Raw genomic sequence first — 57,014 nt, forward strand, 5'->3', positions numbered from 1 at the left:
GCCAGCAGCGAGCAGGCGCCGCTGTAAATTCGCCCGTCTCTGCTACGTTGTTTTGATAAGCGTCATTGTCATTTTTCTTTCATCGCGGCACTTTAGGCTCGTTGATGAATCAATGACATGAATGAGAAACAACGGAGCAGACGATGGACGACTATCAAGAAGAACTACTCGAATACCGCGCCATTGAGCTCGACCCGGTCGAGCCGGCCGAAGACGCTACCGAGCTGTAATCAGCCGGTACGCCGCTGGCTGCGGCGAAACTCGCCCGGGGTGATGCCGTTCCAGCGCTTGAACGCACGCTGAAACGCCTCCGCCGAGGCAAACCCGAGCAAGTAGGCAATCTCGCCAAAGGCCAGTTCCGTGTCACGGATATAGGTCATGGCCAGATCGCGCCGGGTATCGTTGAGGATGGCGCGAAACTGCGTGCCTTCCTCGGCCAGCTTGCGCCGCAGGGTCCAGGTCGGCAATTGCAGGTGCCTGGCCACTTCCTCCAGATCCGGTTCCCGTCCGCCATTCAATAGTGGCCCCAGCAGGTGGGCGATGCGCTCGCCCAGGCTGCGTATCCGCGTGCGTTGCTCAAGCTCGGCCTCACACAGCTGCAGCAGGTGCTGCCAGGTGCTTGGGCAGTGCGCCGGGTTGCGCAGGGCCAGGTTGGCGCGGCTCAGGCGCAGTTGATTGGTGGCGGCGCCAAACTGCACCGGGTTGCAGCTCAATGCCTGGTAGTGGGCGGCGTAGGCGGGCGCCTCGAACTCGATCTCGACCCGTTCGGCCAGCAGCATCGTACCCGCCAGGCTCGACAGCTGCGCCAGCCAGCCGGCCAGCAGCGAATCCACCACGAAGCGGTTATAGGCGTTGTACGGGCTGATCGAATAGAACCGTAGCCAGGCGCCGCTGCTGTCTTCATGAAAGCTTGAGTGCCCGCGGTAGTTGGCCGCGTACAGTGGCTCGAAGCGCAACAAGGTGCGCGCCGCTTCGCCCACGGTGGGTGCTTGTGCCGCAGTGACGCCGGCCAGGCCGGCCTGGCCCAGGCGGCTGATGTGGCCCATGTGCAGGCCCAGGGCCGGGTCGCCGGTCAGTTCGATGGCGGCATGGCCCAGGTGCATATAGCGCGGGATCGACAGGCGCGCGCCGGCTTCGGCCAGGCGCACTGGCTCCAGGCCGTAGCGGGCGAGCAGGGCCGTAGGATCGATGCCGCGTTGCTGCAGGGTTTCGCTCAGCGGCTGGATAAAACCGACCGAAAGGTCGCCCAGGCGCACGCGGGGACGGTTCATGCCCTACAACCAGAGGTTCAGCAGGCGCGCACCGGGGCTGGACGTGCCGCCCAGGTTCACCCCGTTGAGCTGGGCAAAGCCCTGGCCATCGGCGGCCAGGTCCCAGAAGCGCCCGCGCAGGAACACACTCATGCTGCTGACCCTGGCGGCGTTGGCGTTCAGGGTCAGGCGTTGCCAGGCTTCGTGTTCGCTCACCTCACCGGGCTTTAGCGCCAGCGACGAGGCCAGGGGTTGATGCCGGTTGCCGCGCCACGGCGCGTTCCAGCTGTCATGGCCGCTGAGAAACACCGGGTTGGCGACGATCTGGGCAAACTGGTTGGCCAGTTGCTGCTGGTTGCTCGGGTACCAGCTGTCGCTGCCGATCAGCACGCCCAGGCGCCCGGCCGGGGTTTGCAGCACCTGTGGCGGTTGATCGGTGCCGCTGCTGATAAAACGCCGCACTTCACTGTCCGGGTGCTGCTGGCGTTGCGGCTGGCCGAGCACCGAGCCGTCGCTGGCGAACACCAGGCTTGCGTTGTACAGAGCGCCGGAGCCGATGCGCAGGGTACCGCGCTCGACGTAAGGTTCAGGCAGGACGATGGAGCCGGCCACCAGGGTCACGCCGAACTCCTTGGCCAGGCCGCCGAACAGCTGCTGATAATCCTCGGCCATCTGCCCGGCTTTCATCCGCAGGTGGGCGTCGGCACGGCGGTCGTCACCCTCGGCGCCGAGCAGGGCCAGGCCGTAGCGCAGCGGGTTGCTCAGTTCCAGCCATTGCAGGGCTTCGCGGCGTTGGGTGACCTGGTACAGCTCGCTCTTCTCGCCTCGGGCCCACAGCCAGGTGCCGATGTGTTCGGGCAGGATGACGATGGTTTTGGCGTTGACCAGGCCCTGGGCGCGGGCGTGTTCAAGGTAGGCGGCCAGCTTGCGGTGCAGGCGCTGCAGGCTCTGGTAGTCACCGGGGAACAGCTGCGGCTCGACGCCCAGCAGGTTGCCGTGATCGGCCGGCACGCCTTCGCTCAGGGCCAGCTCGATGCGCAGGTCCGACAGATAGTGCCCGGCCGGGCGCTGCTCGGTCCAGAAGCCGTAGCCACTGAGGACGGCAATGACAACCAGCGCCAGGGCGCTCAACAGAAGTTTTCGCATGAAACGGGACAGCGCCGAAAAGGGATTCGGCCCCTAGGGTAGACCCCGAGTGCAGCAGGATCAATAACTTGTCACTTTCGGTCATTGAGCCGCGCCCGCTGGCTCTTTAATGTCGGCCTCAGATAACTGACGGGCCCCGCCAGCCTTGGCGAGGCGCCCGCATTCCGTGATTACGCCTGTTGTGGAGTTCACTATGGCCGCCGCTCAATACCCGCATTTGCTCGCCCCGCTGGACCTGGGTTTCACCACCTTGCGCAACCGCACCCTGATGGGCTCGATGCACACCGGCCTTGAAGAAAAGCCCGGCGGTTTCGAGCGCATGGCGGCCTATTTTGCCGAGCGTGCCCGTGGCGGCGTCGGCCTGATGGTGACCGGCGGCATCGGCCCGAACGTGGAGGGCGGGGTGTATTCCGGCGCGGCCAAGCTGAGCACGCCGGAAGAAGCCGATAAACACCGCATCGTCACCCAAGCGGTGCATGAAGCCGGTGGCAAGATCTGCATGCAGATCCTTCACGCCGGGCGCTATGCCTACAGCCCCAAATCGGTAGCGCCGAGCGCGATCCAGGCGCCGATCAACCCGTTCAAGCCGCGTGAGCTGGACGAAGAGGGCATCGAGAAGCAGATCCAGGACTTCGTCACCTGCTCGCTGCTGGCGCAAAGCGCCGAGTACGACGGCGTCGAGATCATGGGGTCGGAAGGCTACTTCATCAACCAGTTCCTCGCCGCCCACACCAACCAGCGTACCGATCGCTGGGGTGGCAGCTACGAGAACCGCATGCGCCTGGCGGTGGAGATCGTGCGCCGGGTGCGTGAAGCGGTAGGGCCGAACTTCATCATCATCTTCCGCCTGTCGATGCTCGACCTGGTCGAGGGCGGCAGCAGTTGGGAAGAGATCGTGCAACTGGCCAAGGCCGTGGAGCAGGCCGGCGCGACCCTCATCAACACCGGTATCGGCTGGCACGAAGCGCGGATCCCGACCATCGCCACCAAGGTACCGCGTGCGGCATTCACCAAGGTCACCGCCAAGCTGCGCGGCGCGGTGCAGATCCCGCTGATCACTACCAACCGCATCAACACCCCGGAAGTCGCCGAGCAGATCCTTGCCGAGGGCGACGCCGACATGGTCTCGATGGCGCGGCCGTTCCTGGCTGACCCGGAGTTCGTCAACAAGGCCGCCGCCGGGCGTGGCGACGAGATCAACACCTGCATCGGCTGCAACCAGGCCTGCCTGGACCACACCTTCGGCGGCAAGTTGACCAGCTGCCTGGTCAACCCGCGCGCCTGCCACGAAACCGAGCTCAATTACCTGCCGGTAACCCAGGTCAAGCGTATCGCCGTGGTCGGCGCCGGCCCCGCCGGCCTGGCGGCTGCCACCGTGGCGGCCGAGCGCGGCCATGAAGTAACCCTGTTCGATTCGGCCAGCGAAATCGGCGGCCAGTTCAACGTGGCCAAGCGCGTGCCGGGCAAAGAGGAGTTCTATGAAACCCTGCGCTACTTCAAGCGCAAGCTGCAGACCACCGGTGTCGAGCTGTGCCTGAACACCCGCGTCGATGCCGAGCAACTGGCGGCGGGCGGTTTTGACGAGATTATCCTCGCCACCGGTATCGCCCCGCGCCTGCCGGCTATCCCTGGCATCGAGCACGCCAAGGTGTTGAGCTACCTGGACGTGCTGCTGCAGCGCAAGCCGGTAGGGCAGAAGGTCGCGGTGATCGGCGCTGGCGGTATCGGCTTTGACGTCTGCGAGTACCTGGTGCACCAGGGCGTGGCCACCAGCCAGGATCGTGAAGCGTTCTGGAAGGAGTGGGGCATCGATACCCGGCTTGAAGCCCGCGGCGGCGTGGCCGGGATCAAGGCCGAGCCGCATGCGCCGGCGCGCCAGGTGTTCCTCCTGCAACGGAAAAAAACCAAGGTAGGCGACGGCCTGGGCAAGACTACCGGCTGGATTCACCGTACGGGCCTGAAGAACAAGCAGGTGCAGATGCTTAACAGCGTCGAATACCTGAACATCGACGATGCCGGCCTGCACATCCGTATCGCCGAGGGCGAGCCGCAGGTGCTGCCTGTGGATAACATCGTCATCTGCGCCGGCCAGGATCCGCTGCGCGAACTGCAGGACGGCCTGCTCGCCGCCGGGCAGTCGGTGCACCTGATCGGTGGCGCCGATGTCGCTGCCGAACTGGACGCCAAGCGCGCCATCAACCAGGGCTCGCGTCTGGCCGCCGAGCTCTGACCGGCGCAGCGCGGTGGGCCGCCCGGCCCGTCGCGCTGTTACACTGCGCTGCCCTGGCAGCCCTGTTGTGCCCCGCCCATGATTGGCAATTTCGACGACCTTCCGCTCGCCCCCCTGCAACCCTTGCCGCTGAACTGGCTACGCCCTCATGGCGTGAAGCTCGCGGTGTTGCGCCTGGACCTGATCGACCCGCTGATCAGTGGCAACAAGTGGTTCAAGCTGCTCGAACACCTGCGAAACGCCCAGGCCCAAGGGGCGCCCGGGGTGATCAGCCTTGGCGGCGCCCATTCCAATCACCTGCATGCCCTGGCGGCGGCGGGCAAGCGCTTCGGCTTTGCTACCGCCGGGCTGTTGCGTGGCCATGCCCAGGACACCCCGACCGTGCGCGACCTGCAAGCCTTTGGCATGCAGCTGCACTGGTTGGGATATGGCGGTTATCGCGAGCGTCATCAACCGGGCTTCTGGCAGCCCTGGCAGGCGCTGTATCCAGGTTGGCAGTGTGTCGCCGAAGGTGGGGGCGGGCCGTTGGGCGCCAAGGGTTGTGCGTTGATCGTCGAGCAGGCGCAAGCGCAATTGGCGGCGCTGGGCTGGGCGGATTACCACGGCTGGTGGCTGGCGGCCGGTACCGGTACCACCCTGGCCGGGATGGTGTTGGCCGAGGCGGGCCGGCGTGAGGTGCATGGCGCCCTGGCCGTACCGCTGGACCACGGCGTGCCCGAGGCTGTCGAAGCATTGGTCGGCACGGCAGGTTACAGGCTGCATGAGGCCTGCCGTGGCGGCTTTGCCAAGGTCGATGACGAGTTGCTGGCGTTTATGGCCGGCTGCGAATCTGAAGCGGGCATGCCGCTGGAGCCGCTGTACACCGCCAAGGCCTTGCTGGCGCTGCGCCGGGAAGTCGAAGCCGGGGCTTTTGCCCCTGGCACCCGGCTGATCTTTTTGCACAGCGGCGGCTTGCAGGGCCGCCGCGGGTTCGCCTAGTTATTGCGTGGCAACATGCGCAGCAAGGTGTTGTCGCGCTGCACATAGTGATGGAACAGGCCGGCAACAGCATGCAGGCCGATCAACCAGTAGCCCCAGGTGCCGATGCGCTCGTGCCAGCCCTTGATGAACTTGGCCAGGTCCGGGTCCGGGGCTATAAGCGCCGGCAGCTCGAAGCCATAGAACGGGATCGGCTTGTTGGCAGCGCTGAGCAGCAGCCAGCCGGCCAGCGGCAGGCCGATCATCAGCAGGTACAGGGCCAGGTGCATCAGGTGCGCCAGGCCGGTCTGCCAGGCCGGCGGCGCCGGAATGATCGGCGGGGTCGGGCGGCCCAGGCGCAGGGCCAGGCGCAGCCAGACCAGCACGAATACCGTCAGGCCGAGCATGAAGTGCAGGTCTTTCATCAGCGCGCGCTCGGCGCTGTCCTTGGGGAACATGCCGCGCAGTTCGATAAAGGCGTAGACCGCCGCCAGCAGCACCAGCATCAGCCAGTGCAGGGCAATTGACAGACCGCCATAGCGGGCCTGGTTTTGGCTCAACGTCATGGGTATTCCTCATCATCAGGTCGAAGTCCGCGCTCTTGTGGCGCAGTCAGCTAACTGTAACCGCTTGCCAGCCGATTACCCGGCCATTGCAGCAGAAATTGGTCACGCAGGCCTTGATCTGTCGCTAGAATCCGGCGCTTGAGTCCGATTTCTACAAGGCTTGTACTTCATGCTGATGGCATCGCTGATATTCCTCCTGACCATTACCCTGGTGATCTGGCAGCCCCGCGGCCTGGGCGTTGGCTGGAGTGCCACGGGCGGGGCGCTGCTGGCGTTGCTCTGCGGGGTGGTGCAGTGGAGCGATATTCCGGTGGTCTGGCAGATCATCTGGAACGCCACCGGCACCTTCATTGCCCTGATTATCATCAGCCTGTTGCTCGATGCTGCTGGCTTTTTTGCCTGGGCGGCGCTGCACGTGGCGCGTTGGGGGCGCGGCAGTGGCCAGCGGCTGTTCTGCTTCATCGTACTGCTGGGGGCACTGGTGTCGGCGTTGTTTGCCAACGACGGCGCGGCGCTGATCCTCACCCCGATCGTGGTGGCCATGCTCCTGGCCCTGCGCTTTAGCCCGGCGGCGACCCTGGCTTTTGTCATGGCCGCAGGTTTTATTGCCGATACCGCGAGCTTGCCGCTGGTGGTGTCGAACCTGGTCAACATCGTCTCTGCGGACTTCTTCGGTATTGGTTTCAACCGTTATGCGGCGGTGATGGTGCCGGTCAACCTGGTTGCCGTGGCGGCAACCCTGGCGGTGCTGTTGTGGTACTTCCGCCGTGATATCCCGGCAGACTACGACCCGCTGCAACTGGATGCGCCGCGCAGCGTGGTGCAAGACCCGGCGACGTTTGTTGCCGGCTGGCTGGTGCTGGCGATCCTGCTGCTCGGCTGTTTTGCCCTTGAGCCGCTGGGCATCCCCATCAGCGCGATTTCGGCGGTGTGTGCACTGGTGTTGCTGCTGGTGGCGGCACGCGGGCACAGGATTTCCACGCGCAAGGTGCTCGAAGAAGCGCCCTGGCACATCGTGGTGTTCTCCTTAGGGATGTACCTGGTGGTCTATGGCCTGCGCAACGCCGGGCTGACCGATTACCTGGCCGGTTGGCTCAACGCATTCGCCAGCGGCGGGGTGTGGGGTGCGGCGCTGGGTACCGGGCTGCTGACCGCGGTGCTGTCGTCGATCATGAACAACCTGCCGACGGTGCTGATCGGCGCCTTGTCGATCGATGCCAGTGCCGCCACCGGGGTGGTCAAGGAAGCGATGATCTACGCCAACGTGATCGGCAGTGACCTGGGGCCGAAAATTACCCCGATCGGCAGCCTGGCGACCTTGTTGTGGTTGCATGTGCTGGAGCGCAAGGGGGTGAAGATTGGCTGGGGGTATTACTTCAAGGTCGGGATTGTGCTGACGCTGCCGGTGTTGCTGCTGACCTTGGTGGCGCTGGCGCTGCGGTTGACTGTGGTTTAGGGCTGGCTTCATCGCCGGCAAGGCCGGCTCCCACAGTGGATCTGCGCACGCCGAACCTGTGGGAGCTGGCTTGCCAGCGATCGCCTGCGCAGCAGGCGTAAAACCCGTCACCCTGGCAGGTTCGGCCATAAGTCCGAGACCAGAAACAACCGCTCGGCTTCCTCCCACTCGCCACGCTCACCCTCGACCAGCCGCACCAGCAACTGCGCTGGCGCCAGTGGGTCCAGCGCCTGCAACCAGGTCTCGAAGCGCTGTGCCGACCAGCAGTCCTGCGCCGGGTAACAGGCCGGCGCCAGCCAGGCATGGCGCGGCAATGGCTGCCAGCGACCAGGTGCACTCTGGGCACGGAACGCTGCCCAGTCCCGCTGATGCAACCAGAGCCCGCGCAAATGCTGCGGGTTGGCCCCACGCGGCGCTTGCGCCTGCCCCGGCCAGGGGTAGAGCAGGTAACCGCCCAGCCACAATTGCGCACTGAACTGCTCGATCTCCAGCGCCGCCAGCGCTTCGCGGCTTTCCGCGCGCGCCGAAATCGGCAACTGGTGTTCGGCCAGGTGGGCAAGCTTGCGGTCCAGGCGGTCATGGCAACCCGGCCCCAGCCACTGCGCCGGGTTCTCTCCCGTGCCGTTCTGCGGCCCCAGGTACAGCTTGATCGCCAGCTCCAGGTGGTGCACACCGTCGCTGTCGCGCAGCAACAGGTCCAGCTCGCCGAGGGTGTGCCCGCCATTGCGGATCGGCAGGTTGGCAGCCAGCAGGGTCACCCCGGGGGCATGCTGGAGGACGAACTGCCATAGACGTTCGTAGTACAAACCCAGGCGCCGGGTGCTGGCCTGGGCCAGCCAGTGCAGCAGGACCTGGCTGTCGCGGTCTTGTGCCAGCAGCCACTGGCGCAGTTGTTCAGGCTCGGCTACCCAGCGGCTGGCCGCCAGCGGGTGGCGCTGCGGCCACGGCGTGTCGCGCAGCATCGGCGGCGCCAGGATCACCCAGGCCAGGTCGCGCACCTGGGGCTGGCGCAACTGGCGGGGCAGGTCGGTCAGGCTGGGGAACGGGTTCATTCTGCGAGCATAGCCGCTCAGCCTGCGCGCTTGCTGAATTTCTCCGGCGTTTGCCGCTGCCCGGCGCTTTCGCCCATAATCGAACTCTTTGGCGAGCATCGCCTCTTTACCCGCCGCAGAGCCCTGGAGCCCCATGGAGCAATTTCGCAATATCGGTATCATCGGACGTCTGGGCAGCTCCCAGGTGCTCGATACCATTCGCCGACTGAAAAAATTCCTGCTGGCGCGGCATCTGCACGTGATCCTCGAGGACACCATCGCCGAAGTCCTGCCCGGCCACGGCCTGCAAACCTCGACCCGCAAGCTGCTGGGCGAGGTCTGCGACCTGGTGATTGTCGTCGGTGGCGACGGCAGCCTGCTCGGCGCCGCCCGCGCCCTGGCCCGGCACAACATTCCGGTACTGGGCATCAACCGAGGCAGCCTGGGCTTTCTGACCGACATCCGCCCCGATGAGCTGGAGGTCAAAGTCGCCGAGGTGCTCGACGGCCACTACCTGGTGGAAAACCGCTTCCTGCTGCAGGCCGAAGTGCGCCGTCACGCCGAAGCCATCGGCCAGGGCGACGCCCTCAACGATGTGGTGCTGCACCCGGGCAAGTCGACGCGAATGATCGAGTTCGAGATCTACATCGATGGCCAGTTCGTCTGCAGCCAGAAGGCCGACGGCCTGATCGTCGCCACGCCGACCGGCTCGACCGCCTACGCGCTGTCGGCGGGCGGGCCGATCATGCACCCCAAGCTCGACGCCATCGTCATCGTGCCGATGTACCCGCACACGCTGTCGGGGCGGCCGATCGTGGTTGACGGCAACAGTGAGCTGAAGATCGTCGTGTCCAAGGACCTGCAGATCTACCCGCAGATTTCCTGCGACGGCCAGAACCATTTCACCTGCGCGCCTGGCGACACCATCACGGTCAACAAGAAGCCGCAGAAGCTGCGCCTGATCCATCCGCTGGATCACAATTACTACGAGGTATGCCGGACCAAGCTCGGCTGGGGCAGCCGCCTGGGTGGTGGAGGCGAGTGATGCTCGATCCCGCTCGCAGTTTCGACCTGATCGGTGACGTGCACGGCTGTGCCCACACCCTCGAGCGCCTGCTCGACGCCCTCGGCTACAAGCGCCAGGGCGGCGTCTGGCGGCATCCGTCGCGCCAGGCCGTGTTCCTTGGCGACATCATCGACCGTGGCCCGCGGATTCGCGAAGCGCTGCACATCGTCCATGACATGGTCGAGGCCGGCCAGGCCCACTGCATCATGGGCAACCACGAGTACAACGCCCTGGGCTGGAACACCCCGGCGTTGCCCGAGAGCGGCAAGCACTACGTGCGCGAGCACACCCCGCGCCACGGCCGGCTGATCTACGAAACCTTGACCCAGTTCGAACAGCATCCAGGCGACTGGCATGACTTTCTCGAGTGGTTCTACGAACTGCCGTTGTTCATCGACGCCGGGCGTTTTCGCGTTGTGCATGCCTGCTGGGATGCGCGGCTGATCGACCCGTTGCGCCAGCAGTACCCGGACGGGCGCATCGACGAGCATTTCATCCAGGCTTCGGCAGTGCCTGAGAGCTTTGCCGCCACAGTCTGCAACCGCCTGTTGCGCGGCACCGACATGCGCCTGCCGGACGGTTTGACCCTGACTGGCGGCGACGGCCTGACCCGGGCGTTTTTCCGCACCAAGTTCTGGGAAGAAGACCCGCAGACCTACGGCGATATCGTCTTCCAGCCCGATGCGTTGCCCGAGCAGGTGGCCAGTGCGCCGCTCAGCCACAGCCAGAAGAACGCCTTGCTGCGCTACAGCGAGGACGAGCCGATGCTGTTCGTCGGCCATTACTGGCGCAGCGGCAAGCCGGCGCCGATCCGCGCCAACCTGGCCTGCCTGGACTACAGTGCGGTGCTGTACGGCAAACTGGTCGCTTACCGCCTGGATGCTGAAACCCGCATCGACCCGCGCAAGTTCGTCTGGGTTGATGTCGACCGGCCGGAGGCCAGCCAATGACTGCAGTGGTGGTATTACGCATGCCGTTGAGTACCGATCTCAGCGGCTTTGTCGGCCTGTTGCGGCGCCTGCAGGTGCCGCACCGGGTCAGCGAGGAGGGCGGTGACCAGGTGTTGTGGGTGGCCGAGAACCTCGCCGAAGACGTACGCCAGCTTTACCAGCGTTTCCCCGAGGGCAATGCCGAGTTCGAACTGCCGGCCGATGCCGCCCTGGCGCCGCCGGCGCGTCCGAGCATCGGCGAGCAGTTGCGCGCCAGCAAGGCCACGGCGGCGATCCTCCTGCTGTGCCTGATCGTCGCCGGCCTTACTGGCCTTGGCGACAACTTCGCGACCTTGAGCTGGCTGACCTTCCTCGATTTTCGCGTGCAGGGCGACTACCTGTACTTCACCCCCTTGGCCGCCAGCCTTGCCGATGGCCAGTGGTGGCGCCTGTTCACGCCGATGCTGGTGCATTTCGGCATCCTCCACCTGGCCATGAACGGCCTCTGGTACTGGGAACTGGGCCGGCGCATCGAACTGCGCCAGGGGCCATGGAACCTGCTCGGCCTGACCTTGCTGTTCAGCCTGGTGTCCAACGCGGCGCAGTACCTGTTTGGCGGCCCGAGCCTGTTCGGCGGCTTGTCGGGGGTGCTCTACGGTTTGCTCGGACACATCTGGCTGTACCAGTGGCTGGCGCCCAACCCGGTGTATCGCATGCCGCGCGGCGTGCTGGTGATGATGCTGGTGTGGCTGCTGCTGTGCCTGTCCGGTTTGATCAGCCTGCTCGGCTTCGGCCAGATCGCCAACGCCGCCCATGTCGGCGGGCTGTTGGTCGGTTGCCTCAGCGGGCTCTTGGGCGGGGCGCTGGCCCGGCGTAAACTGACCGCTTGATTTTGGGAGACCTTATGTCCACTTTTGCGCAAATGATTGAAAACATCACCCCGGAAATCTACCAGAGCCTGAAACTGGCGGTAGAGCTGGGCAAATGGGCAGACGGGCGCAAGCTCACCACCGAGCAGAAAGAGCTGTCGCTGCAGGCGGTGATCGCCTGGGAGCTGCAGAACCTGCCGGAAGAACAGCGTACCGGTTACATGGGCCCGCAGGAATGCGCCTCGAAGTCGGCACCGGTGCCGAACATCCTGTTCAAGTCGGATGCGATCCATTGATCGAACTCGGCCGCGGCTCCATCAGTAAAATGTCGGCGCGTCTCGATGCGCCGGTGGTGCAGTACGCTTTTCGTCTGGGCGAGCAGGAAGTGCCGGTCAACCCCTTGATCGGCAAGACCCTGCGCCTGGAATACCTCGGTGCCATCCATTGCAGCCACTGCGGGCGCAAGACCAAGACCAGCTTCAGCCAGGGTTATTGCTACCCGTGCATGACCAAGCTTGCGCAGTGCGACGTGTGCATCATGGCTCCGGAAAAATGCCACTACGATCAGGGCACCTGCCGCGAACCTTCGTGGGGCGAGCAGTTCTGCATGACCGATCATGTGGTGTACCTGGCCAACTCCTCAGGCATCAAGGTCGGCATTACCCGGGCGACCCAGTTGCCCACCCGCTGGCTAGACCAGGGCGCCAGCCAGGCGCTGCCGATCGTGCGCGTTGCCACCCGCCAGCAGTCGGGGCTGGTCGAAGACCTGTTCCGCAGCCAGGTGGCCGACCGCACCAACTGGCGCGCCTTGCTCAAGGGCGATGCCGAGGCGGTCGACCTGCTTGCCGTGCGCGATCAACTGTTCGACAGCTGCGCCGAGGGCCTGACTGCCCTGCAGGCACGATTCGGCCTACAGGCCGTGCAGCCGTTGAATGATGGTGAAGTGCTGGAAATCCGCTACCCGGTCGAGGCCTACCCAAGCAAGATCGTCAGCTTTAACCTGGACAAGAACCCCGTGGCTGAAGGCACGCTGCTGGGCATCAAGGGCCAGTACCTGATCTTCGACACCGGCGTGATCAATATTCGCAAATACACGGCGTACCAGCTCGCCGTGCATCAGTAAAAAAGGACCGCCACATGCGTACCGAACAGCCGCAAGTGATCTACCTCAAGGACTATCAGGCCCCCGAATACCTGATCGACGAGACCCACCTGACCTTCGAACTGTTCGAGGACCACAGCCTGGTCCACGCGCAGCTGGTCATGCGCCGCAATCCGGCCCGTGGTGCCGGCCTGCCGCCGCTGGTGCTCGACGGCCAGCAGTTGGAGCTGCTCAGCGTCGCCCTGGACGACCAGGCCCTGGCCGCCGGCGACTACCAGCTCGATGACAGCCACCTGACCGTACAGCCCAAGGCTGCGACCTTCACCCTCGACACCAGCGTGAAGATCCACCCCGAGCGCAACACCGCCCTCGAAGGCCTGTACAAGTCCGGCAGCATGTTCTGCACCCAGTGCGAGGCCGAGGGTTTTCGCAAGATCACCTACTACCTCGACCGCCCGGACGTGATGAGCAAGTTCACCACCACGGTGATCGCCGAGCAGCATCGCTATCCGGTGCTGCTGTCCAACGGCAACCCGGTCGGTACTGGCCCGCAGGAAGATGGCCGGCATTGGGCAACCTGGGAAGACCCGTTCATGAAACCGGCCTACCTGTTCGCCCTGGTCGCCGGTGACCTGTGGTGCGTCGAAGACAAATTCACCCGCCAGTCGGGCCGTGACGTGACCCTGCGCATTTATGTCGAGCCGGAAAACATCGACAAGTGCCAGCACGCCATGACCAGCCTGAAGAAGTCCATGCGCTGGGACGAAGAAGTCTATGGCCGCGAGTACGACCTGGACATCTTCATGATCGTCGCGGTCAACGACTTCAACATGGGGGCCATGGAAAACAAGGGCCTGAACATCTTCAACTCCAGCTGCGTGCTGGCCCGCGCCGAAACCGCCACCGACGCTGCGCACCAGCGGGTCGAGGCGGTGGTCGCCCACGAATACTTCCACAACTGGTCGGGCAACCGCGTGACCTGCCGTGACTGGTTCCAGCTGTCGCTCAAGGAAGGCTTCACGGTGTTCCGTGACTCGGAGTTCAGCGCCGACATGAACTCGCGCACGGTCAAGCGTATCGAGGACGTCGCCTACCTGCGCACCCACCAGTTCGCCGAAGACGCCGGGCCCATGGTCCACGCCGTGCGCCCCGACAGCTTCATCGAGATCTCCAACTTTTACACCCTGACCGTGTACGAGAAGGGCTCGGAAGTGGTGCGCATGGTCCGCACCCTGCTGGGCGCCGAGGGTTTCCGTAAAGGCAGCGACCTGTACTTCGAGCGTCATGACGGCCAGGCCGTGACCTGCGATGACTTCATCAAGGCCATGGAAGATGCCAACGGCGTCGACCTGACCCAGTTCAAGCGTTGGTACAGCCAGGCCGGCACGCCGCGCCTGGCAGTCAGCGAGGCTTACGACAGTGCTGCCCAGACCTACAGCCTGACGTTCCGTCAGAGCTGCCCGGCCACCCCGGACAAGGTCGAGAAAAAACCATTCGTGATCCCGGTGGAGCTGGGCCTGCTCGATGCCCAGGGCAACGACATTGCCCTGCGCCTGCAAGGTGAAGCGGCAGCAGACGGCACCTCGCGGGTGTTGTCGGTCACCGAAGCCGAGCAGACCTTCACCTTCGAAGGCATCGCTGCCAAGCCGCTACCCTCCTTGCTGCGTGGCTTCAGTGCCCCGGTCAAGCTGAGCTTTCCGTATGATCGTGACCAGCTGATGTTCCTCATGCAGCACGACAGCGATGGTTTCAATCGCTGGGAAGCCGGCCAGCAACTGTCGGTACAGGTGCTGCAGGAACTGATCGCCCAGCACCAGCAGGGCGCCAAGCTAGTGCTGGATCAGCGCCTGGTGACCGCGTTGGGTACGGTGCTGGCCAACGAGCAACTGGACCAGGCCATGGTCGCCGAGATGCTCTCGCTGCCCAGCGAAGCCTACCTCACCGAAATCAGCGAAGTGGCTGACGTCGATGCCATCCACGCCGCCCGCGAGTTCGCCCGCAAGCAGATCGCCGAGCAGCTGTTCGATGCCCTCAACGCACGCTACCAGGCCAACCGCGCGCTATCGCGTGGCACCGAGTACGTTGCCGAAGCCGAGCACTTTGCCCGTCGCAGCCTGCAGAACATCGTGCTCTCGTACCTGATGCTCAGCGCCCGGCCCGAAGTGCTGGCTGCAACCCTGGAGCAGTTTGACGCCTGTGACAACATGACCGAGCGCCTCACCGCCCTGGCCGTGCTGGTCAACTCGCCGTTCGAGACGCAGCGGGCCAAGGCCCTGGAAAGCTTTGCCGAGCACTTCAAGGACAACCCGCTGGTCATGGACCAATGGTTCAGCGTACAGGCGGCCAGCACCCTGCCGGGCGGCCTGGCGCGGGTCAAGGCGCTGATGCAGCACCCGGCCTTCACCATGAAGAACCCGAACAAGGTCCGCGCCCTGATCGGTGCCTTCGCCGGGCAGAACCTGGTCAACTTCCATGCCGGCGATGGTTCGGGCTATCGCTTCCTGGCGGACCTGGTGATCGAACTCAACGCCCTCAATCCGCAGATCGCTTCGCGGCAACTGGCGCCGCTGACTCGCTGGCGCAAGTACGACAGCGCGCGTCAGGCGCTGATGAAAGGTGAGCTGGAGCGGATTCTGGCTAGCGGTTCGCTGTCCAGTGATGTGTATGAGGTCGTGAGCAAAAGTCTGGCCTGATGGCCTCATCGCGGGTCAAGCCCGCTCCCACATTTAGTGTGGGAGCGGGCTTGACCCGCGATTGCTTCCCCGCAAATCCTGCGCTTAACAAAAGATAACGTCCCGTTCGTTGTCAGCCCTTTGCAAACCCCGATAGGATGGCTCTCAGCTATTGCGGGGCTCTGGAACACGGTTTTTGCAGTACCTGCATATAGATTGACCCAAATAACAATAAACGGGGGATAGATCTATGACTGAGCCTGTCATGGCGGGTCTCGGCGCTGCTGCGCGTAAAGCCGGCAATCGCCCTTGGGCATTGGCCGCCAGCGGCTTGCTGGTCTTGGCAATCGGGCTGTGGGCCAATACGGCCGAAGCCGCAGCCGCGCAAACCGATGACTACTCCACCCAATCGTCCAAGGCGGTAAAAAGCTTGCTGCTGGACGTCACCAAGGCCGGCGCACGCCTGGTCGCCGTGGGTGATCGCGGCCATATCCTGTTTTCCGATGACCAGGGCAAGTCCTGGACCCAGGCCAAGGTGCCGACCCGGCAACTGCTCACCGCTGTCTATTTTGTCGACGACCAGCACGGCTGGGCGGTCGGCCACGATGCGCAGATCCTCGCCAGCACCGACGGCGGCGCCACCTGGAGCAAACAATTCGAAGACCTGGCGCGTGAAGCGCCGCTGCTCGATGTCTGGTTCAAGGACACCCAGCACGGCATCGCCGTGGGCGCCTATGGCGCATTGCTGGAAACCACCGACGGTGGCAAGCACTGGAACGATGTCGGCGATCGGCTGCATAACGATGACCAGTTCCACCTCAACGGCATCGCCGAGGTAAAAGACACCGGCCTGTTCATCGTTGGCGAGCAGGGCAGCATGTTCCGCTCCAGCGACGACGGCCAGACCTGGGAAAAGCTCGAAGGCCCTTATGAAGGCTCGCTGTTCGGCGTCACCGGCACCGCCCAGCCACGCACTTTGCTGGCCTACGGCTTGCGCGGCAACCTCTACCGTTCCAGCGATTTTGGCGACACCTGGCAACAGATCAAATTGAAAGCCGCGCGCGGCAACCTCGAATTTGGTCTGGCAAGCGCTACGCTTCTCGATGATGGCAGCCTGGTACTCGTGGGCAATGGCGGCAGCGTGCTGCGCAGCAGCGACGACGGTCAGAGCTTCAGCGTGTTCAACCGGGCCGATCGCATTGCCCTGGCCGGCGTCAGCGGGCTGAATGAAGGGCGCCTGGTGCTGGTGGGCCAGGGTGGCGTGCACCTGGCTTCGGCCCAGGGCGCCGAAGGAGTGCAGCCATGACCCGTCAGGAGCAGTTCAACATGAACCAGCAGCAACACCATCAGGACAAGGCGACCTTGCTTGAGCGCCTGATCTTCAATAACCGCCCGGTGGTGATCCTCATCTGCCTGCTGGTCAGCGTGTTCCTGTTCTGGCAGGCCACGCAGATTCGTCCGTCCACCAGCTTCGAAAAAATGATCCCGCTCGAGCATCCGTTCATCGAGAAGATGCTCGAACACCGCAACGACCTGGCCAACCTCGGCAACACCGTGCGCATCTCGGTGGAGGCCACCGACGGCGACATCTTCAGCAAGGACTACATGGAAACCCTGCGTCAGGTGCATGACGAGGTGTTCTACATTCCCGGCGTCGACCGCTCGGGGTTGAAGTCGCTGTGGAGCCCCAGCGTGCGCTGGACCGAAGTGACCGAAGAGGGCTTCGCCGGCGGCGAGGTGATCCCGCAGACCTACGACGGTTCGGCCGACAGCCTCGACCAGTTGCGCAACAACGTGCTCAAGTCCGGGCAGGTCGGGCGCCTGGTGGCCAACAACTTCAAGTCGAGCATCATCGACATCCCGCTGCTGGAGTCCTACCCCGACCCGCAGGACCAGGGCAGGCTGATCAAGCTCGACTACCAGCAATTCTCCCATCAGCTCGAAGAGAAGATCCGCGACAAGTTCCAGGCCCAGAACCCCAACGTGAAGGTGCACATCGTCGGCTTCGCCAAGAAGGTCGGTGACCTGATCGACGGCCTGATGATGGTGGCGATGTTCTTCGGCATCGCCCTGGTGATCACCTGGGTGCTGCTGTACTGGTTCACCTGGTGTATCCGCAGCACCATCGCCGTGCTGATCACCACCCTGGTGGCGGTGGTCTGGCAATTGGGCCTGATGCATGCGGTGGGCTTCGGCCTCGACCCGTACTCGATGCTGGTGCCGTTCCTGATCTTCGCCATCGGCATCTCTCACGGGGTGCAAAAGATCAACGGCATCGCCTTGCAGTCCAGTGATGCCGACAACGCCCTGACCGCGGCCCGGCGCACCTTCCGCCAGCTGTTCCTGCCGGGGATGATCGCCATCCTGGCCGACGCCGTGGGCTTCATCACCCTGTTGATCATCGACATCGGCGTGATCCGCGAGCTGGCCATCGGTGCCTCGATCGGTGTGGCGGTAATCGTCTTTACCAACCTGATCCTGCTGCCGGTCGCCATCTCTTATGTCGGCATCAGCAAGAAGGCCATCGAGCGCAGCAAGAAGGACGCCACCCGCGAGCATCCGTTCTGGCGCCTGCTGTCGAATTTTGCCAGCGCCAAGGTCGCGCCGGTGTCCATCGTCCTGGCCTTGCTGGCCTTCGGTGGCGGCCTCTGGTACAGCCAGAACCTGAAGATCGGCGACCTCGACCAGGGCGCGCCGGAGCTGCGTCCGGACTCGCGCTACAACCAGGACAACGCCTTCATCATCAACAACTACTCGACCAGCTCCGACGTGCTGGTGGTCATGGTCAAGACCCCGACCGAAGGCTGCTCGGTGCACTCGACCATGGCGCCGATCGACGAGCTGATGTGGAAGATGGAGAACACCCCGGGGGTGCAATCGGCGATCTCCCTGGTGACCGTGTCCAAGCAGATGATCAAGGGCATGAACGAGGGCAACCTGAAATGGGAAAGCCTGTCGCGCAACCCGGACGTGCTCAACAGCTCGATCTCCCGAGCCGACGGCCTGTACAACGCCGACTGCTCGCTGGCGCCGGTGCTGATCTTCCTCAACGACCACAAGGCCGAGACCCTCGACCGCGCGGTCAAGGCGGTGCAGGAATTTGCCGACACCCACAACAAGGAAGGCCTGGAGTTCCTCCTGGCGGCGGGTAACGCCGGTATCGAGGCGGCCACCAACGAGGTGATCAAGTCGGCCGAGCTGACCATCCTGATCCTGGTGTACATCTGCGTGGCGGTGATGTGCATGATCACCTTCCGCTCGTTTGCCGCAACCTTGTGCATTGTCCTGCCGCTGGTGCTGACCTCGGTGCTGGGCAACGCCCTGATGGCCTTCATGGGCATCGGCGTCAAGGTCGCGACCCTGCCGGTGGTGGCGCTGGGCGTGGGTATCGGCGTGGACTACGGCATCTACATCTACAGCCGCCTGGAGAGTTTCCTGCGTGCCGGGCTGCCGCTGCAGGAAGCCTACTACCAGACCCTCAAGTCCACCGGCAAGGCGGTGCTGTTCACCGGCCTGTGCCTGGCCATCGGCGTGTGCACCTGGATCTTCTCGGCGATCAAGTTCCAGGCCGACATGGGCCTGATGCTGACCTTCATGCTGCTGTGGAACATGTTCGGCGCGTTGTGGCTGCTGCCGGCACTGGCGCGGTTCCTGATCAAGCCGGAAAAAATGGCGGGCAAGCAGGGCGGTTCGATTTTCGCCCATTGATTGCTGGTGATAATCGCGGGTCAAGTCGAGTCGTCGCACCGCCGCTCCCACCCTGGCTGTGGGAGCGGCGGTGCGGCGATCCGACTTGACCCGCGATGCTTTCAGGTATCATGGGGGTTTCCCGCCAGTGATATCCCTGCAATGACAACCCTCTCCCAAGCCCTCGAATCCTGCAACATGCTCCTGGTCGACGGCCTGCACGCCTTTGACTTCAGCTTCGACGAAACCGGCCTGCGCATCGAGTTGATGGACGGCCGCGCCTTGAAAAAATACGCGTTCTCCGCCGAGCAGATCGGCGCCGCCCGGCTCGAAGGTACCGACTGGCTGATCACGGCCGACACCGGCGAGCATCGGCTAGTCTGTATGAGTGCCTTTAGTGCCCGCGAAGAGGATGACGATGACGCGCCTGCTGAAGAACCTGCTGATCGCCAGTAGCATGAGCCTGATGTTCACCGCCCAGGCCCATGAGCTGCTGGTCGGCAGCTACACCGCAGGCAGCAGCGAGGGCATCTACCGTTACCGCTTCAACAGCGACAGCGGCCAGATCGACCCCACGCCGCTGCAGGTGCTCAACAGTGAAAACCCGTCCTGGCTGACCCTCTCGGTCGACAAGCGCCTGCTGTTCGCGGTCAACGAGAATGGCGCCGGCAACGGTCAGGTCAGCAGTTTTGCCATCGGCAAGGACGGCAGCCTCAAGGCCCTGAACCAGGTGCCCAGCCTGGGCGACGAGCCGACCCATTCCAGCCTCAGCCATGACCAGCGCTACCTGTTCGTCGCCAACTACGGCGTGTTGCCCGCCCCGGGCGGCAGCCTCAGTGTGTTGCCGGTAGACCGCAACGGCCACTTGCAGGCCTCGGTGCAGCAAGACCGGCACAAGCCCAGCGGCGTCAATCCGGAGCGCCAGACCGGGCCGCACGTGCATTCGGTGGTGTCCTCGGACGACGGCAAGTACGTGTTCGCCAGTGATCTTGGCGCCGACAAGGTGTTTGTCTACCGTTACGACGGTGCCAGCCCCACCCAGCCCCTGAGCGCGGTCGAGCCGGTAAGCCTGCCGCCGGGCAGCGGGCCGCGCCATTTGCTGTTTGACCGCGAAGGCAAACATGCCTACCTGACCCTGGAAATGAGCGCGCAAGTGGTGGCGTTCGATTACCAGGACGGCAAGCTGCTGGAGCTGCAGCGCCTGCCCTTGACCGAACAGGGTGATGCCTCGGCCCGCGCGGCGGGGGCCTTGCACCTGTCGGCTGACGGGCGCTTTCTGTATGTCAGCAACCGCGGTACGGCCAACGAGCTGCTGGTGTTTGCCGTCGATGACAAGACCGGCAAGCTGATGCAGGTGCAGCGGCGCAGTGTCGAAGGTGATCATCCACGGGAATTCACCCTCGACCCTGGCGGCAAGTTCCTGCTGGTGGCCAATCAGAAGAGTAACCAGATCGTGGTGATCCGCCGTGATCCGCGCAGTGGCTTGCTCGGTGAAACCGTGCAGAAGCTGGCCCAGGATGCGCCCTCGGACCTGAAGTTCGTCAACTGACTATCAATTGCCTTGATGTTTGCTACTGCTGCAATGAATTTCTGTGCGCCGCGCCAGCGGCGTAAGTTTGAACCACGGCCCCAGACGGCCACTTCAAACCACAGACTTCGAGGGTCAGCGCCATGAACTTCAACCTTTTCCCGGTCATCGCCGCTTCCGCCATTTCTGCTTCGGTGGTCCTGCCGGCCAACGCCCATGTCGAGCTCAGCGAGCGCAAATCATCGACTCAGAGCTACACCCAGAAGTACCTGCAACAAAGCGCCAACTTCTACGCTGCGCTGGACCACAAATCGCAGCACTGAGCCGGTAGTTTTTTCTGGCAATGGCACATCGCCATGTGATTGAATTTGACGCTAATTTATTGACGTCATGGGATAACACATGAAATGGCGAATTCTGGCGGTGTTGCTGTTCCTCTATTCTTCGCCGATTCTGGCGCTGTAGCTTCTGGCCTCATCGCTGGCAAGCCAGCTCCCACCATGGCCGTGCATGCCCAGGCCCCTGTGGGAGCTGGCTTGCCAGCGATGGGTTCAACGCGCCATGATCGCCTTGAACAATGCCGACGCCAGCCAACCCTGCAGCCACGCCTGCAGATGCGGGTAGGGCGCCTGGGCAAACCATTCAGGCTCGACCCCGGCGAACTGGCGCATCAATGGCAGTAACGCCGCATCCGCCAGGCTTGGATGGTCAGCGAACAGGTAGCCCTGGTGCGCCAGTCGCTCATTCAGCTCGGCCAGCCAGGGTTCAGCCTGTGCCCGGTACTCCTCACGTGAGTGCTGTGGGTAGCGTTCAGCGTACTTGTACAGATTGACCTGCACCTTGAACTGGCGATCATTGCGCTCGATCAGCGCCTCGGCGGCCTGCGCCGCCTGCGGGTCGGCCGCCAGTAGCCAGTCTTGCGGATCATGCCGGGCGAGGGCCCAGCGCATGATCTCCAGGCTTTCCTCCAGCACCAGGCTACCTGCACTCAACACCGGTACCGTGCCCTTGGGCGACAGTGCCAGAAGCTCGGCAGGTTTGGCCTTGAGGCTGACTTCGCGAATTTCTACCGGACACTCGGCATAGCGCAGCGCCAGGCGCGCACGCATGGCCCACGGGCAGCGGCGGAACGAGTAGAGGATCATCCGCTGACCTCCACCGTGCTCAGGCCATTGCCCTGGCGACGCACCTGGATCTGCACCGGGATACGCTCGTGCATCTCCTGTACGTGGGAGATCACCGCGACCTTGCGGCCCTGGGCCTGCAGGCCGTCGAGGGCGTCCATGGCCAGTTGCAGCGACTCCGGGTCGAGGCTGCCGAAGCCCTCGTCGATGAACAGCGACTCGATGCGCAAGGTGCTCGAGGCCATCGATGCCAGGCCCAGGGCCAGGGCCAGCGAGACCAGGAAGGTTTCACCGCCCGACAGCGAATGCACCGAGCGCAGCTCGTCGCCCATTTCCGTGTCCAGCACCAGCAAACCGAGCAGGCTGCCACCGCGCTTGAGCCGGTAGCGCCGGGCCAGCTGACGCAACTGGGCGTTGGCGTGGTGCACCAGCAGGTCGAGGTTGTAGCCCTGGGCGATCTTGCGGAAGGTGTCACCGGTGGCCGAGCCTATCAGGGCGTTGAGCCGCGCCCAGCGCTGCCATTCGCCGTAGGCGCTGGCGATCCGTTCGGCCAGGGCCTGGTGCGCCAGTTGCCGGCGCTGGTCTTCAGCCTGGGCGGCACGCAGTTCGGCGCAGGTCTGTTCGCTGGCCGCCAGCTGTAGCTGCAGGCTGTCGATTACCTGCTCCAGGGCTTCGCGGGTGAGCTCGGCGTTGCCCTGGGTCTGATGCTGGTCCAGGCGCTGCTGGCGCTCCTGCAGCAGGGTGCGGGCCTGTTCGATGGCTTTTTCGGCGTCCTGCAGACCCTGACGCAGCTGCGCTACGGCGTTGTCGTCCAGTGCCAACAATTGCTCCAGGCCACTGTCGTCCAGCTCCGGGTGGCCCTGGCGCCATTGTTCGATCTGCGTGCGAACCTCGTTGTGTTCCTGTTCCAGGTTGCTCAGGCGTTCGTCTTTGGCCTTGAGCTCGGCGGCCAGTTCGATCAGTTGCGCCTGGGTTTGCTGCAGTTGTTGCAGTGCCTGGGTTTCAGCCTGGCGTGCGTGCTCCACGGCCTGTTCCAGATGCTGCTGCCAGTGTTCGGCGCTGGCCTGTTCGCCGAGCAGGGCGGTGAGGCTGTCGCGGCTGCTTTGATGCTGGTGTTCCAGCTCAGTGCACTGCTGTTGCAGCTCTTCGTGTTTTTGTACCCGCGCCTGTTGCTGCAGCTGGGCTTTGTCCAGGCTCTGCTGGCGCTCGGCATGTTCCTGCTGTTCGTCCTTTTGCCGTTGCAAAAGGTCCAGGCGCAGGGCCAGTTGCTGGTCCAGGCGCATGAAGGCGGCGGCCGGCTCCTGGCGCAGGTCGTTGAGGATGTCAGCGGGCAACAGGCTGGCGAAGCTGCCCAGTTCCTGTTCCAGGCGTTCTTCGTCACTGGCCAGCGCTGTTTGCTGCTGGCTCAGGTGCTGGCTGGCCTGTTGGCTGGCTTCTTGGGCTGCCTGCAGCTGCTGTTGCAGGCGGCTGGCGTCTTTTTGCAGGGTCAGCAGGGCGTTCTGGCGCTGCTCGTCACGACCGATGTCGTGGTTCAGGTTGCGCGCCTGCAGGTCCAGCCAGGTGCTGCGCTGGCTTGCGTCCTGAGCGGCCAGCGACGGGTACAGCGGGTGCGCTTGGAGGCTGGGCAGCAGCGCCTGTTGCTGGCTGCCCAGTTGCTCCTGCTGGTGCAGGTACTCCTTGATCTGGCCGTTGACCCCGCCCAGTTGCGTGCGCAGCTCATCGAGTTGCTTCTTCAGCCCGTCGACCACCTGCTGGGCATTGGCTTCTTCGTTCTGGTCGTGGCGGCCGAGGCTTTGCAGCAGGGCTTCGGGCTGATGGTAAGGGTGTTCCTGGCTACCGCAGACCGGACAGGGCTGGTCGTCCTGCAATTGCGCGCGCAGTTCTTCGACGCTCTGGCTGCGGGCCAGGCGCTGGCGTTCGAGCAACTGGCGAGTAACGTTCAGCGCCTGTTCGGCGGCGGTCAGCTGGTTTTTGCCATTGAGGCCTTCGCTGATCAGCTGTTCGCGTTGTTGCAGGGCAGCTTGCTGGCGTTCGCGCAGGGCTTGCAGGCGCTGTTCGAGCTCTTGCTGGTTGCTCCACAGCCGGCTCAGTTCTTCGACCTGGCGTTGCTGCTGGCGGTTTTTCTGCAACAGCTCGCCAAGCAGGCCGATCTGTTCGGCCAGTGCCTCGGGTTCGGCCTCGGCTTCGCGGTAGAGCAGGGCCAGGGCGGCGCGTTGCGTTTCAAGCTGGGCGTGGGCCTCGCTGGCGCGTTGCTGCAGGCCCGGCAGTTCGGCACGGCCCTGGTTGAGGCGGTTGCCCAGTTGCATCAGTTGCTGCAGGCGGTGGCGATAGGCATTCCAGGCTTCGCTCAAGCCAGCCAGCGCCACGCTTTGCTCAAGCTGCGCGCCGATCTGCTGCAAGCGTTGTTCGCTCAGGCGTTGCTGCTCATTGAGGCTCAGCAGCTGTTGCTGGCCTTCGGCACTGGCCTGTTCGGCCTGCTGCTTGAGCGCTGTGCTGTTGGTCAGCTCCTGCTGCAAACGGGTCAGGGTGTTTTGCTCGGCAAAGGCCTGGCGTAGCGCAGGTGCGCTGTCGCTTTGTTGCGCCAGGGCCAGGCCCAGGGCTTCGCGGGCCTTGGCCTGTTCGTCCTGCAGCTGCTGCTGACGGCTATGCAACTGCTCATGTTGCTGGCGCTGCGCGGCGATATTCGTGGCCAGCGGGCTGAGCTGGGCATTGAGCGCCTGCTGGCGGGAGAACTGGTGACGCTGCGGCGCCAGCTGTTCCAGGCGCGCAAGCTTCAGCCGCTCACCGTGCAGGCTGTCGTGGTGGTGTTGGGCACTGTGTAGTTGCGCGCTGGCGGCCTGCACTTGCTCTTGCAGTTGCAGCAGCTCGCTGAGCCAGCTGCGTTGCTGTTCGAGCAGGCGCAGTTGCGCCTGTTCGGCCTTGAACCCGTCGAGCGCTTGGGTGTAGTGCAGGTCCAGTTCGGCGCGAGCCTCGGCGGCCATGGGCAGCACGCCGCTGGCCTGGTCCTGCAGGGCTTTGTGCGCCTCTTCGGCTTCTTTGCTCTTGCTATAGGCGCGGCGCCCCAACTGGCTGTAGATCGCCGTGTTGGTGAGCTTTTCCAGCAGCTCGCTGCGCTCTTTGTCATCGGCCTTGAGGAAGGCGCTGAACTCGCTCTGGGCGAGCATCACGGCACGGGTGAACTGCTCGAAATTAAGTCCCAGGCGCGACTCGATCAGTTGCTTGTATTCGGCCTTGCTCTGGTTGCTCAGCAGTTGCTCGCTGTCCAGGTCATGCAGGCTCTGGCGGCTGCCTTGCAGCTTGCCGTTGGCCTTGTCGCGGGCGCGGTTGGTTTCCCAGCGGGCGCGGTAGCGACGACTGTCGATGCCGACGAAATCCACCTCGGCAAAGCCGCTGCCCGAACCCCGACGCAGCAGGGTGCGCGGGTCGCTGGTGAGGATGTCGCTGTCAACTTCCGGCAACTTGGTTTCGCGGCCGATGTTGCTCAACCGCGGCACCGCGCCGAACAGCGCCAGGCACAGGGCGTCGAGCAGGGTGCTCTTACCGGCGCCGGTAGGTCCGGTAATGGCGAACAGGCCGGCGCTGGCCAGCGGCTCGGCGCTGAAGTCGATCTCGATCGGGCCTTCCAGGGAGGCCAGGTTCTTCAGGCGGATGGCGAGAATCTTCATGGCTGTTCTTGCTCCTGCTGGACGTCCTGCAGCAACAGGGCAAAGTCGGCCAGGGTCTGTTCATCGACGGCGTTGCCGTAGGCCTGCTCCCAGGCGCGGCTGAACAGCTCGTGCGGGGTCAGTTGGCCGAGTTCCAGCAGGTCGGCGCTGCTGTCGTCTGCGCTGCGGCCGTTGCCGGCATATTCGGCGGCGATGCGCACCAGGCGTACCGCCTTGCCGTGCAGGGCGCTTTCAAGTTGCGCGCGCAGGTCGGGCAGGGGTTCGTCCAGGCGTACGCGGATCTCCAGCCAGGGTTGGCGCTGTGGGTCGTCGAGCAGGTCGACCACCGGCAGCTCGGCCAGTTGCTCCAGCACCTCGGCCAGCGGCGCCGGGCCCAGGCGTTGCAGGTGCACGGCGCGCGGCACCAGGCGCGATTCGACGCTGGCAAGCTTGGCGCCGTCCAGTTCGATTTCCAGGACCTGATGCTGATAGCCGATTTCCGAGAACGACAGCGGGATCGGCGAGCCGCTGTAGCGGATGCGCTCTTCGCGGTTGACCTTCTGCGGTTTGTGCAGGTGGCCGAGGGCGACGTAGCAGATCTGCGGGGCGAACAGCCGCGCCGGCAAGGCTTCGGCGTTGCCGATGATCAGGCTGCGTTCGGAGTCTTCCGAGATCGAGCCGCCGGCCATGTGTGCATGGCTCACGGCTATCAGTGCCTGGCCGTTTTTGCGCCGTTGCAGGGCGGCGGCGATGAGTTTTTCGTGAACCTGGGCGATGCCGCGCAGGTAGTCATCGCCCAGGTGGGCACCGGTGACTTCTGCCGGGCGTAAAAACGGCAGCGCCAGGCACCAGGCGGCGACCTTGCCTTTGGCGTTGGTCAGTGGGATCAGCAGGCGCTCGCTGTCCAGCTCGCCTTCATCCAGCCACTGCACACGGCCCAGGGCGTGGGTGCGCAAGCTGCGCATCAGCGGCGCCGGCAACTCGATGCGCGAACCGGAGTCATGGTTGCCGGCGATCATCACGATGGTCAGTTTGGGCTGCTGTTCGTGGGCCTGGACGATGAAGTCGTAGAGCCGCTCCTGGGCTTTGACCGGCGGGTTGACGGTGTCGAAGATGTCGCCGGCAATCAGCAGGGCATCGGGCTGGCGCAGCTTGAGCTGGCCGAGCAGCCACTCGAGAAAGCAGGCGTGTTCGAAGTCGCGTTCCTGGCCGTGCAGGGTTTGACCCAGGTGCCAGTCGGAGGTGTGAAACAGACGCATGAAGGGTTCCGCAGTGTGCCGGCGTGGCGCCCGGGGCGTCACGCCTTGAGGTTATTTGGGGTACAGCGGCGGCAAGCTGCCGTTCTCGCTTTGTGCAGGCTGGACCTGCTCGGCGGCCGGGATGGTACCGATGGCCCGCCATAATTCTTCGCCTTGCCAATACTGCCCGCTTTCGCTGTACAGCGCGCCGTTGAGGCCATCGAGGGCATCGGACAGCGGCACGAAACGCGCGGCCATCTCGGCCAGGGTTTCCGGTTGCTGGCGCGCCCAGGCATCCAGGGCCTGGCGCGTTGCTTGAGGGTCGTTGGCCTGGCACGCGCGCTTGAGGTCATCAAGCAGGGTGCGCGGGCTCGGCCCGCTTTGCGCCGCGCGCAGCACCGCCGGTTGCGAGCGCGCCCGCCACCACAGGGCGAAGCCCAGCAGGGTGGTCAGGGCCAGCACCAGGGTACTCAGTTGCCAGGGCCAGAGCAGGTAGGTGTGCACCGTGACCGGGTCGACGCTGGCCGGCTTGTCGGCACTCAGCGCCGGGTTGTCCTCGATCTGCAGGCTGCGCGCCGGCAGATTGCTGCGCTCCAGATGATCTTCGCGGGTGTTCCACCAGACCACTTCCTGGCTCGGCAGTTCCAGCCTGCCGGCGTGGGTCGGTACCAGCGCTTCGCGCTCTTCACGCACCCCGAGCAGGCCGCGGTCATTGACCTGGTTGCGCAGTTGCGGCTGGTCCGGGTAGCGGCGCAGGCCGCTCACTTCGGTGCCGGGCAGTGGTGGCAACTGGGCGCTGGACAAACCCTCGACCTGGAGGATCACGGTGCGGGTCAGCGAGTCGCCGATTTGCGTCTGTTGCTGGGCCGGGTCCGGGCTCCAGTGTTCTTCCAGGGTCAGGCTGTTGGCCGGCAGCCACGGTGTATCGGCTGGGTAATCGGCCGGGATCGGGTCGACCGTCAACACCAGCGGCGTCGAGCTGACCTGCACCTGCTTGCCGGCGCGCGGGGTGTTGAGTTCCTGCTCGGCGTCGTTCTGCGCGGCGGTGGCGCTGAAGGTCAGGGCCGGGATTTTCAGGTCGCCGCTTTGCTGCGGGTAAATTGCATAGCGCATCTCGATCACGCCGTGGCGCACACCGTCGATGACTTTTTCGAAGGTGCGCGACTCACCCAGCGGCTCGACCCTGGCGTTGTCCAGCTGCAGCGGGCTGAGGCTGCTGTCGTCGTACAGCGGCACCGAGTGATAGATGCTCAGGGTCAGCACCGCCTGGGCCTGGACGTAAACCTCGGGCTGGTCGAGGCTGGCGTCGATGAACACCGGCCCGTGGTTTTCGCTGCTGACCTCGTTGGCCTGGATCTGCAGGCTGATCGGCTGGCTGCGCACCTCGCCCAGCTGCAGGGCGGGAATTTCCATGCTGCCGCTCTGGCGTGGCAACAGGGTGATGATCCAGCGGGTGTTGGCGCTGTTCTCGTCGAGGCTGTTGAGGCTGTTGACCTGGCGGGTGCCACGCACTTCGAAGCTGGCAGCGAGCGGCGTCAGGTCGGGCTTGCCGAATTGGGTGACATCCTGGGTCTCGAGGGTCAGCTCAAGGGTTTCGCCGGCATTCAGGCGGGTGCGGTCGACACTGGCGAGCAGCGCCGCCGCCTGCACCTGCAGGGCGATAAAGAGGCTGAAGACCAGGACGCAGACGCGACTCATCGATGGGTTTCCTGATGTTGTTGCTGTTCATACCAGAATTTACGCCGCAACAGCTCGGCCGGGTTGTCCGGAATCTGTCGCAGCCATTGTTCCAGGGCCTGGCGCTGTTCGGCATCAAGGCTGCTGTCGGTCGGGCGCTGGGGCGGGCGGGTGGTGTCTTCGTCGTTCGCGCCGCTGGCCTGGTTTTGTGCCTGCTCGTTGGCGTTGTCTGCAGGTTTGCCCGCTTCATCGGCCTCTTGCGGTGGTTTTGCTGCGGCCTGGTCCTGGGCGTTCTGCGAGCTGCTGGCAGCGTCGCTGCTGCTGTTGGGGTCGCTTTGCTGGTTGTCTTCGGGCGGCTGCTCAGGCGTCTGTTCGGCCTGGCGTTGTTGCAGCAATTGCTCGACCAGGGCCTTGTTGGCCAGCGCCGGTTGCAGTTCCGGCTGGCGCTCCAGAGCCTGCTCGTAGGCATCCACTGCGGCTTCCAGTTCACCGCTGCGGGCCAGGGCGTTGCCGCGATTGTAATGGTCGGCGGCGCGGTTGCCCTGGGCGAACTGGCGCGCGGCGCCGTTGTAGTCGCCGGCCTCATACAAGGCCAGGCCTTTCCATTGCGGGTCTTCGAAGTGCTGCGCAGCTTCGGCCGGGCGCTGCTGCTCAAGCAGGCGCTGGCCTTGCTGGTCGGGGCGCAGCCACAGGTCGTTGAACTCGAAGGCGTAGCTTGGTTGCGGCAGGGCCAGCAGCAACGGCAGGCAGAACAGCCAGCCACGGCGGCCGGCGCAGGCGGCCAGCAGCAACAGTGGCAGCAACAGCCAGTAGCCCTGGTCGGCCCAGCTGTCGAGCTGCACGGTCTGGCCATCGTCTCGCAGGCTACGCGGGTTGTCGAACAGGCGCAGGCCGCGCAGGTCGAGGTCGTCGATGCGGGCGCTGCGATAACGCCCGCCGGTGCTGTTGATAAAGGCCTTGAGGCTGGCGCTGTCCAGGCGCGGCAAGAGGATGCCGCCCTGATCGTCCTTGAGGAACTCGCCGTTGGCCTGCCTGACCGGCGCCCCCTCGGCGCTGCCGACGCCAAGCATCAGCAGGCTCGGGCCCTGGCGGCCAAGCGCCTGGACGATGCCCTGGCGCTCCTGGGCATCGAGCGATGAGCCGATCAACAGCAGCCGGCCCTGGCCGATGCCTGCCTGGGCGAGCAGGGCCAGGCCCTTGCGCACGGCAAGATCCGCGCGCTGGCCGGCTTGCGGCATGATCGCCGGGTCCAGGGCTTCGAGCAGGTTGCGGCTGGTGGCCAGGTCGTCGGACAGCGGCACCAGGGTGTGGGCGCTGCCGGCGTAGACGATGATCGCGGTCTGGCTGTCGCGGCGGTGCTCGAGCAGGTCGAGGATCTTGCGTCGGGCCTGTTCCAGGCGGTTTGGCGCGGCGTCGTCGGCGAGCATCTGCGGGGTCAGCTCAAGCAGCACCACCAGCGGGTCGGCCGGGCGCTGGCGGGTGTCCTCCAGGCGCTGCCAGCTTGGGCCCACCAGGGCCAGCACGGTGATCAGCCAGGCCAGGCCCAACGCGATCCACGGCAGTTTGCTGTCGCGACCGTTGCCGCCACCGAGCAGCACGGCATGGAAGGCCGCGGGCAGGATCATCTGCCAGCGCCCGGCGCGTTTTTGCCGATGCCAGAGCTTCCACAGCAACCAGGCCAGCAGCGGCAGGACGACCAGCCACAGCGGGCGTAGCCATTGCGGCCACAGTTCGTTCATCGCCGCCTCCTCAAGCGCAGCCGTTGCAGGCGCTGGCGCCATTCCGGGTGCGGCTGCAGGAAGCGTGGGCGGCGCAGCAGGCGCTGCAACAGGTTGTCGGGCCATTGCTGTTCGACCACCAGCAGCACGCTGAGCACCAACGCCAGGGCCAGCGGCCAGCTGTACAGCGGCTCGGCGGTGCGCGCCTGGGTCGGCTGCTGGGCCACAGGCTCCAGGCGGTCGAGGGCGTCGCCGATGGCTTGCAGTTCTTCGCCGTCGTGGGCGCGGAAGTAGCTGCCGCCGGTCAGTTCGGCGATTTCCTTGAGCGAGGCTTCGTCCAGGTCCAGGCTCGGGTTGATGCCCAGCAAGCCGGCGGTGCCGGTCTGCTCCGGGTCGGCACCAATGCCGATGGTGTAGATGCGCACGTTTTCCTGGGCGGCCAGGCGCGCGGCGGTCAGCGGGTGGATCTGCCCGCCGTTGTTGGCGCCGTCGGTGACCAGCACCAGCACCCGGCTCTGCGCCGGGCGCTGACGCAGGCGCTTGAGCGCCAGGCCGATGGCATCGCCAATGGCAGTGTTCTTGCCGGCGATGCCGATCTGCGCTTCGTCGAGGAAGGTGCGTACGGTGCGCCGGTCGAAAGTCAGCGGTGCCTGCAGGTAGGCCTGGCTACCGAACAGGATCAGGCCGACGCGATCGCCCTGGCGCTCTTCGAGAAAGTCGCCGAGCAGGGCCTTGACCAGGGTCAGGCGGCTGACGTCGTCGCCTTGCCACTGCATGTCGGGAAAGTCCATGGAGCCGGAAACATCCACCGCCACCAGCAGGTCGCGGCCACTGGCGGCCACCGGCAGCGGTTCGCCCAGCCACTGCGGGCGGGCGGCGGCAAACAGCAGCAACAGCCAGACCAGCACGAACGGCGCCTGCTGGCGCCAGGTCGGCAGGTTCAGGCGCGCGCGGCGCCCGGCCAGGCCTTCGAGTTCATCGAGGAAACTGACCTTGAGCACCGGTTCGCCGCTGTCGGCGGCCGGCAGCAGCAGGCGCGCCAGCCAGGGCAGCGGCAGCAGTACGAAGATCCACGGCCAGGCCAGTTCAAACATGTTTGCGGATCCAGGTTTCGACCGACTGGTTGAGGCCGTTGATGGCTTTGTCGTCGAGTTTGCATTCGGGCTTGTAGGCGCCTTCGACCAGTACCATCCAGCGGGTCAGGCCGGCGGCCGGGCAGCGGTTATCAAGAAACGCCAGCCATTGGCGGCCGTTGAGGGTATGGCTGTGGCTGCCCGGGTAATGGTTGCGGCACAGGCGCTTGAGCAGCGCGTTGATCTGCTGCAGCCAGGCCCCGGCCGGGGCACCGTCGTAGGGTTTGGGCAGGCGCGCGAGTTCGGCCAGGGCCTCGATGCGTACCGGGTCCAGAGGCAGTTCGGCGCGCACGATGGGCTTTTTACCCGGGCGCCAATGGCGCAGGCGCCACAGGCCCCAAGCCAGTAGCGGCAGCAGCAACAGCAGCGCCCACCAGCCCGGCGCCAGCGGCCACCAGCCGATTGGCGCCGGGGCCAGCAGCGGCTGCAATTGATCGAGCGGGTTCACGAGGTTTTCCCCGGTCGTTGCGCGTTAAGGTACTCGCGCAGTTGCTCGATCATCTCGCTCTGGGTGCTCAGCGGCATCAGCACCACCCGCAGCTTTTGCGCCAGCAGCTCCCAGCGTTCGATGCGCGCCTCGCTTTGCTGGCGGTAGCTCTTGCGCAGGGTCGGGTCGAGGGTGTCGAGCTCCAGTTGCGCACCGTGCTGGGCAAAGCGCAGCAGGCCGGCGGCCGGCAGGGCATGGTCGAGCGGGTCGGACAGCGGCAACAGCAGCAGGTCGCAATGACGCGAAAGCAGGCTCAATTGCTGCTCGACCGCAGGCGTCAGCGCCCGCTCGTCGCAGATGATGATTGCCAGGCTGCCCGGGCGCAGCACTTCGCGGGCGCGGCGCAGGGCGATACCGAGGCTGTCGGCCTGGGGCACGGCTTCGGTGTGCAGCGACTGGTTGACCCGTGCCAGGCGGTTGAGCAACTGCAACAGGCTCTGCTTGCTGCGCCGTGGCTTGATTTCGTAGTGCTCGTTGTCGCCGAACACCAGGCCGCCAATGCGGTCGTTGTGGCCCAGCGCAGCCCAGCCGATCAGGGCGGCGGCCTGGGCGGCGAGCACCGACTTGAACATCAGCCCGGAACCGAAGAACAGACGCTGGCTTTGTTCGACGAGGATGAAGATCGGCCGCTCCCGCTCCTCATGGAACAGCTTGGTATGCGGCTCCTGGGTGCGCGCGGTCACCCGCCAGTCGATGTTGCGCACATCGTCGCCTGCCTGGTACACCCGCACCTGATCGAAGTCGACCCCGCGTCCGCGCAGTTTCGAGTGGTGCAGGCCGACCAGCGGGCTGCGCTGGCCGGGCCGGGAGAACAACTGCACTTCGCGCACGCGATGGCGCATCTCGATCAGCTCGGCGAGGCTGATGCGGATTCCGGGCGCGGCCAGCAGGCGATTGGGCATGGGTTCAGGCGACGGCGACGACGTCGAGGATGCGCTGGATCACCCGGTCCTGGTCAATCCCGGCGGCCTCGGCCTCGAAGGAAAGAATGATGCGGTGGCGCAGTACGTCGAACAGCACCGCCTGGATGTCTTCAGGGCTTACGAAGTCGCGTCCGGCCAGCCAGGCATGAGCCCGCGCGCAGCGGTCGAGGGCAATCGAGCCGCGCGGGCTGGCGCCGTAGGCGATCCAGTCGGCCAGCTCCAGGTCGAACTTGGCCGGGGTGCGGGTGGCCATCACCAGTTGCACCAGGTATTCCTCTACCGCGTCGGCCATGTACAGACCGAGGATTTCTTTGCGGGCGGCAAAGATCGCCTGCTGGCTGACCCGTCGTTCCGGCTTGGTCTCGCCGTTGAGCGCCTCGCCCCGGGCCTGCTGGAGGATGCGCCGTTCGACGGCGGCATCGGGAAAACCAATCTTGACGTGCATGAGGAAGCGGTCGAGCTGGGCTTCGGGCAGCGGGTAGGTGCCTTCCTGCTCGATCGGGTTCTGCGTGGCCATCACCAGGAACAGCGGCGACAGCTCGTAGGTACTGCGCCCGACACTGACCTGGCGTTCGGCCATGGCCTCGAGCAGCGCCGACTGAACCTTGGCCGGGGCGCGGTTGATTTCGTCGGCCAATACCAGGTTGTGGAAGATCGGCCCCTGCTGGAACACGAAGCTGCCGGTTTCCGGGCGATAGATCTCGGTGCCGGTGATGTCGGCCGGGAGCAGGTCGGGGGTGAACTGGATACGATGGAACTCGGCTTCGACGCCTTCGGCCAGTTCCTTGATGGCCTTGGTCTTGGCCAGGCCCGGGGCGCCTTCGACCAGCATGTGGCCGTCGGCGAGGAGCACGATGAGCAAGCGCTCGACGAGTTTTTCCTGGCCCAGGATCTGGGTTGAAAGAAAGGTGCGCAGCGCGATCAGCGCCTCACGGTGTTCCATCGTTGACGGTTCCTGGAAAAAAGCCAGGGCGTGCGGCGTAAAAGCGCCCGGGCGGGGGCTGATACTTTAATCCATCCGGGGGCTTGCGACTAACGGCAGCAGGGAAAATTGTTCAAATCGTGAAGTCGGGGCTGCTGTGCAGCTCATCGTCGGCAACGCCAACTCCCACAGGGATCGCGCTGACCCTGTGGGACCCGGGGTGTCAGTTCTTGAAGCTGGAATGCTTGCGGCCCTGGTCACACAGGGCAAACACCACCACGAACACCGCCGCCACCACCAGAATCAGCGCCACGCCGTCGGTGGAGTGGGTCGCCGAGTTGGCCACCAGCGCCAGGCCGCCCAGCGGTGCCAGGCCGCCGGCCACGGCGGTGCCGATCTCGCGCCCGGTGCCAAAGCCCGAAGAGCGGGTCTGGGTCGGGAACTGGCGGCTGAGGAACGAGCCCTGCGGGGCAAACATCATCGGTGCGAGGATGCCGGTACCGATGGCAATCGCCAGGTAGATCATCATCGGCTCGCCGGTGTTGAGCAGGCTCAGGAACGGGTAGGCGAACAGCACCGAGAACAGCCCGCCAAGCATCAGCACGGTCTTGCTGCTCCATTTGTCGCACAGCCAGCCGAAGAACGGCACGGCGATAATCGCCACCAGGCTGGCGATGGTCACCGACAGCGAGGTGACATGGGCTTCGACGCCTTTGTACTGGGTCAGATAGGCCAGCGAGAAGGTCTTGAAGATGTAGCTCAGGGCGTTGTAGCCGATGGCCACGAAGAACACCACGGCCAGGCCCTTGAGGTCGTTGCGAAACAGCAGCTTGAGCGGCGAAACCTGGTCCTTGGCCGGGGTTTTGTCGAGCTCTTTGAAGTCCGGGGTTTCCGGGATGCTTTTACGCACCCACAGGCCGACGCCGACCAGCACGATGCTGCAGATGAACGGGATGCGCCAGCCGCCAGCGAGCAGGAACTCGTTGCCGTTCATGGTCAGCAGGTAGACGGTCAGCGACGACAGCAGCAGGCCCAGGTTCAGGCCCAGCGCCGGCCAGGCGCCCTGGCTGCCGCGCTTGCCTTCGCTGGCGTGTTCATAAGAGGTCACCGCCGCGCCAGACAACTCCGCACCGGCACCCAGGCCCTGGATGATGCGTACCAGTACGAGGATGATCGGCGCCCAGATACCGATCGAGGCGTAGCTGGGGATCAGGCCGATCAGGGTGGTGCACACGCCCATCATGCAGAAGGTGATGACCAGTACCTGCTTGCGCCCGAAGCGGTCGCCCAGGTAGCCGAACAGCACGCCGCCGAAGGGGCGGGCGATAAAGCCGATGGCGAAGGTGGAGAACGCCAGCAGCGACGCCACCGCCGGGTTGCTCGGGTCGAAGAAGATCTTCGAGAAGACGATCGCCGCCATGGTCGCGTACAGGTAGAAGTCGTACCACTCCAGCATCGAGCCGAAGATGGTCGCGGCGGCGACCTTGCGCAGGCGTTTGCGTTTTTGTTCCGGGGTTTCGCTCGCGGCCGCAGCCGCCTCATGTACCGACATGTGGGGTGTTCCTTTTTTGTCTTTGTAGTTAGGTGTGCAGCAGGATTCAGCGGGCCTTGAAGATCCTTTCGGCGATCATCTGGCCGATCGGGATGGCCGAGGTGGCCGCCGGTGACGGCGCGTTGCAGACGTGCACCATGCGCGGCGTCTCGGCGAACAGGAAGTCGTGCACCAGGGTGCCGTCGCGCATCACCGCCTGGGCGCGGATCCCGGCCTCATAGGGCAGCAGGTCTTCGACATTCAGCGACGGGCAGTACTTGCGGCATTGCTCCAGATAGCCGCCTTTGAACAGCGAGTTCTTCATCTCGGCGGTGCCGGAACCAAGGTTGTTCCAGATGGTTTTCCAGAACCCCGGAAAACGCGCGTATTCGGCAACGTCGCGCCAGTTCACCGAGAACTTGCGGTAGTTTTCCCGGCCCAGCCCCAGTACCGCGTTCGGCCCGACGGTAACGCTGCCGTCGATCATCCGCGTCAGGTGCACGCCAAGAAACGGCAGCTCCGGGTCGGGGATCGGGTAGATCAGGTGGTTGACGATGTCGTTCTTGGCCGCAGGCAGGCGGAAGTATTCGCCGCGGAAGGGGATGATCTGGTGGTCGATCTTGACCCCGGCCATGGTTGCCAGGCGGTCCGATTGCAGGCCGGCACAGGCCACCAGCTGGCGGGCGCTCCAGACCTTGTCGTCGCTGCTGATGGTGACCTTGTCGGCGGTTTCGACAATAGCGCGCACGGTGGTTTGCAGCTGCACTTCGCCGCCGAATCGCTGGATGACCCGGGCCATGGCTTCGCAGACCTGCTGGTAGTCGACAATCCCGGTGGCATCGAGGAACAGGCCGCCGAGGCCGACGATGTTCGGCTCGCGGCGTTGCAGCTCCTTGGCATCCAGCTGTTCGACCTTCAGGCCGTTCTGCTGCGAGCGCTCGTACAGGGCACGCATGCGCTCGACTTCCAGCGGCGTCGAGGCCACCAGCAACTTGCCGCAGACTTCGAACTTGATCTGGTGCTCGCTGCAGAACGCTTTGGTGGCCTGGGCGCCGCGCTTGCACAGGTCGGCCTTGAGGCTGCCCGGCGCGTAGTAGATGCCTGCGTGAATCACGCCGCTGTTATGCCCGGTCTGGTGCTTGGCCAGGCTGCTTTCCTTTTCCAGGATCAGCAAGGAGGCGCCCGGTTGGCGTTCCAGCAGCGCCATGGCGGTGGCGAGGCCGACGATGCCGCCGCCGATGATGCAGTAGTCGTAGATCATGCAGGTGTCACCTTGGCTTGTTCTTATCAGAGAGTCTGCTTATCAGGTTGTCAGACTAAGTAGGTCAAACAAAAGGGCGCCATGCCGCAGCGCCCGTTCTATAGGGTGTTCAGTCGATACTCGGCAGGTCCAGTTTCAGGCGTTTGGCCGAGGCCCGCAGGTGCGCTTCGGCGCAGGCTGCGGCGCCAAGCCGGTCGCCATCGGCGATGGCCTGGTACAGCGCCTGGTGCTCGCGATGGGCATCGGCCGAACCGCCGACCGAATGCGCCGCCGAGTTTTCCCAGGCGGTGCGACGGGCTGCGGCCAGCTGGCCACGCAGAAAATCATGGAAAGCGACGAAATAATCGTTCTTGCTGGCCTCGGCGATGGCCCGGTGGAACTCCACGTCAGCGGCGGCAGCTACGGCAAACTCGCTGCGCTTGTCGAGCATCTCCTGCAGGGCCTTGCCCATGCGCGCCAGGTCAGCGGCGTCGCGGCGCTGGGCGGCTACCGAGGCGGCCTGGGTCTCGATCCACAGGCGCACTTCGAACATCTGCACCAGGTCCGGGCTGCGGCCTTGCGCAGCAGGGAAGCGGAAGACCGTGCCGGTCGGGGTTTGCGAAATGTACGAACCCAGGCCGCGGCGAGCGATCAGCACCCCGTCCGCCTTGAGCTGGGCCACTGCCTCGCGTACCACCGAGCGGCTGACGTTCAATTGCTCGGCCAGTTGCTGTTCGGTGGGCAGGCGCGATTCGGCCGCCAGGCGACCGGAATCGATTTCGGCGCGGATGGCGCCGACAACCCGTTCGACCAGGGTGTCGGGGCGCTGAAGCTCAAGCATGAGGGGTGGCTCATTAATCAGGTTGTCAGACAATGCCTTTTGCAGCGGTTCCTTGTCAAGAAACCGCGTGGGCGATTACAGCTCGCTGACGTAGGTGCCGGTGCCCTTGAGGATGTTCTGCAGGGTTTCTTCGACCTCGGCGAGGTCGGTGCCGTCGGAGGTCAGGGTAATCTCCAGGTGATCGTCGCCTTTGAACACATCGGCATCGCCTGGCGCCACTTCGATCAGCAAACGCTCGACGCTGAGGCTGACCTTGAGGCCGTCGAGGGTGCTTGGCTCGTCATCCAGGGTGATGTCCACCGTGTCTTCGTCCGGATAGCGCGTCATGAGGAACATCTGGCCCTTGTCGCTGTGGCAGCACAGGGTGGCCATGTTGTCTTCTTCATCATCGCAGGGGGTGGCGAAGAGCAGGGCGGTCTTGAATTGCATGAGCGGCTCGATCAATAAGTTGAAACACGATTCTGCCAGTCTTCGGCCTGGCAATAAATCTACGAGTGTTGAGCTGCGATTTTACTGGCAGGGGTGATAAGCGTGGCAGGCTGTGGAGCCTGCCGATTTCAAGCTGTTTTTCTGGAGCACAATTCGGAGTAGCCGCTTGGCAAAGCATGAGCATCGACGAAATGCCGAGTCTGGTACTCAAGCACTTTGCTCATTAGGCCACTGACATCCTCGGTAAGGCCCCAGGTCACCGCAACCTTGTCGTAACGGTTAACTTTTTCAGCCGTGCGAATTGCCAGCGAGTCCGCTGTCGTTGCCAAACAACGCCATTGATTGACAAATGACTTCATGAACGCTGCTTTTTCCGGTGTCAGTACAGGAAATCTGCGCAGCCTGTCCACCAGGTACAACAGGCGACGTTTTCGCACCGGAGCAAGCCTGGGGTGCTGAAGGCGCTGCTCGAGAGACTCGGTCATTGCATCACTGAAGTACCAGAGCGCCACGGCAAAGCGCGTCGCTGCGTCTTGGTCAAGGTGATCCAGAGGGGCCTTGCTTACCTCGACGACGACTTTATCAAAAACGCTATGCAAGTTATCCGACAGCCTGGCATCGGATGGCGTGGCGCACAGCCCGAGGAAGCGCTCCAGAGTATCCTGCGGGCACACTGGCTTAGCTGTCATCGCCGATGTTTTTTGCTTCATCGAGAATCAACCTCAAGTAACTGCTCACCGTACCTTTATCGCAAGGGTAGTAGTCGATGGCTTGTGTCGCGATCCTATCAAATTCGTCGAGTTTGATCTTCCCGGCCTGGATCAGTGTGGAAATATCCTCATGGTCGCGGTCGGTAAAGCGGCCCAGCTTGGAAATGGCCAGATCTATGGGGTGGGCTATGAATACCTGCAATGGCGACAGCTCCTGGCCAGGCAAGGCAATTGCCCGCTCCTCAAAGTCCTGGTGCAGAGGGCACAGCGCATTGTTGAAGGCTTGGTCAAAGACCACCGAAAAATCTTCTCCGTCAACTTCGAAGTCTTCGGGTGCCTGATAAACAGCTTTGACTTCTGCGATCAGAAGATGTTCGGCTGCCATCAGTTCGGCATCAACGTCAGCACTCCCTCGGGCGTTCGTCAGGATGTGCAATGCACAGCCACCAAATACATAGATCTTCAACGCTCCGGGCTGTTTGCCTTGCAGCATGGGTAAGGCGCGCTCAAACAGGCTGACGATGGCTTTGGAGAGTGGAGTGTCGAGATACAGCATGATCTTCTTGCTCCTGGCAGCGGGCTTTGCGAATCCTACCCTGCATGACCTGTCAGGAGTGGGTATCTCGCCCTTCCATAACAAGTTGAAACACGATTCTGCCAGTCTTCGGCCTGTGGATAAACGTACGGTTGCACCTCAATGACCGAATATGTCGCAGCACCGCAAGCAGGGGCGGGCGGGCACTCGTTAAGCTGCGCTGTCGATGGACACCCGTAAAGACACAGCCGCGCTGGCAGTCGTTTTTGCAGATGCCCATCCGTGGAGCGGGAAGATGTGACTTGCGGGTCACCTTGAGCGCCTGTTTCTATGGTTTTACCGTCCTCCTGCTACGGGTTGGCTATCGTTGATCCGTAAACGGCGGACGCGCGCGACGCTTCACTCAATAATAAAGCCCAAGCGGAGTACCACAGATGGCGTTTTTCACCGCAGCCAGCAAAGCCGACTTCCAGCATCAACTGCAAGCGGCCCTGGCGCAGCACATCAGCGAACAGGCACTGCCACAAGTGGCGCTGTTCGCCGAGCAGTTCTTCGGCATCATCTCTCTGGACGAACTCACCCAGCGCCGTATGTCGGACCTGGCCGGTTGCACCCTCTCTGCCTGGCGCATCATCGAGCGTTTCGATCACTCCCAGCCTCAGGTTCGCGTCTACAACCCCGATTACGAGCGTCATGGCTGGCAGTCGACCCACACCGCGGTCGAAGTCCTGCACCATGACCTGCCGTTTCTGGTCGACTCGGTACGCACCGAGCTCAACCGTCGCGGCTACAGCATCCACACCCTGCAGACCACCGTACTAAGCGTGCGTCGCGGGCCGAAAGGCGAGCTGCTGGAAATCCTGCCCAAGGGCACCCAGGGCGAAGGCGTGCTGCAAGAATCGCTGATGTACCTGGAAATCGACCGCTGCGCCAACACCGCCGAACTCAACCTGCTGACCCGCGAGCTTGAGCAGGTGCTGGCTGAAGTGCGTGTCGCCGTCGCCGATTTCGAGCCGATGAAAGCCAAGCTGCGCGAGGTCGTGGCGCTGGTTGAACAAACCGCCTACGCCCCGGCACAAAATGAAAAGGCCGAGGTCAAGGCGTTCCTCGAGTGGCTGCTGGGCAACCACTTCACCTTCCTCGGCTACGAAGAATTCGTCGTCCATGGCGACGCCCAGGGCGGCCAGCTGCAATACGACGAGCAGTCGTTCCTCGGCCTGACCCGCATGCTGCGCGTCGGTCTCACCGCCGAAGACCTGCGCATCGAAGACTACGCCGTCAATTACCTGCAAGAGCCGCTGCTGCTGTCCTTCGCCAAGGCCGCGCACCCAAGCCGCGTGCACCGTCCGGCCTACCCGGACTACGTGTCGATCCGCCAGCTGGATGCCGACGGCAAGGTCATCAAGGAATGCCGCTTCATGGGCCTGTACACCTCCTCGGTGTACGGCGAGAGCGTGCGCGCGATCCCCTACATCCGTGGCAAGGTCGCCGAAGTCGAGCGCCGCTCGCACTTCGACCCCAAGGCCCACCTGGGCAAGGAGCTGGCGCAGGTCCTGGAAGTGCTGCCGCGCGACGACCTGTTCCAGACCCCGGTCGACGAGCTGTTCAGCACCGTCATGTCGATCGTGCAGATCCAGGAGCGCAACAAGATCCGCGTGTTCCTGCGCAAGGACCCGTACGGCCGCTTCTGCTACTGCCTGGCCTACGTGCCGCGTGATATCTACTCCACCGAAGTGCGGCAGAAGATCCAGCAGGTGCTGATGGAGCGCCTCAAGGCCAGCGACTGCGAGTTCTGGACCTTCTTCTCCGAGTCGGTGCTGGCCCGTGTGCAGCTGATTCTGCGCGTCGACCCGAAAAACCGCATCGACATCGACCCGCAGCAACTGGAAAACGAAGTGATCCAGGCCTGCCGTTCGTGGCAGGACGACTACGCCAGCCTGACCGTCGAAAGCTTCGGCGAAGCCCAGGGCACCAACGTCCTGGCCGATTTCCCGAAAGGCTTCCCGGCCGGTTACCGCGAGCGTTTCGCCGCCCATTCGGCGGTGGTCGACATGCAGCACCTGCTGACCCTGTCCGAGCGCAAGCCGCTGGTCATGAGCTTCTACCAGCCGCTGACCCAGGCCGGCAAACAGCAGCTGCACTGCAAGCTGTACCACGCCGATACGCCGCTGGCGCTTTCAGATGTGCTGCCGATCCTGGAAAACCTCGGTCTGCGCGTGCTCGGCGAGTTCCCCTACCGCCTGCGCCATGCCAATGGCCGCGAGTACTGGATTCATGACTTTGCCTTCACCGCCGCCGAAGGCCTGAACCTCGACATCCAGCAGCTCAACGACACCCTGCAGGATGCATTCGTGCACATCGTCAATGGCGATGCCGAGAACGACGCCTTCAACCGCCTGGTGCTGACCGCCGGCCTGCCATGGCGCGACGTGGCGCTGCTGCGTGCCTACGCCCGCTACCTCAAGCAGATCCGCCTGGGCTTCGACCTCGGTTACATCGCCAGCACCCTGAACAACCACACCGACATCGCCCGCGAGCTGACCCGGTTGTTCAAGACCCGCTTCTACCTGGCGCGCAAGCTCACCAGCGAAGACCTCGACGACAAGCAGCAGCGTCTGGAACAAGCGATCCTCACCGCCCTGGACGACGTTCAGGTGCTCAACGAAGACCGCATCCTGCGTCGCTACCTGGACCTGATCAAGGCCACCCTGCGCACCAACTTCTACCAGACCGATGCCCAGGGCCATAACAAGTCGTACTTCAGCTTCAAGTTCAACCCCAAGCTGATCCCCGAGCTGCCCAAGCCGGTGCCGAAGTTCGAGATCTTCGTCTACTCGCCACGGGTCGAGGGTGTGCACCTGCGCTTTGGCAACGTTGCCCGCGGCGGCCTGCGCTGGTCGGACCGTGAAGAAGACTTCCGCACCGAAGTGCTGGGCCTGGTAAAAGCCCAGCAGGTGAAGAACTCGGTGATCGTGCCGGTCGGCGCCAAGGGCGGTTTCCTGCCGCGTCGCCTGCCGCTGGGCGGTAGCCGCGACGATATCCAGGCCGAAGGCATCGCCTGCTACCGGATCTTCATTTCCGGCCTGCTGGACATCACCGACAACCTCAAGGACGGCGCCCTGGTGCCGCCGGCCAACGTCGTCCGGCATGACGACGATGACCCGTACCTGGTGGTGGCTGCCGACAAAGGCACCGCGACCTTCTCCGACATCGCCAACGGCATTGCCATCGACTACGGTTTCTGGCTCGGCGATGCGTTCGCCTCCGGTGGCTCGGCCGGTTACGACCACAAGAAAATGGGCATTACCGCCCGTGGCGCCTGGGTTGGCGTGCAGCGTCACTTCCGCGAGCGCGGCATCAACGTCCAGGAAGACCCGATCACCGTGGTCGGCGTCGGCGACATGGCCGGTGACGTGTTCGGCAACGGCCTGCTGATGTCCGACAAGCTGCAACTGGTGGCGGCGTTCAACCACCTGCACATCTTCATCGACCCGAACCCGGAGCCGGCCAGCAGCTTCGCCGAGCGCCAGCGCCTGTTCGACCTGCCGCGTTCGGCCTGGAGCGACTACGACACCAGCATCATGTCCGAAGGCGGCGGGATCTTCCCGCGCAGTGCGAAAAGCATCGCGATCACCGCGCAGATGAAAGAGCGCTTCGCCATCGAAGCCGACAAGCTGACCCCGACCGAGCTGCTCAACGCACTGCTCAAGGCGCCGGTTGACCTGCTGTGGAACGGCGGTATCGGCACCTACGTCAAGTCCAGTGAAGAAAGCCACGCCGACGTCGGCGACAAGGCCAACGACGCCCTGCGCGTGGACGGCAACGAGCTGCGCTGCAAGGTGGTGGGTGAGGGCGGCAACCTCGGCATGACCCAGCTTGGCCGGGTCGAGTTCGGCTTGAACGGCGGCGCGACCAACACCGACTTCATCGACAACGCCGGTGGCGTGGACTGCTCCGACCACGAGGTCAACATCAAGATCCTGCTCAACGAAGTGGTGCAGGCTGGCGACATGACCGAGAAGCAGCGCAACCAGCTGCTGGGCAGCATGACCGACGAAGTGGCCGGCCTGGTGCTGGGCAACAACTACAAGCAGACCCAGGCGCTGTCGCTGGCTGCGCGTCGGGCCAAGGAGCGCATCGCTGAATACAAGCGCCTGATGGCCGACCTTGAAGGCCGTGGCAAGCTGGACCGCGCCATCGAGTTCCTGCCGACCGAAGAGCAACTGGCCGAGCGCCTGGCCGCCGGCCAGGGCCTGACCCGTGCCGAGCTGTCGGTGCTGATCTCGTACAGCAAGATCGACCTCAAGGAGCAGCTGCTCAAGTCGCTGGTGCCGGACGATGACTACCTGACCCGCGACATGGAAACCGCGTTCCCGCCGTCGCTGGTGAGCAAGTTCGCCGAGGCCATGCGCCGCCATCGCCTGAAACGCGAGATCGTCAGCACCCAGATCGCCAACGATCTGGTCAACAACATGGGCATCACCTTCGTTCAGCGCCTGAAAGAGTCCACCGGCATGAGCCCGGCGAACGTCGCTGGCGCCTACGTGATCGTGCGCGACATCTTCCACCTGCCGCACTGGTTCCGTCAGATCGAGGCGCTGGACTACCAGGTCCCGGCTGAAATCCAGTTGACCCTGATGGACGAGCTGATGCGTCTGGGCCGCCGTGCGACCCGCTGGTTCCTGCGCAGCCGTCGTAACGAGCAGGATGCCGGGCGTGACGTGGCGCACTTCGGGCCGAAGATCGCTGCTTTGGGGCTCAAGCTTGACGAACTGCTGGAAGGGCCGACCCGCGAGCGCTGGATGACCCGTTACCAGGGCTTTGTCGAAGCCGGCGTGCCGGAGCTGCTGGCACGCATGGTGGCCGGCACTACGCACCTGTACACCCTGTTGCCGATCATCGAGGCTTCCGACGTCACCGGCCAGGACCCGGCCGAAGTGGCCAAGGCCTTCTTCGCCGTTGGCAGCGCCCTGGACCTGACCTGGTACCTGCAGGAAATCAGCAACCTGCCGGTGGAAAACAACTGGCAGGCCCTGGCCCGTGAAGCCTTCCGCGATGATATCGACCTGCAGCAACGGGCGATCACCATCTCGGTGCTGCAGATGATCGACGCACCCGAGGACATGGACGCCCGCGTGGCCCTGTGGCTGGATCAGCACCGGGTCATGGTCGAGCGCTGGCGCGCCATGCTCGACGAGCTGCGTGCCGCTACCGGCACCGACTACGCCATGTACGCGGTGGCCAACCGCGAGCTGGTGGACCTGGCCCTGAGTGGCCAGGCAACGGTGATGCCGTCTTAAGCGTGAGCTGAAATGAAAAAGCCCCGGCATTTGCCGGGGTTTTTTTTGTGCCTGTCCCGGCCTCATCGCGGGTCAAGTCGGGTCGCCGCACCGCCGCTCCCACAGGGTGGATCGTGCTGTACCTGTGGGAGCGGGCTTGACCCGCGATGAGGCAGGTGAATTTTATTTGAACCTTCGCTCTACACCTTTCTCGACCAGAATCTTCGCCGCAATCTCTTCCACGGAGAAATGCGTGGAGTTGATGTGCGCAATGTTCTCGCGGCGGAACAGGTTCTCCACTTCACGTACCTCGAACTCGCACTGGGCAAAGCTTGCGTAGCGGCTGTTGGGCTTGCGCTCGTGGCGGATGGCGGTCAGGCGGTCGGGGTCGATGGTCAGGCCGAACAGCTTGTGCTGGTGGTTTTTCAGGGCCTGGGGCAGTTGCAGGCGCTCCATGTCATCTTCGGTCAGCGGGTAGTTGGCCGCGCGGATGCCGAATTGCATGGCCATGTACAGGCAGGTCGGGGTCTTGCCGCAACGCGACACGCCTACCAGGATCAAGTCGGCCTTGTCGTAGTAGTGGGTGCGCGCGCCGTCGTCGTTGTCGAGAGCGAAGTTGACCGCCTCGATGCGTTCCATATAGTTGGAATTGCCGCCGATCGAGTGGGATTTGCCCACCGAATAGGACGAATGGGCGGTCAGTTCCTGTTCCAGCGGGGCCAGGAAGGTCGAGAAGATGTCGATCATGAAGCCGTTGGAGGTGGCGAGGACCTCGCGGATATCCTGATTGACGATGGTGTCGAAGATGATCGGACGGACACCGTCTTTCTCAGCGGCGCTATTGATTTGTTGTACCATCACCCGCGCTTTTTCTACGCTGTCGATGTACGGACGCGTGAATTTATTGAACGCAATGGTATCGAACTGCGCTAGAAGACTCTGTCCCAGCGTCTCGGCGGTAATGCCGGTGCCATCGGAGATAAAGAAAGCAGATCGTTTCATTTGCGCCTTGGGCCTTAAGCTGGTGACGAATCTTGGATATGATAGGTTCGGTTTACCGAACACTGCGTTCGGCATTCTCACTTATTTTCCAGGTCCAGGCCACAAGCGCCCGGCCAAGCCAGAGCTGGCAGGCGGGCGACCTGAGCTTTTCCAACACAGTTAGTGGAGAGATCACCTTGGTAGAGTACGTAGTTTCCCTCGATAAGCTCGGCGTCCATGATGTAGAGCATGTGGGGGGCAAGAACGCATCCCTCGGCGAGATGATCAGTAACCTCGCGGGCGCCGGTGTCTCGGTCCCCGGCGGCTTTGCCACTACGGCTCAGGCGTATCGTGACTTTCTCGAGCAGAGCGGCCTGAACGCCCAGATCCACGCTGCCCTCGACGCGCTGGACGTTGACGACGTCAACGCCCTGGCCAAGACCGGTGCGCAGATCCGCCAGTGGATCATGGAGGCCGAGTTCCCCGAGCGCCTGAACGCCGAAATCCGCACTGCCTTCGCCGAAATGTCCCAGGGCAACCCGAACATGGCCGTGGCCGTGCGCTCCTCGGCCACTGCCGAAGACCTGCCGGACGCCTCGTTCGCCGGGCAGCAGGAAACCTTCCTGAACATCCGCGGCGTCGACAACGTCATCCGCGCCGCCAAGGAAGTGTTCGCCTCGCTGTTCAACGACCGCGCCATTTCCTACCGCGTGCACCAGGGCTTCGACCACAAGCTGGTGGCCCTGTCGGCCGGCGTGCAGCGCATGGTCCGCTCGGAAACCGGCACTGCCGGCGTAATGTTCACCCTCGACACCGAGTCGGGTTTCCGAGACGTGGTGTTCATCACCGGCGCCTATGGCCTGGGTGAAACCGTCGTTCAGGGCGCGGTCAACCCCGACGAATTCTACGTGCACAAGGGCACCCTGGAAGCCGGCCGCCCGGCGATCCTGCGCCGCAACCTGGGCAGCAAGGCGATCAAGATGGTCTATGGCGAAGAAGCCAAGGCCGGTCGCTCGGTCAAGACCGTCGATGTCGACAAGGCCGACCGCACCCGTTTCTGCCTGAGCGACGCCGAAGTCAGCGAGCTGGCCAAGCAGGCGATGATCATCGAGAAGCACTACAAGTGCCCGATGGACATCGAATGGGCCAAGGACGGTGACGACGGCAAGCTGTACATCGTTCAGGCCCGCCCTGAAACCGTGAAAAGCCGCGCCCAGGCCAACGTCATGGAGCGTTACTTGCTCAAAGAGACCGGCACCGTGCTGGTCGAAGGCCGCGCCATCGGCCAGCGCATCGGCGCCGGCAAGGTGCGGATCATCAAGGACGTCTCGGAGATGGACAAGGTCCAGCCCGGCGACGTACTGGTTTCGGACATGACCGACCCGGACTGGGAACCGGTGATGAAGCGCGCCAGCGCCATCGTCACCAACCGTGGCGGGCGTACCTGCCACGCGGCGATCATTGCCCGTGAACTGGGTATTCCGGCGGTGGTGGGTTGCGGCAACGCCACCCAGCTGCTCAAGGATGGCCAGGGCGTGACCGTGTCGTGCGCCGAAGGCGATACCGGTTTCATCTTCGAAGGTGAGCTGGGCTTTGACGTGCGCAAGAACTCCGTCGACGCCATGCCGGAGCTGCCGTTCAAGATCATGATGAACGTCGGCAACCCGGACCGCGCCTTTGATTTTGCCCAGCTGCCCAACGCCGGTGTCGGCCTGGCGCGCCTGGAATTCATCATCAACCGCATGATCGGCGTGCACCCCAAGGCGCTGCTCAACTACGCAGGCCTGCCTGCCGAGCTCAAAGAGAGCGTCGACAAGCGCATTGCCGGCTACAACGACCCGGTCGGCTTCTACGTCGAGAAACTGGTCGAGGGCATCAGCACCCTGGCGGCGGCGTTCTGGCCGAAGAAGGTCATCGTGCGCCTGTCGGACTTCAAGTCCAACGAATACGCCAACCTGATCGGCGGCAAGCTCTACGAGCCGGAAGAAGAAAACCCGATGCTGGGTTTCCGCGGTGCTTCGCGCTACATCAGCGAAACCTTCCGTGACTGCTTCGAGCTCGAGTGCCGCGCCCTCAAGCGCGTGCGCAACGAGATGGGCCTGACCAACGTCGAGATCATGGTGCCGTTCGTGCGCACCCTGGGCGAGGCCAGCCAGGTTGTCGACCTGCTTGCCGAAAACGGCCTGGCCCGCGGTGACAACGGCCTGCGCGTGATCATGATGTGCGAACTGCCGTCCAACGCCATCCTCGCCGAAGAGTTCCTCGAGTACTTCGATGGCTTCTCCATCGGCTCCAACGACCTGACCCAGCTGACACTGGGCCTGGACCGCGACTCGGGGATCATTGCGCACCTGTTCGACGAGCGTAACCCTGCCGTCAAGAAGCTGCTGGCCAATGCCATCCAGGCCTGTAACAAGGCTGGCAAGTACATCGGCATCTGCGGCCAGGGCCCATCCGACCACCCGGACCTGGCCAAATGGCTGATGGAACAGGGCATCGAAAGCGTCTCGCTGAACCCGGACTCGGTCCTCGAGACCTGGTTCTTCCTGGCTGAAGGCCAGGCCGCGAACTGATGCGCTGAACCGGAGCCTTCACCTGGCGGTTACGCCGGTGAGGGTTCCGACCGTATTCCAGGGCGTGTTCCAGTGATGGATCTCGCCCTTTTTTGTGCAAGAACCCTATGCAAAGCAGCAGTACCCTTTTTCCCGTGGCCTTGCTCAGTGCCGAGCGCCGTGGCGACCTGAGCGAGGACGTGTACCGGATCAAAGCCGGTAACAGCCCGGATCGCAGCGTCGAGCTGGCGCTCACCCGCCTGGGCATGGCCGATCAAGCCGAGGTGCGTGGCACCCCGGTCATTCTGCTGCACGGCAGCTTTTCCAACCGGCGCTTCTGGTATTCGCCCCGGGGCATTGGCCTGGGCGCCTACCTGGCGCGCGCCGGTTTCGATGTGTGGATCCCGGAGATGCGCGGTCACGGCCTGTCGCCGCGCAACCATGGCTATCGCAACAACCGCGTGGCTGACTATGCCCGTTACGACCTGCCGGTAATTGCCGCGTTCGTCTGCGAGCAGGCCGGCAGGCCTGCGCACTGGATCGGTCACTCGCTGGGCGGTACCACCCTGGCGGCGGCCCTCGGTGGCCAGTACCTGGGCGCCGAGCAGGTGGCCAGCGTGGCGTTCTTCGGTACCCAGGTCAGCCGAACCTACTGGCCACTGAAGCTGCCGCCGGTGGAGTGGGGCGGGCGCCTGCTGCTCAAGCGCTTTGCGCAAATTTCCGGCTCGCGGCTCAAGCGCGGCCCGGAAGACGAGCCGATTGGCCTGGCGCTGGAAAGCATGCGCTGGTTCGGTCTGTTTGGCCGCTTTGGCGACAAGGATCGCGACTGGTGGGCGGGGCTGGCCGAAGTTGATGTGCCGGTGCTGGCGGTGGCCGGCGCGGGTGATCACCAGGACCCGGTGTGGGCCTGTCGCAAGCTGTTCGAGCAACTGGGCAGCGAGCACAAGCAGTTTGTCCGCCTGGGCCGTGAGGAGGGCTTCGACAACTTTGGTCATGTCGACATGCTGGTCAGCAAGCCGGCGCAGGCGCAGGTCTGGCCGTTGGTCGAGCGTTGGTTGCAGGATCCGCTGGCGGCGTTGCTGCCGGAGGCGGCGCAGGCCGTTTCGCCGGCGAGCTGATGCCGTTAAGATATGACGATTGTGAAGGTTTTGGTCATTTTTGGGTTTTTCAGCGAACATCTGTTCGCTGATTCCTTGCCCAAGGTGACCGCAACGGCAGTGACGTGTAGCCTTGGGCCTAAAGCCGCATCGCCGGGCCTCGTTCACTGAGTGAAACTGCGACATTCATCGTCTCGATAATCGACAGGAGTTTCCCATGCATTACATCACCCCCGATCTGTGCGACGCCTACCCGGAACTGGTGCAGGTGCTGGAGCCGATGTTCAGCAACTTCGGCGGCCGCGACTCCTTCGGGGGTGAGATCGTCACCATCAAGTGCTTCGAGGACAACTCGCGGGTAAAAGAGCAGGTCGAGCTCGATGGCACCGGCAAGGTCCTGGTGGTCGATGGCGGTGGTTCGCTGCGCCATGCCCTGCTCGGCGACATGCTCGCCGAAAAGGCGGCGAAGAATCACTGGCAAGGCCTGGTGATCTACGGATGCGTGCGTGATGTCGATGTCCTGGCGCAGACCGACGTCGGCGTCCAGGCCCTGGCCAGCCACCCGCTCAAATCGGTACGCCGCGGTGTTGGCGAACTCAACATCCCCGTGACCTTTGCCGGCGTGACCTTCCGTCCGGGCGAATACATCTACGCCGACAACAATGGCGTGATCGTCTCGCCAAGCCCGTTGAAAATGCCTGAGTAAAGCTCTGAAACCGGTCAGTGGGGTAGGGATGTTCGAGGAAGAAAACGCGCAATGGGGGCTGGTGCATGCCCTGGTGCTGGATGGAAAAGGCGGTGCCCGTGCGATCGCCCGAACTGAACTGGACGCCCTTGCGTTGCAGCCCCAGGAAAGCCTGTGGCTGCACTGGGACCGCAGCCACCCGCAGACCCGCACCTGGTTGCGCCACGACAGCGGCCTGAACGAGTTTGCCTGCGACCTGTTGCTGGAAGAAAACACCCGTCCACGCCTGCTGCCCCTGCCGGATGCGCAGATGCTGCTGTTTTTGCGCGGGGTCAACTTAAACCCTGGCGCTGAACCCGAAGACATGGTCTCGGTGCGCATCTTCGCCGAGGCCCAGCGGGTGATCTCGCTGCGCCTGCGGCCGTTGCGCGCCAGTGACGAGCTGCTCCAGCAACTGGCCGAAAATCGAGGGCCGAAGACCGCCTCCGAGCTGCTGCTGAGCATGGCCCAACTGCTGACCGAGAAGGTCCAGGCGCTGATCAGCGACCTCTCGGAAGTGGTTGACGGCGAAGAAGAGCAGCTTGAAGCCGACAAGCGCTATGCCCCGGACCAGGGCAGCCTGCAACAGATCCGCCGGCGTGCGGCGGGGCTGCGGCGCTTTCTCAACCCGCAGCGGGAAATCTACGCACAACTGGCGCGCAACAAGTGGAGCTGGTTCGCCGCCGACGATGCCGACTACTGGAACGAGCTCAACAACAGCCTGACCCGCTACCTCGAAGAGCTGGATCTCACCCGTGAGCGCGCCGCCCTGGTGCTCGAGAGCGAGGACCGGCGCCGCAGCGAGCGGATGAACCGGACCATGTACCGCTTCGGTATCATCACCTGCATCTTCCTGCCCATGAGTTTCGTCACCGGGCTTCTGGGCATCAACGTCGGCGGCATTCCCGGCTCCGACAGCCCCTACGGCTTTCTGTTCGCCAGCCTGCTGGTACTGGCCCTGGCGTTGGGGCAATGGTGGCTGTTCCGCCGCCTGCGCTGGGTGTGAAGATGAAATCTGTGAACATGCAGTCACAAACTGCCTGGGCGGTTCATGTGACCCGTTGTCTGGCGACCTCGTCTTTGACAGATATTGCGCGAGGTGCCTATGCACGATCCGTTTGAAGAATCCCTGCGAGACCTGCTCAAGGCATCGCCGTCCGGTCAGGACCGCGACGACGACGCCTGCCTGGGCCGGGTCCTGAAAACCGCCAACCGCCAGGTTGGCGCGGGCGATCTGTTCAGCCTGCTGGGCCGCTGGAGCCAGGCGCTGATGATTGCCGTGAACAATGGCTCGGCGCATGTCGCGCCGGTGCGCCGTAACGCTACCGCCCGTAAAGCTGATAAGGCCGATTGAATATGGAACTTGATCTCTGGACCCAGAGCCTGGTCACCGCGATGACAGCGCTGTGGACCAAAGTGGCGAACTTCATCCCCAACCTGTTCGGCGCCCTGGTTGTGGTGCTGCTCGGTTTCGTCGTGGCCAAGCTGCTCGACACCCTGTTGTCGAAATTGCTGGCCAAGCTCGGCCTGGATCGCCTGATGGGCGGCACCGGCCTGACCAAGATGCTCAGCCGGGTCGGCATCCAGGTGCCGATCTCGACCCTGATCGGCAAGATCGTCTACTGGTTCGTGCTGCTGATTTTCCTGGTTTCGGCCGCTGAATCCCTTGGCCTTGAGCGCGTCTCGGCGACCCTCGACATGCTCGCCCTGTACCTGCCGAAGGTATTCGGTGCGGCGCTGGTGCTGCTGGCCGGTGTGTTGCTGGCACAACTGGTCAATGGCCTGGTACGCGGCGCCGCTGAAGGCATCGGCCTGGAATATGCCGCAGGCGTCGGGCGTATTGCCCAGGGCCTGGTGATTATCATCAGTATCTCGGTGGCAATCAGCCAGCTTGAGGTCAAGACCGACCTGCTCAACCATGTGATCGTCATCGGTTTGATTACCGTTGGTCTGGCCGTAGCGCTGGCCATGGGCCTGGGCAGCCGGGAAATCGCCGGGCAGATCCTGGCCGGAATTTACGTGCGTGAACTGTATCAAGTGGGCCAACAAGTGCGGATTGGCGAGGTCGAAGGGCAGATCGAAGAGATCGGCACGGTCAAGACGACCCTGCTGACCGATGATGGCGAACTAGTGTCGTTGTCCAACCGGATTCTGCTTGAGCAGCGAGTCAATAGCCGCTAACCGGGCAAATCCTGCTAATGTATGCCGCCGCAAAAATGCCCCAGGCAGGGGTATGCGGCGACATTGACCTGACTGTCGGCCAGATCCGTTTTGAATAAAGTTCACTCGCTGCCCATGCGTTACGACCCCCGCGAGCTCACTGATGAGGAGTTGGTGGCGCGTTCGCATGAGGAGCTGTTTCATGTTACTCGCGCGTATGAGGAGCTCATGCGCCGCTACCAACGGACCCTTTTTAACGTCTGTGCACGTTATTTAGGGAACGATCGGGATGCTGACGATGTCTGTCAGGAGGTGATGCTCAAGGTGCTCTATGGGCTGAAGAACTTCGAGGGCAAATCGAAGTTCAAGACATGGCTCTACAGCATCACCTACAACGAATGCATCACCCAGTATCGCAAGGAGCGGCGCAAACGTCGACTGATGGATGCCTTGAGTCTTGATCCACTCGAGGAGGCCTCGGAAGAGAAGGCGCCAAAACCGGAAGAGAAAGGCGGGCTGGACAAATGGCTAGTGCATGTCAATCCGATTGACCGCGAGATTCTGGTGCTTCGATTTGTCGCAGAACTGGAATTTCAGGAAATCGCCGATATCATGCACATGGGCCTGAGCGCAACGAAAATGCGGTACAAGCGTGCGCTTGACAAGCTACGTGAGAAATTTGCGGGCCTTGCTGAAACTTAGTAGCGCGCAAATATCTCTAACGTACCGGCAAGTTCTGCTAGACTTGCCGTCGAGTTGTCCCCCGGATGTTGGTGGGACTGCTTAACTATCACCAGATGGGGATTTAACGGATGAAATTGAAAAACACCTTGGGCTTGGCCATTGGTTCTCTTGTAGCCGCAACTTCCTTCGGCGCTCTGGCACAAGGCCAAGGCGCAGTCGAAATTGAAGGCAACGTCACCAAGCAGTACTACGACAGCGAACGTAACTTCAAGAACGACGGCACCAATCCTGGTGTTCGCCTCGGTTACTTCCTGACCGACGACCTGTCCCTGGACCTGGGCTACAACGAGACTCACAACGCTCGTGGCGAAGTCTTCAACAAAGACATCAAAGGTTCCAAGGCCAAGCTGGACGCTACCTACCACTTCGGTACCGTCGGCGACGCTCTGCGTCCATACGTTTCGGCTGGTTTCGCTCACGAAAGCCTGGGTCAAGCTACCCGTAACGGCCGTGACCACTCCACCTTCGCCAACGTTGGCGCTGGCGCCAAGTGGTACATCACCGACATGTTCTTCGCCCGTGCTGGCGTTGAAGCCATGTACAACATCGACAACGGCAACACCGAGTGGGGTCCGACCGTTGGTCTGGGTCTGAACTTCGGTGGTAGCGGTGGCAAGGTTGAAGCCGCTCCTGCTCCAGTCGCTGAAGTCTGCTCCGACAGCGACAACGATGGCGTCTGCGACAACGTCGACAAGTGCCCTGACACCCCAGCCAACGTTACCGTTGACGCTGATGGCTGCCCAGCTGTTGCTGAAGTCGTCCGTGTTGAGCTGGACGTCAAGTTCGACTTCGACAAGTCGGTCGTCAAGCCAAACAGCTACGGCGACATCAAGAACCTGGCTGACTTCATGAAGCAGTACCCACAGACCACCACCACTGTTGAAGGTCACACTGACTCCGTCGGTCCTGACGCTTACAACCAGAAACTGTCTGAGCGTCGTGCAAACGCCGTTAAGCAAGTTCTGACCAACCAGTACGGTGTTGAGTCGAACCGCGTTGAGTCGGTTGGCTACGGTGAAACCCGTCCGGTTGCTGACAACGCCACCGACGCTGGTCGCGCTGTTAACCGTCGCGTAGAAGCACAAGTAGAAGCCCAAGCCAAGTAATTGGTCCAGGCGCTACTGAAAAGCCCGGCCTAGGCCGGGCTTTTCTTTGCCTGCGATTCAGGCTGTCAGTTGCTGCAGCACTGCGCTGTGCGCTGCTGCCACCTCGCCGATCACCACAATCGCCGGGCTGCACAGCTTGAAGCGGGCGGCGTCCTGGCACAGCTGCGCCAGCGTGCTGCGTTGCTCGCGCTGCTGAGGCAGCGAGGCATTCTCGATCATGGCCACCGGCGTCTGCGCCGCCAGGCCACCTGCCAGCAAGCCCTGCTGCACGTCCTCCAGCTTGCTCACGCCCATGTACACCACCAGGGTAGTTCCGCCCTGGGCCAGCGCCTGCCAGTTCAACGGGCTGTCATCCTGAGTGTGGGCGGTGACCAGGGTCACGCCACGGCTGACGCCGCGCAAGGTCAGCGAGATACCGCATTGGGTCGCGCCGGCCAAGCCTGCGGTAATGCCATTGACCAGCTCGGTTTCGACGCCATGAGCCTGCAACCAGGCCGTCTCTTCGCCGCCGCGGCCAAAGATGCACGGGTCACCACCCTTGAGCCGCGCTACGCAGCGGCCCTGACGGGCATAGCGCAGCATCAGGCGCTGAATGAAGGCTTGCGGCGTGGAGCGGCATCCGCCGCGCTTACCCACGGCAACCACCCGCGCCTGCGGGCAGTGTTGAAGAATGTGCGGGTTGACCAGGTCGTCGATCAGCACCACTTCGGCTTCCCCCAGGGCGCGTACCGCCTTGAGGGTCAGCAGCTCCGGATCACCGGGGCCTGCACCAATCAGCCAGACTTTCGCATGCATCGGGTTTTCCTCATCGGCATAGGGGCTGTCAGCCTTTTAGCAGGCTGATCAGCAGGATCAGGTTAAGCAGCAGGGACAGCAGCGCCAGGGTGCGCCAGACTTTCAGCGGCTCGCGCTCAAGCAGCGGCCGCGGGCGCACGCTGAGCGCCTGGCGGTCGCCCTGTTCAAGCAGCAACAGCCATTGCTCGGCGGTTTCAAAGCGTTGCCGTGGGTCGGCGAGCAGTGCCTGAGCGAGGTTGTGCTCGAGCCATTCGGGCAGGTCCGGGCGATAGCGGGCGGCGCTGATCGCCTGGGTGAAGCGCGGGCGCTGGAAGGCTTCGATTTCGCCATAGGGGTAATGTCCGGTGAGCAAGTAGTACAGCGTTACCGCCACGCTGTAGAGGTCCTGTTGCGGGCTGGGCGGCTCGGCGTCGAAGGCTTCCGGCGCAATAAACGAGGGCGTGCCTGGCAGCTCATGGGCGCGGTCCTCGGAAAGCCCCGGGCAGAACGCCAGGCCGAAATCCAGCAGGCGCAGCTGGCCGTCATCGCCCAGGAGCAGGTTTTCGGGCTTGATGTCGCGATGGAGGATGTTGCGTCGGTGCAGCGCGCCTACCGCCTGCAACAGTTGCCGGGCCAGCGCCTGCCATTGCGCCAACGGCAGGGGGCCGCTGGCGGCGAACCGTTGCGCCAGGGTTTGCCCGGAGTACTCGCGCATCAGGTAATACAGGTGCTGGCGCTGGCTGGCCGGGTGCACTTCGGGGAAGTAGCGCCCGGCCACCCGGCGCAGGAACCACTCTTCAAGCAGCAGGCCTTGCTGCGCGCCGGGTTCATCTTTGCGTTCGGCCGGCAGGGTTTTCAGCAGCCATGCCTGTTGCTGCGGGTCGCGCACGCGATACAGCAAGGATTGGCGGCTGTGGCCAAGCGCCCGCTCGACCTGCCAGCCGTCGATTGTCTGCCCGCTGCGCAGGGCGGGCGGCAGTGGCCATTGCTGCAATTGCGCCAGCGAATCACCGAGGTTGCTCGCACCCAGTTGTTCGACCCGCACCAGCAGGGCGCTGGCATTGTCCTGGCTGCCGCAGTAGTGAGCCGAGCTGACCAGGGTCTGGGCGGCGTCCTGCAGGTCGATCTGCTCGCGCAGCACCGCGCGAATCTGCGCTTCGCTGAGGCTGGCCCAGACGCCGTCGCTGAGCAGCAGGAAACACTCACCGGCCTGCAGCTCGCCCTCCAGGTAGTCGACCTGCAGGTGCTGGTCCAGGCCCAGGGCGCGCTTGAGCACGTGCTGCATGCCGGGTTGGTCCCAGACGTGGTCTTCGCTGATGCGCTGCAGTTGCCCGGCGGCCCAGCGGTAGATCCGGCAATCACCGACATGCGCCAGGGTAAAACGCCGACCACGCAGCACCAGTGCGCTCAGCGTGGTCAGCAGCGGCTGGCCGCCGCCATTGGCACGCAGCCAGCGGTTCTGCGCCAGTAGCAGGCGGTCCAGGGCCTGGGCCACGCCCCAGGTGGCCGGCGTGGCGTAATAGTCCAGGGCCAGCGCCTGCAGGCTGGCCCGCGCCGCCAGGCCGCCATCGGCGCACTGGCTGACGCCGTCGGCGAGGGCGAACAGGTAGCCTTTGCTGGCGGCCAGTTCCGGGTTGGGGGTGACCAGGCGCAGGGCGTCCTGGTTTTCCTCCCGGGGGCCGCTGGCGCTGGCCTGGGCAAAGCTCAGTTGCAGGCTCATGTTGTCATCCTCAAACCCGCGCCGCAGTCACCGCCGCCGAGCCCCAGGTGGTGCGCCAGCGCTGCTTGACGCCGTGCAGGCCGAACCAGGCAAGAATGCCTAGGCTGGCGAACAGCCACAGGCCCAGCTGATAGTCGCCGCTGTGCTGTTTGATCGCCCCCAGGCCCGCAGCGAGCAGAAAGCCGCCGATGCCGCCGGCCATGCCGATCAGGCCGGTCATCACGCCGATTTCCTGGCGAAAGCGTTGCGGCACCAGTTGGAACACCGCGCCGTTGCCGGCACCCAGGCCGAGCATGGCGCTGACGAACAGGGCCAGGGCAGCCACTGCGCTGGGCAGGTTGAAACCGACGGCGGCAATGCAGATGGCGGCAACGCTGTACATTGCCAGCAGGGTGCGGATGCCGCCGAAGCGATCGGCCAGGGCGCCGCCCAACGGGCGCATCAGGCTGCCGGCAAAGACGCAGGCGGCGGTGTAGTAGCCAGCGGTCACCGGGCTCAGGCCGTACTGGTCGTTGAAGTAGCCGGGCAGGGCACTGGCCAGGCCGATAAAGCCACCGAAGGTGACGCTATAGAAGAACATGAACCACCAGCTGTCACGATCGCCCAGGGCCTTGAGGTAGTCGGCCACGGCTTTCGGTTTGGGCCGTTCGGGGGCGTTGCGCGCCAACAGGCTGAACAGCACCAGGGTCAGCAGCAGCGGGATCACGGCAAAACCGAACACGTTGTTCCAGCCAAAGCCTGCGGCCAGGGCCGGGGCCAGCAGGGCGGCGAACACCGTGCCGGAGTTGCCGGCACCGGCGATGCCCATGGCCTTGCCCTGGTGCTGCGCCGGGTACCACTGCGAGGCCAGCGGCAGCGATACGGCAAACGAGGCGCCGGCAACGCCGAGGAACACCCCGAGCAACAAGGCTTGCTCATAACTGTGAATGCCCAGGCGCCAGGCGCAGAACAGTGCGACGATGACAATCACCTGGCCGATCAGCCCGGCGGTCTTGGGTGACAGGCGGTCCACCAGCAGGCCCATGACAAAGCGCAGGATCGCCCCGGCCAGGATCGGCGTGGCCACCATCAGCCCGCGCTGCTGGGTGGTCAGTTGCAAGTCGGCGGCAATCTGCACCGCCAGCGGGCCGAGCAGGTACCAGACCATGAAGCTCAGGTCGAAATACAAAAAGGCGGCGAACAGGGTGGGGACATGCCCGGACTTCCAGAAACTCGTATTCATCGAACACCTCGTTG

The 57,014-nt window shown here is 63.9% G+C and carries 47 protein-coding genes (1 of these 47 only partly in view); 24 read left to right on the top strand and 23 right to left on the bottom strand.

The window, feature by feature from the left end; translation table 11 throughout:
• Positions 1 to 27: the 3' portion of a DUF2242 domain-containing protein gene (locus ACIOVF_RS20695; RefSeq protein WP_045195085.1), read on the top strand. The gene continues 843 nt to the left of window position 1, outside the view; the window shows 27 of its 870 coding nt (coding positions 844-870); its start codon lies beyond the left edge, outside the window; the stop codon is at positions 25 to 27.
• Between the two features lie 203 nt (positions 28 to 230).
• Here the strand turns inward: ACIOVF_RS20695 and ACIOVF_RS20700 are convergent, their stop codons facing one another.
• Both ACIOVF_RS20700 and ACIOVF_RS20705 read right to left on the bottom strand, forming a co-directional pair.
• Positions 231 to 1,271 carry an AraC family transcriptional regulator gene (locus tag ACIOVF_RS20700; protein ID WP_401292137.1) on the bottom strand — a complete coding sequence of 347 codons (1,041 nt, stop codon included), beginning with the start codon at positions 1,269 to 1,271 and terminating at the stop codon, positions 231 to 233.
• A 3-nt stretch (positions 1,272 to 1,274) separates the two neighbouring features.
• Positions 1,275 to 2,396 (bottom strand): carbon-nitrogen hydrolase family protein, encoded by a 1,122-nt coding sequence (locus tag ACIOVF_RS20705; protein ID WP_213603604.1) that lies wholly within the window; start codon positions 2,394 to 2,396, stop codon positions 1,275 to 1,277.
• A gap of 193 nt (positions 2,397 to 2,589) precedes the next feature.
• Between ACIOVF_RS20705 and ACIOVF_RS20710 the strand changes: the two genes are divergently transcribed.
• Together ACIOVF_RS20710 and ACIOVF_RS20715 are read left to right on the top strand one after the other, a co-directional pair.
• Positions 2,590 to 4,626, top strand: a complete 2,037-nt coding sequence (locus tag ACIOVF_RS20710) for an FAD-dependent oxidoreductase (RefSeq protein WP_401292140.1) — start codon at positions 2,590 to 2,592, stop codon at positions 4,624 to 4,626.
• 78 nt (positions 4,627 to 4,704) lie between these two features.
• Positions 4,705 to 5,604 carry a 1-aminocyclopropane-1-carboxylate deaminase/D-cysteine desulfhydrase gene (locus ACIOVF_RS20715; protein WP_401292143.1) on the top strand — a complete coding sequence of 300 codons (900 nt, stop codon included), beginning with the start codon at positions 4,705 to 4,707 and terminating at the stop codon, positions 5,602 to 5,604.
• Here ACIOVF_RS20715 and ACIOVF_RS20720 read toward each other — a convergent pair.
• On the bottom strand, positions 5,601 to 6,149 hold the full coding sequence (locus tag ACIOVF_RS20720; RefSeq protein WP_093380638.1) for a cytochrome b: 549 nt from the start codon (positions 6,147 to 6,149) through the stop codon (positions 5,601 to 5,603). The genes ACIOVF_RS20715 and ACIOVF_RS20720 overlap by 4 nt on opposite strands.
• A gap of 169 nt (positions 6,150 to 6,318) precedes the next feature.
• On the opposite strand from ACIOVF_RS20720, the gene ACIOVF_RS20725 reads away from it, so the two are divergent.
• Complete coding sequence (locus tag ACIOVF_RS20725; protein WP_401292147.1) at positions 6,319 to 7,605, top strand: arsenic transporter; 1,287 nt, start codon at positions 6,319 to 6,321, stop codon at positions 7,603 to 7,605.
• 107 nt (positions 7,606 to 7,712) lie between these two features.
• Here ACIOVF_RS20725 and ACIOVF_RS20730 read toward each other — a convergent pair whose 3' ends face one another.
• Entirely contained in the window at positions 7,713 to 8,657 is a 945-nt protein-coding gene (locus tag ACIOVF_RS20730; protein WP_045195071.1) for a DUF1853 family protein, read from the bottom strand.
• 133 nt (positions 8,658 to 8,790) lie between these two features.
• Here ACIOVF_RS20730 and ACIOVF_RS20735 point away from each other — a divergent pair, with 133 nt between their 5' ends.
• From ACIOVF_RS20735 to ACIOVF_RS20785, 11 genes are all read left to right on the top strand, one after another.
• Positions 8,791 to 9,681 carry an NAD(+) kinase gene (locus tag ACIOVF_RS20735; RefSeq protein WP_045195070.1) on the top strand — a complete coding sequence of 297 codons (891 nt, stop codon included), beginning with the start codon at positions 8,791 to 8,793 and terminating at the stop codon, positions 9,679 to 9,681.
• On the top strand, positions 9,681 to 10,652 hold the full coding sequence (locus tag ACIOVF_RS20740; protein ID WP_093380644.1) for a metallophosphoesterase: 972 nt from the start codon (positions 9,681 to 9,683) through the stop codon (positions 10,650 to 10,652). The genes ACIOVF_RS20735 and ACIOVF_RS20740 overlap by 1 nt, the downstream gene beginning before the upstream one ends.
• Complete coding sequence (locus ACIOVF_RS20745) at positions 10,649 to 11,521, top strand: rhomboid family intramembrane serine protease (RefSeq protein WP_045195066.1); 873 nt, start codon at positions 10,649 to 10,651, stop codon at positions 11,519 to 11,521. The genes ACIOVF_RS20740 and ACIOVF_RS20745 overlap by 4 nt, the downstream gene beginning before the upstream one ends.
• Positions 11,522 to 11,535: 14 nt before the next feature.
• Positions 11,536 to 11,796, top strand: a complete 261-nt coding sequence (locus ACIOVF_RS20750) for a YeaC family protein (protein WP_045195064.1) — start codon at positions 11,536 to 11,538, stop codon at positions 11,794 to 11,796.
• On the top strand, positions 11,793 to 12,623 hold the full coding sequence (locus ACIOVF_RS20755; protein WP_045195062.1) for a DUF2797 domain-containing protein: 831 nt from the start codon (positions 11,793 to 11,795) through the stop codon (positions 12,621 to 12,623). Before ACIOVF_RS20750 ends, ACIOVF_RS20755 begins: the two co-directional genes overlap by 4 nt.
• A 14-nt stretch (positions 12,624 to 12,637) precedes the next feature.
• Positions 12,638 to 15,295 (top strand): aminopeptidase N, encoded by a 2,658-nt coding sequence (gene pepN / locus ACIOVF_RS20760; RefSeq protein ID WP_401292153.1) that lies wholly within the window; start codon positions 12,638 to 12,640, stop codon positions 15,293 to 15,295.
• 229 nt (positions 15,296 to 15,524) lie between these two features.
• On the top strand, positions 15,525 to 16,580 hold the full coding sequence (locus ACIOVF_RS20765) for a YCF48-related protein (RefSeq protein WP_082075400.1): 1,056 nt from the start codon (positions 15,525 to 15,527) through the stop codon (positions 16,578 to 16,580).
• 20 nt (positions 16,581 to 16,600) lie between these two features.
• On the top strand, positions 16,601 to 18,982 hold the full coding sequence (locus ACIOVF_RS20770) for an RND family transporter (protein WP_195886034.1): 2,382 nt from the start codon (positions 16,601 to 16,603) through the stop codon (positions 18,980 to 18,982).
• A 141-nt stretch (positions 18,983 to 19,123) separates the two neighbouring features.
• Positions 19,124 to 19,417, top strand: coding sequence for a DUF5629 family protein (locus ACIOVF_RS20775; RefSeq protein WP_045195056.1), 294 nt, complete (start codon positions 19,124 to 19,126; stop codon positions 19,415 to 19,417).
• A gap of 1 nt (position 19,418) precedes the next feature.
• The gene (locus ACIOVF_RS20780) at positions 19,419 to 20,510 is read left to right on the top strand and encodes a lactonase family protein (protein WP_401292366.1); all 1,092 of its coding nucleotides are present in this window, start codon (positions 19,419 to 19,421) and stop codon (positions 20,508 to 20,510) included.
• Between the two features lie 122 nt (positions 20,511 to 20,632).
• Positions 20,633 to 20,812 (top strand): hypothetical protein, encoded by a 180-nt coding sequence (locus ACIOVF_RS20785; RefSeq protein ID WP_010223291.1) that lies wholly within the window; start codon positions 20,633 to 20,635, stop codon positions 20,810 to 20,812.
• Between the two features lie 228 nt (positions 20,813 to 21,040).
• On the opposite strand, the gene ACIOVF_RS20790 is transcribed toward ACIOVF_RS20785, so the two are convergent.
• The 15 genes from ACIOVF_RS20790 to ACIOVF_RS20860 all read right to left on the bottom strand — a co-directional run bounded on the left by ACIOVF_RS20790 (position 21,041) and on the right by ACIOVF_RS20860 (position 38,662).
• Entirely contained in the window at positions 21,041 to 21,634 is a 594-nt protein-coding gene (locus ACIOVF_RS20790) for a glutathione S-transferase (protein ID WP_401292158.1), read from the bottom strand.
• On the bottom strand, positions 21,631 to 25,278 hold the full coding sequence (locus tag ACIOVF_RS20795; protein WP_401292161.1) for an AAA family ATPase: 3,648 nt from the start codon (positions 25,276 to 25,278) through the stop codon (positions 21,631 to 21,633). Before ACIOVF_RS20795 ends, ACIOVF_RS20790 begins: the two co-directional genes overlap by 4 nt.
• A complete protein-coding gene (locus ACIOVF_RS20800) occupies positions 25,275 to 26,516 on the bottom strand; it encodes an exonuclease SbcCD subunit D C-terminal domain-containing protein (protein ID WP_045195047.1) in 1,242 nt (413 codons plus the stop codon). The genes ACIOVF_RS20795 and ACIOVF_RS20800 overlap by 4 nt, the downstream gene beginning before the upstream one ends.
• A 51-nt stretch (positions 26,517 to 26,567) precedes the next feature.
• The gene (locus ACIOVF_RS20805) at positions 26,568 to 28,193 is read right to left on the bottom strand and encodes a BatD family protein (protein WP_045195045.1); all 1,626 of its coding nucleotides are present in this window, start codon (positions 28,191 to 28,193) and stop codon (positions 26,568 to 26,570) included.
• Positions 28,190 to 29,911, bottom strand: coding sequence for a tetratricopeptide repeat protein (locus ACIOVF_RS20810; protein WP_401292165.1), 1,722 nt, complete (start codon positions 29,909 to 29,911; stop codon positions 28,190 to 28,192). Before ACIOVF_RS20810 ends, ACIOVF_RS20805 begins: the two co-directional genes overlap by 4 nt.
• Positions 29,908 to 30,984, bottom strand: coding sequence for a VWA domain-containing protein (locus ACIOVF_RS20815; RefSeq protein ID WP_045195041.1), 1,077 nt, complete (start codon positions 30,982 to 30,984; stop codon positions 29,908 to 29,910). The genes ACIOVF_RS20810 and ACIOVF_RS20815 overlap by 4 nt, the downstream gene beginning before the upstream one ends.
• The gene (locus ACIOVF_RS20820) at positions 30,977 to 31,471 is read right to left on the bottom strand and encodes a DUF4381 domain-containing protein (RefSeq protein ID WP_045195039.1); all 495 of its coding nucleotides are present in this window, start codon (positions 31,469 to 31,471) and stop codon (positions 30,977 to 30,979) included. Before ACIOVF_RS20820 ends, ACIOVF_RS20815 begins: the two co-directional genes overlap by 8 nt.
• Entirely contained in the window at positions 31,468 to 32,412 is a 945-nt protein-coding gene (locus ACIOVF_RS20825; RefSeq protein WP_045195038.1) for a DUF58 domain-containing protein, read from the bottom strand. The genes ACIOVF_RS20820 and ACIOVF_RS20825 overlap by 4 nt, the downstream gene beginning before the upstream one ends.
• A gap of 4 nt (positions 32,413 to 32,416) precedes the next feature.
• Positions 32,417 to 33,376: a MoxR family ATPase gene (locus tag ACIOVF_RS20830; RefSeq protein WP_038994235.1), complete on the bottom strand. Its 960-nt coding sequence runs from the start codon at positions 33,374 to 33,376 to the stop codon at positions 32,417 to 32,419.
• A gap of 202 nt (positions 33,377 to 33,578) precedes the next feature.
• Positions 33,579 to 34,907 (bottom strand): MFS transporter, encoded by a 1,329-nt coding sequence (locus tag ACIOVF_RS20835; protein ID WP_045195035.1) that lies wholly within the window; start codon positions 34,905 to 34,907, stop codon positions 33,579 to 33,581.
• 46 nt (positions 34,908 to 34,953) lie between these two features.
• Entirely contained in the window at positions 34,954 to 36,147 is a 1,194-nt protein-coding gene (gene lhgO / locus ACIOVF_RS20840) for an L-2-hydroxyglutarate oxidase (RefSeq protein WP_195884709.1), read from the bottom strand.
• Between the two features lie 109 nt (positions 36,148 to 36,256).
• A complete protein-coding gene (locus tag ACIOVF_RS20845) occupies positions 36,257 to 36,967 on the bottom strand; it encodes a FadR/GntR family transcriptional regulator (RefSeq protein ID WP_045195031.1) in 711 nt (236 codons plus the stop codon).
• 75 nt (positions 36,968 to 37,042) lie between these two features.
• Positions 37,043 to 37,396, bottom strand: a complete 354-nt coding sequence (locus ACIOVF_RS20850; RefSeq protein ID WP_401292173.1) for a hypothetical protein — start codon at positions 37,394 to 37,396, stop codon at positions 37,043 to 37,045.
• Positions 37,397 to 37,524: 128 nt separating this feature from the next.
• A complete protein-coding gene (locus ACIOVF_RS20855; protein ID WP_401292176.1) occupies positions 37,525 to 38,106 on the bottom strand; it encodes a hypothetical protein in 582 nt (193 codons plus the stop codon).
• Positions 38,075 to 38,662: a DUF6036 family nucleotidyltransferase gene (locus ACIOVF_RS20860; RefSeq protein WP_195884707.1), complete on the bottom strand. Its 588-nt coding sequence runs from the start codon at positions 38,660 to 38,662 to the stop codon at positions 38,075 to 38,077. The genes ACIOVF_RS20855 and ACIOVF_RS20860 overlap by 32 nt, the downstream gene beginning before the upstream one ends.
• Before the next feature lie 413 nt (positions 38,663 to 39,075).
• Between ACIOVF_RS20860 and ACIOVF_RS20865 the strand changes: the two genes are divergently transcribed.
• Positions 39,076 to 43,941, top strand: a complete 4,866-nt coding sequence (locus tag ACIOVF_RS20865; protein ID WP_045195028.1) for an NAD-glutamate dehydrogenase — start codon at positions 39,076 to 39,078, stop codon at positions 43,939 to 43,941.
• Between the two features lie 162 nt (positions 43,942 to 44,103).
• Here ACIOVF_RS20865 and ACIOVF_RS20870 read toward each other — a convergent pair whose 3' ends face one another.
• Positions 44,104 to 44,922 carry a pyruvate, water dikinase regulatory protein gene (locus ACIOVF_RS20870; protein WP_195884706.1) on the bottom strand — a complete coding sequence of 273 codons (819 nt, stop codon included), beginning with the start codon at positions 44,920 to 44,922 and terminating at the stop codon, positions 44,104 to 44,106.
• Positions 44,923 to 45,098: 176 nt separating this feature from the next.
• Here ACIOVF_RS20870 and ppsA point away from each other — a divergent pair, with 176 nt between their 5' ends.
• The 8 genes from ppsA to ACIOVF_RS20910 all read left to right on the top strand — a co-directional run bounded on the left by ppsA (position 45,099) and on the right by ACIOVF_RS20910 (position 53,284).
• Positions 45,099 to 47,474 carry a phosphoenolpyruvate synthase gene (ppsA, locus tag ACIOVF_RS20875; RefSeq protein ID WP_045195023.1) on the top strand — a complete coding sequence of 792 codons (2,376 nt, stop codon included), beginning with the start codon at positions 45,099 to 45,101 and terminating at the stop codon, positions 47,472 to 47,474.
• Positions 47,475 to 47,581: 107 nt separating this feature from the next.
• On the top strand, positions 47,582 to 48,571 hold the full coding sequence (locus ACIOVF_RS20880) for an alpha/beta fold hydrolase (RefSeq protein WP_093380685.1): 990 nt from the start codon (positions 47,582 to 47,584) through the stop codon (positions 48,569 to 48,571).
• Positions 48,572 to 48,767: 196 nt separating this feature from the next.
• Positions 48,768 to 49,256 carry a ribonuclease E activity regulator RraA gene (gene rraA / locus ACIOVF_RS20885; RefSeq protein WP_038994247.1) on the top strand — a complete coding sequence of 163 codons (489 nt, stop codon included), beginning with the start codon at positions 48,768 to 48,770 and terminating at the stop codon, positions 49,254 to 49,256.
• Between the two features lie 28 nt (positions 49,257 to 49,284).
• Positions 49,285 to 50,280 carry a zinc transporter ZntB gene (locus ACIOVF_RS20890; protein WP_045195019.1) on the top strand — a complete coding sequence of 332 codons (996 nt, stop codon included), beginning with the start codon at positions 49,285 to 49,287 and terminating at the stop codon, positions 50,278 to 50,280.
• 93 nt (positions 50,281 to 50,373) lie between these two features.
• Positions 50,374 to 50,628, top strand: coding sequence for a CrfX protein (locus ACIOVF_RS20895; protein WP_371128640.1), 255 nt, complete (start codon positions 50,374 to 50,376; stop codon positions 50,626 to 50,628).
• Positions 50,629 to 50,630: 2 nt separating this feature from the next.
• Positions 50,631 to 51,455, top strand: a complete 825-nt coding sequence (locus ACIOVF_RS20900) for a mechanosensitive ion channel family protein (protein WP_038994250.1) — start codon at positions 50,631 to 50,633, stop codon at positions 51,453 to 51,455.
• A 114-nt stretch (positions 51,456 to 51,569) separates the two neighbouring features.
• Positions 51,570 to 52,136, top strand: a complete 567-nt coding sequence (gene sigX, locus ACIOVF_RS20905; RefSeq protein WP_036990388.1) for an RNA polymerase sigma factor SigX — start codon at positions 51,570 to 51,572, stop codon at positions 52,134 to 52,136.
• Positions 52,137 to 52,246: 110 nt separating this feature from the next.
• Entirely contained in the window at positions 52,247 to 53,284 is a 1,038-nt protein-coding gene (locus ACIOVF_RS20910) for an OmpA family protein (protein WP_045195013.1), read from the top strand.
• A gap of 57 nt (positions 53,285 to 53,341) precedes the next feature.
• Here ACIOVF_RS20910 and cobA read toward each other — a convergent pair whose 3' ends face one another.
• The 3 genes from cobA to ACIOVF_RS20925 are packed head-to-tail and all read right to left on the bottom strand — an operon-like array spanning position 53,342 to position 57,000.
• Positions 53,342 to 54,079 carry a uroporphyrinogen-III C-methyltransferase gene (cobA, locus tag ACIOVF_RS20915; protein ID WP_401292185.1) on the bottom strand — a complete coding sequence of 246 codons (738 nt, stop codon included), beginning with the start codon at positions 54,077 to 54,079 and terminating at the stop codon, positions 53,342 to 53,344.
• Positions 54,080 to 54,107: 28 nt separating this feature from the next.
• On the bottom strand, positions 54,108 to 55,778 hold the full coding sequence (locus ACIOVF_RS20920) for a protein kinase (protein WP_401292188.1): 1,671 nt from the start codon (positions 55,776 to 55,778) through the stop codon (positions 54,108 to 54,110).
• A 10-nt stretch (positions 55,779 to 55,788) separates the two neighbouring features.
• A complete protein-coding gene (locus ACIOVF_RS20925) occupies positions 55,789 to 57,000 on the bottom strand; it encodes a NarK/NasA family nitrate transporter (RefSeq protein ID WP_258607584.1) in 1,212 nt (403 codons plus the stop codon).
• Positions 57,001 to 57,014: the final 14 nt, after the last annotated feature.

This window comes from Pseudomonas sp. NPDC087612 (genome assembly GCF_044743505.1).
Lineage (GTDB): Bacteria > Pseudomonadota > Gammaproteobacteria > Pseudomonadales > Pseudomonadaceae > Aquipseudomonas.

Bases quoted from the DNA above. Each gene is read 5' to 3' on its own strand.
- ACIOVF_RS20700 (WP_401292137.1), bottom strand. From the start codon at position 1,271: ATGAACCGTCCCCGCGTGCGCCTGGGCGACCTTTCGGTCGGTTTTATC.
- ACIOVF_RS20705 (WP_213603604.1), bottom strand. From the start codon at position 2,396: ATGCGAAAACTTCTGTTGAGCGCCCTGGCGCTGGTTGTCATTGCCGTC.
- ACIOVF_RS20710 (WP_401292140.1), top strand. From the start codon at position 2,590: ATGGCCGCCGCTCAATACCCGCATTTGCTCGCCCCGCTGGACCTGGGT.
- ACIOVF_RS20715 (WP_401292143.1), top strand. From the start codon at position 4,705: ATGATTGGCAATTTCGACGACCTTCCGCTCGCCCCCCTGCAACCCTTG.
- ACIOVF_RS20720 (WP_093380638.1), bottom strand. From the start codon at position 6,149: ATGACGTTGAGCCAAAACCAGGCCCGCTATGGCGGTCTGTCAATTGCC.
- ACIOVF_RS20725 (WP_401292147.1), top strand. From the start codon at position 6,319: ATGCTGATGGCATCGCTGATATTCCTCCTGACCATTACCCTGGTGATC.
- ACIOVF_RS20730 (WP_045195071.1), bottom strand. From the start codon at position 8,657: ATGAACCCGTTCCCCAGCCTGACCGACCTGCCCCGCCAGTTGCGCCAG.
- ACIOVF_RS20735 (WP_045195070.1), top strand. From the start codon at position 8,791: ATGGAGCAATTTCGCAATATCGGTATCATCGGACGTCTGGGCAGCTCC.
- ACIOVF_RS20740 (WP_093380644.1), top strand. From the start codon at position 9,681: ATGCTCGATCCCGCTCGCAGTTTCGACCTGATCGGTGACGTGCACGGC.
- ACIOVF_RS20745 (WP_045195066.1), top strand. From the start codon at position 10,649: ATGACTGCAGTGGTGGTATTACGCATGCCGTTGAGTACCGATCTCAGC.
- ACIOVF_RS20750 (WP_045195064.1), top strand. From the start codon at position 11,536: ATGTCCACTTTTGCGCAAATGATTGAAAACATCACCCCGGAAATCTAC.
- pepN (WP_401292153.1), top strand. From the start codon at position 12,638: ATGCGTACCGAACAGCCGCAAGTGATCTACCTCAAGGACTATCAGGCC.
- ACIOVF_RS20765 (WP_082075400.1), top strand. From the start codon at position 15,525: ATGACTGAGCCTGTCATGGCGGGTCTCGGCGCTGCTGCGCGTAAAGCC.
- ACIOVF_RS20770 (WP_195886034.1), top strand. From the start codon at position 16,601: ATGAACCAGCAGCAACACCATCAGGACAAGGCGACCTTGCTTGAGCGC.
- ACIOVF_RS20775 (WP_045195056.1), top strand. From the start codon at position 19,124: ATGACAACCCTCTCCCAAGCCCTCGAATCCTGCAACATGCTCCTGGTC.
- ACIOVF_RS20780 (WP_401292366.1), top strand. From the start codon at position 19,419: ATGAGCCTGATGTTCACCGCCCAGGCCCATGAGCTGCTGGTCGGCAGC.
- ACIOVF_RS20785 (WP_010223291.1), top strand. From the start codon at position 20,633: ATGAACTTCAACCTTTTCCCGGTCATCGCCGCTTCCGCCATTTCTGCT.
- ACIOVF_RS20790 (WP_401292158.1), bottom strand. From the start codon at position 21,634: ATGATCCTCTACTCGTTCCGCCGCTGCCCGTGGGCCATGCGTGCGCGC.
- ACIOVF_RS20795 (WP_401292161.1), bottom strand. From the start codon at position 25,278: ATGAAGATTCTCGCCATCCGCCTGAAGAACCTGGCCTCCCTGGAAGGC.
- ACIOVF_RS20800 (WP_045195047.1), bottom strand. From the start codon at position 26,516: ATGCGTCTGTTTCACACCTCCGACTGGCACCTGGGTCAAACCCTGCAC.
- ACIOVF_RS20805 (WP_045195045.1), bottom strand. From the start codon at position 28,193: ATGAGTCGCGTCTGCGTCCTGGTCTTCAGCCTCTTTATCGCCCTGCAG.
- ACIOVF_RS20810 (WP_401292165.1), bottom strand. From the start codon at position 29,911: ATGAACGAACTGTGGCCGCAATGGCTACGCCCGCTGTGGCTGGTCGTC.
- ACIOVF_RS20815 (WP_045195041.1), bottom strand. From the start codon at position 30,984: ATGTTTGAACTGGCCTGGCCGTGGATCTTCGTACTGCTGCCGCTGCCC.
- ACIOVF_RS20825 (WP_045195038.1), bottom strand. From the start codon at position 32,412: ATGCCCAATCGCCTGCTGGCCGCGCCCGGAATCCGCATCAGCCTCGCC.
- ACIOVF_RS20830 (WP_038994235.1), bottom strand. From the start codon at position 33,376: ATGGAACACCGTGAGGCGCTGATCGCGCTGCGCACCTTTCTTTCAACC.
- ACIOVF_RS20835 (WP_045195035.1), bottom strand. From the start codon at position 34,907: ATGTCGGTACATGAGGCGGCTGCGGCCGCGAGCGAAACCCCGGAACAA.
- lhgO (WP_195884709.1), bottom strand. From the start codon at position 36,147: ATGATCTACGACTACTGCATCATCGGCGGCGGCATCGTCGGCCTCGCC.
- ACIOVF_RS20845 (WP_045195031.1), bottom strand. From the start codon at position 36,967: ATGCTTGAGCTTCAGCGCCCCGACACCCTGGTCGAACGGGTTGTCGGC.
- ACIOVF_RS20850 (WP_401292173.1), bottom strand. From the start codon at position 37,396: ATGCAATTCAAGACCGCCCTGCTCTTCGCCACCCCCTGCGATGATGAA.
- ACIOVF_RS20855 (WP_401292176.1), bottom strand. From the start codon at position 38,106: ATGAAGCAAAAAACATCGGCGATGACAGCTAAGCCAGTGTGCCCGCAG.
- ACIOVF_RS20860 (WP_195884707.1), bottom strand. From the start codon at position 38,662: ATGCTGTATCTCGACACTCCACTCTCCAAAGCCATCGTCAGCCTGTTT.
- ACIOVF_RS20865 (WP_045195028.1), top strand. From the start codon at position 39,076: ATGGCGTTTTTCACCGCAGCCAGCAAAGCCGACTTCCAGCATCAACTG.
- ACIOVF_RS20870 (WP_195884706.1), bottom strand. From the start codon at position 44,922: ATGAAACGATCTGCTTTCTTTATCTCCGATGGCACCGGCATTACCGCC.
- ACIOVF_RS20880 (WP_093380685.1), top strand. From the start codon at position 47,582: ATGCAAAGCAGCAGTACCCTTTTTCCCGTGGCCTTGCTCAGTGCCGAG.
- rraA (WP_038994247.1), top strand. From the start codon at position 48,768: ATGCATTACATCACCCCCGATCTGTGCGACGCCTACCCGGAACTGGTG.
- ACIOVF_RS20890 (WP_045195019.1), top strand. From the start codon at position 49,285: ATGTTCGAGGAAGAAAACGCGCAATGGGGGCTGGTGCATGCCCTGGTG.
- ACIOVF_RS20900 (WP_038994250.1), top strand. From the start codon at position 50,631: ATGGAACTTGATCTCTGGACCCAGAGCCTGGTCACCGCGATGACAGCG.
- sigX (WP_036990388.1), top strand. From the start codon at position 51,570: ATGCGTTACGACCCCCGCGAGCTCACTGATGAGGAGTTGGTGGCGCGT.
- ACIOVF_RS20910 (WP_045195013.1), top strand. From the start codon at position 52,247: ATGAAATTGAAAAACACCTTGGGCTTGGCCATTGGTTCTCTTGTAGCC.
- cobA (WP_401292185.1), bottom strand. From the start codon at position 54,079: ATGCATGCGAAAGTCTGGCTGATTGGTGCAGGCCCCGGTGATCCGGAG.
- ACIOVF_RS20920 (WP_401292188.1), bottom strand. From the start codon at position 55,778: ATGAGCCTGCAACTGAGCTTTGCCCAGGCCAGCGCCAGCGGCCCCCGG.
- ACIOVF_RS20925 (WP_258607584.1), bottom strand. From the start codon at position 57,000: ATGAATACGAGTTTCTGGAAGTCCGGGCATGTCCCCACCCTGTTCGCC.